This window comes from Stenotrophomonas sp. TWI1409 (assembly GCF_039673015.1).
Lineage (GTDB): Bacteria > Pseudomonadota > Gammaproteobacteria > Xanthomonadales > Xanthomonadaceae > Stenotrophomonas > Stenotrophomonas maltophilia_A.
This window is the reverse complement of the sequence record NZ_JBDJKU010000012.1, coordinates 1-56,457: the sequence shown is the minus strand read 5'-3', so window position 1 is coordinate 56,457 and position 56,457 is coordinate 1. Positions and strand designations below refer to the sequence as shown.

Here is a 56,457-nt window from a genome sequence, read left to right as displayed (position 1 = left end):
TGCGCTGGTAGCCATATGCCGGCGCCGAGCCGTCACCCTGCAGGCGTGCGGCGGCGTCATTCACCTGCACCAGCCCCAGCAGCACCGAGGCCATCGGCTCACGGCGCGAGTGCAGCCCCTGCCAGTAGCCCTTCCAGCCGGCCTCGCGCAGGGCGCGGTCGGGCTGCTGGGCCAGCAGCTGCTTGTCGCGTCCGGTGTCCCAGTGACGACCGCCGTGCTCGATCTGCGGATACTCGGCGCTGCGCAGGATCTGCCCGCGCAGGCGCGCGAAGCTGTCCAGCGCCGGATCGGCCAGTGCCTCCACGGCCTCATCCAGCGCGGCGTTGGCCGGGGTGGCAGCCTCCTTCAGCGCCCGAGTGCGCAGGAAGCCATACGGTGCTGCCCACGCCGCATCTGCGGGCGCCTCGCGCAGTGCGGCGCGACCACTGCGAGCGATGCGGCTGCACAGCCCCGCTGCCTGCTCCATCGCCTGTGCCGGGCGAAGATCGCGCGCGTTGCGGGCGGACTGCAGATGCAGGTAGCCGAGATGCCGCAGGCACTGCGCCTCCAGTGCCTCGGCCTGCTGGAAGCGTTCCGCCGGTGCGAGGGTGGACGCCTGCTGCAGGGCCTCGACGCGCTTGCCCAGCGCGTCGCGCGCGGTCTGTTCGGACGCGGCGCTGGCGAAGTAGGTGCGGTCATCGGCATGCACCGACTGTGCCTGCGCGCCGCTGAAGGGGGCTATCGCCAATACGGCGGCAATGGCGGCGGTGGTGGTGCGCTTCCTGAAAGCCTGCATCGGCGTCTCCCTGCCTGGACCAGGGATCGAGCCTAGCAGCCGCTGGCCCGCCGCGCCTGTGCCGGATCAGCCATCAGATCGACTCATCCTCACGCTTGACCAGCGTCCAGCACGGCGCCTGCGCAAAGGTATAGGTCTGCTGGTCGCTGCTGTCCGGCGTACGGATCTGCACCTGCCGCTGTCCATCGGCCAGGAGGCTGACCTGCATTTCGCGGCCCTGCCCGGCCAGTGCGGCGGGATCAGGCATCACCGGCCACTCGACATCGGCCAGCGCCAGCCGGCTTTCCACCTTGCGCGGTTCCGGCTCGGCCTCGGCATCGATGTAGCTGTCCAGCAGCGGATCGGCGGTGGCTTTTTCCTGCAACGCGATCTCGTTGCCGAAATGCTTCAGGAACGTATCGAATTCCGGGTAGGGGCAGTCACCGCGTGCAGCCACAGCTGTGGGCTCGGCGGGGGTGGTCGCCAGCGCCGCTGCGGCAGGTGAGGCTTCGGTCGCGGTCTGCGGTGCCTGCGGCACTGGCGCGCAGGCAACCAGCACCACGGCGCAGGCGAGCATCAGCACTGCGGCAGAACGGTATCGACACATGGGCTCATCCTGAATCCGGTCCGGTCGCTCCATGCTACCGCGCACCCTACAATTCAGGCATTCCGCCTGTCCGAGAATGCTCATGCATCGCCTCCTGCTCCTGATCGGCCTGCTGCTGCCCGCCCTGTGGCCGGCGGTGGCGAGGGCCGTCGATGTCCACGAAGGCGACCTGCTGTTCGTCACTGCCGGCCGCAGCGGTCTCAGTGCGGCCATCGACGATGCCACCGGCAAGCAGGGCGCGCCCAGCTTCGATCACGTCGCGCTGGTCGCTTCCGCGCCGAAGGGCTGGGAGGTATTGCATGCAGACGAGAAAGGATCGCGCCGGCAATCGCTGGTCGAATTCCGCCAGGAAGCGCGCGCCAAGCAGCGGCAGATCGTGGTCTATCGCCTGCGCGTGCCGCAGCAGGCAGCGATCAAGGATGCGGTCGCCACCGCGCGCACGATGCTGGGCAAGCCGTACAACACGTCGTATGTGTTGAACGAGGACAGCTACTACTGCTCGGACTTCATCGAACGCGCCTTCCGTGCGCACCACGTGTTCGCATTGCAGCCGATGAATTTCCGTAACCCGCAGACCGGGGAGATCGCCCAGCACTGGATTGATCTGTACCGCGGCATGGGCATGGAGGTGCCGCAGGATCAGCCCGGCACCAATCCGAACGACATGTCGGCGGCGCCGGTGTTGCAGCGCATCGGCATGCTGGAATAAGCAAAGCCCCGCACGGGGCGGGGCTTCGCCGGTCACGTTGCACATGCAACGCGGTCATTCTTCTTCGTCGTGTCCGCCCTGCTGCTGGTTCTGGTTGCGCTTCTGCTGTTCCTGCTGCTGTTGCTGCTGCTGGTCGCGGCCACGGCCCTGCTGCTGATCCTGCTGGTTCTGCTGGCCCTGCTGTTTCTGGTTCGGGTTCTGGTTCTGCTGTGCCATGTCCGATCTCCAAAGCCACTCGCGGAATGCGGTGGACGTGGCCATCGTCTGCAGCGAATGGTTAATCACGCGTGGGTGGGCGGCTACATCTGTGTGTACGCCTGTGAATGAACGCGCAGAAGCCCTTGTGGCACAAGCGGCTGAAGGATTCATGCGGGTTCGGCATGTGCTCATGCCATCGTCAGCCTGCACGCATTCATGGCGTTCGCCGCCGGAAACACGCGCTGAACAAGGTTGGCTTCCCAACGCACGCAGGGAAGCCAACCCTGCTTTCAGGGCATCACCGGTGGCACATACGCCAGGGTCATGCCCAGCAGCCACAGCAGGCCCAGCACCAACGGAATGTGCACCAGCAGCTGGATGAAGGTGAAGCCCACGATGTCGCGTGCCTTCAGGCCCAGCACGCCCAGCAGCGGCAGCATCCAGAACGGGTTGATCAGGTTCGGCAGCGCTTCGGCCGCGTTGTAGACCTGCACCGCCCAGCCCAGGTGTGCCTTCAGTTCGTTGGCGGCCTGCATCACGTACGGCGCCTCGATGATCCACTTGCCACCGCCGGAGGGCACGAAGAAGCCCAGCACCGCCGAATAGACGCCCATCACCAGTGCGAAGGTATCGGTGCTGGCCACGTGTACGAACAGGCTCGACAGGCGGTGCGCCAACGTCTGCCCATCGCCGCCGGCAGCATGGGTGAGGATCATCGCGATGCCACCGTACAGCGGGAACTGGATCAACACGCCGGTGGTGCTGGGCACCGCCTTGGCCACCGCGTTGAGGAAGCTGCGCGGCCGCCAGTGCAGCAGCAGGCCCAGCGAAATGAACATGAAGTTATAGGTATTGAGGTTGGCGATGGCGGTGACCACCGGCTTGTTGGCGAACTCGTTGAACAGCCAACCGAGCGCCAGCAACGAGAGCAGCACAGTCAGCAGCGGGCTGTATTCCAGCCACTCACCCGGGCGCGTGCGGCGCTGCAGCGGTTCCGGCTCGGCCTGCGCGGCGCCGGGGAAATCCTCAGCGGTACGCGCACTGCCGGCAGCCGGTGCGGTCAGCCAGGCGATCAGCAGCGAAACCAGGATCAGCACCGAGGTCAGCGCGATCGACTGCCACAGGAAGATGGTTTCGGTGAACGGCAGGACGCCGGTGATCTCGACCAGTCCCGGCGGCATGCTGGCCGGGTTGGCCTGCAGCTGCGCGGCCGAGGAACTCAGCCCCATCGCCCACACCGCACCCAGACCGAGATACGCCGAGGCACCGGCCGCGCGGTAGTCCATGCGCAGTTCGGTACGGCGCGCCAACGCGCGCACCAGCAGGCCGCCGAACACCAGCGAGAAACCCCAGCTGAGCAGTGAGGCGAGCATGCTGACCAAGCCCACGTACACCACCGCACCACGGCCGGTGCGCGGCACCCGGGCGAGGAAATCGATGAAGCGTGCGACCACCGGTGCAGTGGCCACGGCATAGCCACCGATGACCACGAAGGCCATCTGCATGGTGAAGGGAATCAGGCTCCAGAAGCCATCACCGAAGGCGCTGGCGGTGGCCTGCGGGGTCGAGCCGAAGCCCATCGCCGCCAGCGCGACGATGACCACGCCCAGCACCGCAAACACGTACGCATCGGGGAACCACTTTTCCGCCCAGGCGGCCGAGCGCAGCGCAGCGCGCGCCATCCAGCCGTCCTGTACTGCTGCCGTCGAGGCCATCGCCTACCCTCCCAGGTTCGATGGATCGATTCTGGGCGGTGAGGTGCAGGCTGTCAGCCACCTATTGGTCGTAGGTGGCGGAATGGTAGTGCCGGCCGCTGGCCGGCAACCTCGGGATCGCACACGGGTGCAGCCGGCCAGCGGCCGGCTCTACCTCACCCTGGGCTCAACGCAGCGCCAGGTCCACGGCGATGCCGGCGAACAGCGCGGCGCCCACCCAGTTGTTGTGCAGGAACGCCTTGAAGCACGGGCCGCGCTCGCGGTTGCGGCAGATCCAGAACTCGTACACCACCAGAACGGTGGCCACCGCCACGCCGGCCAGGTAGTACCCACCCAGCCCGCCGCGCACGCCGACCAGCGCCATGGTGGCCAGGAACAGCGCGTACAGCACGCCCTGGATGACCAGGTCGAGATCACCGAACAGGATCGCGGTGGAGTGCGAGCCCATCTTCAGGTCGTCCTCGCGGTCGACCATGGCGTACCAGGTGTCGTAGGCGGTGGACCACAGGATGTTGCCGGCATACAGCAGCCAGCCCAGCATCGGCACCTCGCCCTGCACGGCGGCGAACGCCATCGGGATGCCCCAGCCGAACGACATGCCCAGGTAGACCTGCGGCAGATGGGTGTAGCGCTTCAGGTACGGGTAGCTGGCGGCCAGGAACACGCCGATGAAGCTGAGGCCGATGGTCAGCCCGTTCAGGGTCAGCACCAGGCCGAACGCCACCAGCATCAGCACGGCGAACAGTGCCAGCGCGGCACGGCCGCTGATTGCGCCGGTGGCCAGCGGGCGCGCCTTGGTTCGCTCCACGTGCGGATCCAGCCAGCGGTCGGCATAGTCGTTGATGACGCAACCGGCCGAGCGGGTCAGCCACACGCCGGCGGTGAACACGAACAGGGTCCACAGCGGCGGCAGGCCGCCCGCAGCCAGCCACAACGCCCACCATGTGGGCCACAGCAGCAGCAGCGTGCCGATCGGGCGATCAGCGCGCATCAGACTCCAGTAATGCCGCCAACGCGGCGTCGCCGGCGACTGCGGCGAAATGAGGGGGGTATCAGCCATGGCGATAGGATACTCCTGCCCCTCCGGCAGGGCTTTGCCGGTGGGGGGAGATTTGTTCGGCGAAACTGGATAGAATGCCGGTCCCGCACCGCCTCATGGCGCTGCGATGCCCGCCCCGGCACTGGTCGGTGGCGCGGCGGTTCTACAACGCGCCCGTAGCTCAGCCGGATAGAGTAGTGGCTTCCGAAGCCATTGGTCGGGGGTTCGAATCCCTCCGGGCGCGCCATCTTCCCCTGCTCGTACCCGTCACTCCGGGCCTCTCGCTTGCGCTTCCACGTCAACGCAGCTCAGGAGCGAACGGCATCGAGCGATGTGCGCAACCTTGAAGATCGCGCACGACGATGGAAAGCTCCTGCCCTTTCTGCACCGCACCGGGCAGGAAGGCGCCCTTGCCGTCGTACAGGAAGGTTTCAATCTCACCTCGTGCAACCATCAGGTCCGCAGCCGGCGGCTTGAGCTCTTCCAGAACAACACTGAAGGGACGCCAGGCAAGACCGTGTTCGTCGCGGATATCGGTCGATACCGCGTGTGCATGCGCCTGCCGATCCACGCTGGCCAGTGGCAGTCGTAGTGCCTGCGATCCCTCCGTACTGATCTGGAACCTGCCAAGGACCACGGCATCCACAGTTTCACTGCCGATGTAGGTGATCGTGGCCTCGGGGCACTGCACGGCATCGGCTGGGTGCGATGCACACGCGGCCAGGCTTGCGGTCAGGAGGGCAATGATCGGCCGGATCATGGGCTGGCACCTGGCACGTCGCTACCCTGCCCAGCGTTTGCAGCAGCGCGCGTAGTGGAAGCACCCGGCCTGCGCGCGTAGCTGTAATCCGGATCGCGGCAGGCGCGCATGATCGGACTTCGTGCGTGCCTGATTACGCCGGGGAACCAGCACAACGCCAGCACCACGGCCCAGATCACAGCCAACCAGAACCATCGGCCCAAGGCACAGGCCCAGATCATGGGCAATGCAGCCAGCAGCACGATGATCTGCGTATGCAGCAGGTAGAGCGTGTGCAGGCCCAAGCGGGGATCCGAGCGCAGCATCACGCCACATCCCCTGCATGCCGTCTTCGCCTGCCGTCTCGATGCGGAAAGCAGCGGGAATCGCTGCCCGGCAGCGCCGCAAAGTGGACAGGTGAAGGTCAGCAGGCGCATCAGGCAAGCTCCTCTCTGTCGATTGACATCAACTGCCGGGCACGAAGCCGAGCCTAGCATGGGCCTGTTAGGGGGCGCCGCAAACAGCAACGCCGGGCATGGCCCGGCGTTGTGTTCGAAACAGTCGAGCATGGCTCGACTCTACAAGAGCGAATCAATACTTGCCGTCAAACGCAAAAATCGGCTTACGCTGCTTCCACGCACCAGCGGTGAAGTCCGGGAACTCCAACGTCTGGAAGCTGTTGGCGATCGACTGCTCGCTGAGCGGCGTGATCGCACTCCAGGTCACCGCGTCATAGATATCGATCGGCATCGGTGCCTTGGCCTTCAGCGCCTCGACAAACGCGTGGATGACGAACCAGTCCATTCCCCCATGACCGGCGCTGGCAGCGGTCTCGGCATTCTGCTTCCACAGCGGGTGCTCGTACTCGTCCTGGTACTTCTTGAACTCTTCCCACTGGTGCGGCGGGCTGCGGCCTTCGATGTGGATCGAATGGTTCACATCCATCCACAGGCCCTTGGTGCCCTGCACGCGGAAGCCCATCGAGTACGGGCGCGGCAGCGAAGTGTCGTGCTGCAGCAGGATGGTCTCACCGTTCTCGCAGGCCAGCGTGGTGGTCACGATGTCGCCCAGCTTGAACTTCACCTTGGTGCTGGGGTGGGTGGTGCCGCCACTCTTGGCCACGGTGTATTCGTGCAGGCCACGCGCCTTGGTCGCGAAAGCGTTGATGTGGGTGAAGCGATTACCGCGGTTGATGCCGGTGTACATCGCGCACGGGCCGATGCCGTGGCTGGGGTAGAGCTCACCATTGCGCTCCACCGAATGCTCGGTGCGCCAGCGGGCTTCGCTCCAGCCCTTGGGACCGAACTCCACGCCGCTGTCGTAGGGCTGGTTCGGGTCACCGGAATTGAACTTAACGCCGCGCAGGTCGTGCTGGTAGCCGGCCTGCAGGTGCACCAGCTCGCCGAACAGGCCCTGGCGCACCATCTGCAGCGCGGCCATCACGTCACGGCGGTAGCAGACGTTCTCCAGCAGCATGTACGGGGTGCCGGTGCTCAGCTGGGTCTTCAGCACGTCCCAGTGATCCTGCAGGGTGATGCCGGCCACTACTTCACAACCCACTGCCACGCCGGCCTGCATCGCAGCAATCGCCATCGGCGCGTGGTACTCCCACGGCGTGGCAATGATCACGCCATCAATGCCCTTCTGTTCCAGCAGGCGCTTCCAGGCATGGGTGTCGCGGTCCTGGCCGTAGGTCTTCGGTGCCGGCTTGCCGGCCTTGCTGACCATCTCCACGGCGCGGCCAAGCATGATCGGCTCGATATCGCAGACGGCGACCACCTCGACGTCGTCGCGGCGCACCAGTTCCTTCAGCAGCACCAGGCCACGCATGCCGGTACCGATCATGGCCAGGCGCACCTTGCGCCCGCGTGCCCATGCCGGGGTCTGCGGCAACAGGCTGCTGGCGGCGACAGCGGCGCTGGCCGCGATGAATTCCCTACGCTTCATGGCAAACATCTCTCCTCTTGGCAGCGTGCCGGCCGCAGCCGGCACGCCAGGTCACGCAAACGGAATTACTTGAACCGGTAACCGACAGTCACACTGTAACCACGACCGAAGATCGTTGCGTAGTCACTGGAGTCACCCAGGAAGCTGTTCGGATCGTAGAACGGCAGGCGGTTGAACAGGTTCTTGACCGTGAAGCTCAGATTCCACGCATCATCCGGGCGCCAGGTGACGCTCATGTTGGCGGTCCACCACGACGGTGCACCGTCGCACTTGCTCTTCTGCAGGGCCAGGTAGCCGCCGGTGCAGGTTTCCTTGTTGTTGCTCTTTTCGTCGACCTGGTCGGTGGCCCACTTGGTGCCGCCCACATAGTTGACGAACATGCTGGTGGTGACCTGCTTGTAGGTCCAGTCGGCGTTGAGCGTGGCACGCAGGCGCGGGTTGTTGTAGTAGCCCACCACGTCGCCGTAGTACCAGCCGCTCGCTTCGTCCATGTAGAAGCGGTTTCGGTTGGCGATGGTGGCAGCCAGACCGATGTTCAGGTTGCCCCAGTCACCCAGCGAGAAGCGGCTGCGCGCGTCGATGTCGAAGCCGTCGATCAGGGTCTTGCCACGATTCTTGTACTGGCCCACCACGCTGGCCACGTTGCCGGCGGAATAGCCTGGCAGTGCCGACGGGCAGTTCACGCCGCTGGCCGGGTCGGCACACATCGCCGCCAGCTGCGCCAGGTTGGCCCGGTCGCTGTCGGTGATCGGCGAACGCGACGAGGAGATGATGTCTTCCATGCGGCGGTAGTCCGGCGCGACGATTTCATTGTCGCGGTAGATGAACCAGTAGTCGGCCGACACCGACAGCCAGGTTGCCGGCTCGTAGACGAAGCCGAGGGTGGCGATCTTCGCCTTCTCCGGCTTCAGGTCCTTGTTCGGCTGGGTCATGCGTGCCACGGTGCGACTGCAATCGACGTTCAGCATGGTCTTGCCCAGATCGACATCGCCCGGCCGCTGCGACTTCAGCAGCAGGTTGGCGATGGCGTTGGTCTCGTTGCAGCGCAGCTCGTCACGGTAGCCGCCGAGCTGCGCGAACACGCCGCCGTTGCCGGATTCGGCCAGGCTCGGTGCACGGAAACCGGTCGAGTAGGTACCGCGCAGCATCAGCTGATCGAACGCCTGGTACTTGAAGCCGATCTTCGGCGCGACGTTGGCGCTGAAGTTCGGGTACTTGTCCACGCGTACCGCCGCGTCCAGTTCCAGCTTGTCGGTGATAGGCGCCACGGTCTCGGCGAACAGCGCGTAGGTGTTGCGCTTGCCGTCGAACCAGGAGCCGCCCTGCTGGGTGATCAGGCCGTTGGCCGCATCGGCGTTGCCCGGGGTATAGAAGGTCTCACGGCTGGCATTGAAGCCGAACGCGGCACGCATCTCACCAGCCGGCAGCTGGAACAACGGGCCTTCGATCTTGCCGTCCAGGGTGTGCAGGCGGGTCCACGACTGGATATCGAAGGTCGGGAACGCTTCACGGATCAAGGCAGCGTTGGCTTCACTGATCTCGCCGAACTTGTACGCCGGGTGGTCGGAGATGATCACGCGGCCGGTACCCGGATCGATCGTGTACGGACCGAAGGCCTTCTCGAAGCCCTTGGTGTTGACGTTGATCGTCTGATAGGTGGTGGAGTGGGTACCCGCACTGGCGAACGCGGTCTCCCAGTTCCAGTCACCCCTGCTGCCGCGTGCACCGGCCAGCACGCGGTAGCTCTTGTCGGTGTTACGCTGGCCGAAGTAGTTGGCGCCGGCATCCTGCAGCAGGTAGTTCAGGCCGACCACACCGCCCATCATCGCCTTCATCTGCGGGCTGGCGTGGTTGTACTCGTTGTTCGGGCCCAGGAACGGGTACAGGAACTGGTTGACGTTGTTGCCGGTGTTGCGCGAGAACCAGCTGGTCGGGTTGCCGGTGGTGGTGCCGTAGGTGCGCGGCGTGCCGCCATTGGCGCGCAGGTCGATGTCGGTGTAGGTCGCCTCGGCGAAGATCTCGGTGCTGTCACCCACCAGGAAGGTGCCGTTGAGGTAGGCGGTGTTGCGCTCGGACTTGGCGCCGGCATCGATCTCGTTGTTCATCCAGGTTTCCCAGACGCAACGCGGACCGGCCGCTTCACTGGTCAGCACGTTCTTGCAGCCCGGCGCAGCTTCCTGCACGCGGCGGCCAGTGACCGGATCGAAGGCGAAGTAGCTGCCCGGGTTGAACTCGCCCGGCTTGCTGCCCACGCCCAGGCGCAGGTCGTTGAGATAGTTCGGCTTGTTGACGTAGTACTGGTCAGGCCGCTTGTCGTAGAAGTCGCTCAGCGGAATCGCGTCGCGGCGGTACATGTTCACCGCGCCGTAGATGTTGAAGCGGTTCTCGGTCAGGTCGCCGAAGCCGGCGGTGATGCTGGCCTGGCGCTCGCCGTAGGAGTCGATGCGCGAGGAGGTGTCGTTGGTGAAGCTGACCTCGGCGCCCTGGAAGTTGCGCTTGGTGATCACGTTGATCACGCCGGCCACCGCGTCGGTGCCGTACACCGCCGAGGCGCCGTCAGTCAGCACTTCCATGCGCTCGATGGCCGCAGCCGGAATCGCATCGATGTTGACGAACTGGGTCTGGAATCCTGCCGGCGCACCGTAGTACGACAGGCGACGGCCGTTCAGCAGCACCAGCGTGCCCTGTGCGCCGAGGCCACGCAGGTTGGCCTGCGAGGCACCATCGGAGCCGGTGAACAGCGAACGCGCATCCTGCTGCGCCGGGCGTGCGGCCGGCAGATTGTCCAGCACCTGCAGCAGCGTGCGCGCACCCATGTTCTGGATGTCCTGCTTGCTGATCACCTGCACCGGCGAGGCGGTTTCAACGTCGGTGCGGCGGATGTTGGAGCCGGTGACCTCGATGCGGGCCAGGTCGGTGGCCTTGTCCTTGCTCTCCTGGGCGAAGGCAGGAACGGTGACCGACAACAGCACGCCGGCAATGGCCAGCGTCAGCGGAGCGATCGAACGACAGGGGGGGCGGTGGTGGCGGGCGGGCAACATCGGGGTTCTCTCCTGGCAGGGGTGCGGCGCAAAAAGTGAGCGCGTGGGCGTTCGGCGGGCAAAACGCTCCCGGGCCACGGCCATGAGGGCCGTAGTCGGAATGGGCGGGGGGAGGAGCGGTGTTACGTAGGGGTCATGGGGCGACGATGCTGGCGGAGTCGCCCTCCTGGCCGATCAGCACGGCGTTGGCCCAGTTGGCACAGACCTGGGCGGGTTGGCTGCCCTGCGCACCCAGCGTGCGCAGGCTCAGGGTGGAAAGGCCACGGATGTCCAGCTCCGGCTTGACCACGCCGGGCGCCTTGACCAGGCCGCTGTCGTACAGCAGGCGGTTGTCACCCCAGACCTGGAACTGCAGGCCACCGGCAGTGCGGCAGGCGTCGTCGATGCCGAGGTCGGCGCGCAGCAGGTGCCAGCCTCCCTGCAGACGCAGGTCGATGCGGCTGTTGGCGCCGACGCCCAGGCCACGACGGAACTGCAGGCCGTTCATGCGCATGCCGGCGTCGCCACGGAACGACTGGTCGGTGCGCACCTGGCTGGCCAGCGCGGCCGGCACCGGCAGCTCGGAGAGATAGCGCTGCCGGGCCGGTCGCTCCGGTTCCTGGTGTTCAAGAATGTGGAAGGTGGACAAGGCGATCGGGCCGACATCGCGCGGCTGCAATGCATCGAAGGCGCGGGCGGTGCCCTGTGCGGCGGTCACCATCGGGTCGGTGCTGCTGGCGCCGTCGCCTTCGGGGTTCTGCACGCTCAGCACGCGGAAACGCAGCAGGCGACCCGCGTGGGCCGGGAAGTCGATGCGCTGCACGCCTTCCTTCAGCTGCAGGCGGCCGCGGGCGATCGGCTCGCCCCACTCGCCATTGCTGTCGCCGAGGTGGACCTCGTAGTCGCGTACCTGGCCGTGCTTCCAGTTCTTGTCGTTGCGCGGCGCGATGTCGATGCCGTCGATCATCCTGCGCTCGCCGAAGCCGATCACCCACTCGTGCGCACCGGTGCGCACGGCCTGGTTGCGCACGCTGCGGAACCAGGTGCCCGGATCATCATCGAAGGCATTTTCCAGCGCATGGCCGGGTTCTTCGGCCGGGCGGTTGACCACCAGCAGGCTGTCGGCCGGCAGTTCGCGGCCCAGCACCGGCGCGGCCGGATAGGCATCGTCGGCGGCCGCGGCAGCCACCGCGAAGTCCAGCTGCAACTGCAGCGGCTGGCGGATGTCCTGGGCGGCGGTGCGCACATGCACCGTGCCACGACGCTCCTTGGCATCGAAGTACCAGCCTTCACTGGCGTTGTTGAACGCAGCGGCATCGGCCAGCGCCGGCAGCGCGCGACCACCGGCCTGCACCGCGCGCGGCGCCTGGCGGCTGAGCACGCGCAGGCCATAACGACGCTGCGCCAGCTGGCCGTTGTACTGGCCCTGCACGGCATCAATCTGCACCTGCACCGGGCCGCTGCCCTGCGCCGGCGCCTGCACGCGGATCTGCTGCGTGCTCGATTCGCCCTGCTGGTAGCGGCGGGTGTTGCCGTCGTCTTCGTACAGCGTGTACTGCGACTCGCCCTGCGGGTACAGGTCGAACGTCACTTCATCGAGAGGCTTCTCGCCATCGAACAGCATCGACGGGTACATCGGCAGGATCGCACCGGCACGCACGAACACCGGCAGCGTGGCCAGGTCCACCTGGCGGTCGAGCTGGCGGCCATCGGCGGCGGCCTGCACGCGGCGGCCATCCCAGTAGTCGATCCAGCCGCCGGCAGGCAGGTGGATGTCGCGGCGCCAGCCACGGCTTGCGGCCTGGCTGCGATACACCGGCGCCACCAGCAGGTCGCGGCCGAGCAGGAACTGGTACTTGTAGGTTTCATCCTGCGCATGCGGATCGCGCGGGTTGTCCCACATCAGGCCACGCACCGGCGGTGCGCCAGTCTGCGCAGCCTCGTGCACCAGCCCGTACATGTACGGGGTCAGGCGCATCTTCAACTTCAGGTAGTCGCGGTTGATGCTGCGGTTGGGCTCGTCGTACCACCACGGGTGCTTGCGCGCGTTCGACGACCAGCCGCTCATGCCCATCAGCACCGGGGTGAAGGCCTTCCACTGCAGGTCGCGGGTGAAGGTCTCGGCGCTGCCGCCGAAGATCGCATCGACGTCGCCGCTGGCGTAGGCCATGCCGGACAGGCCCGAACCGACCAGGGTCGGTACGTGCCAGCGGATGTAGTCCCAGCTGCTGCTCTGGTCGCCGGTCCATGCCACCGCATAGCGCTGGATGCCGGCCCAGCCCATCACCGTCCACAGGAACGGGCGCGAATCGGAATTGTCGAGGATGCCATTGAATGCCTGGCGGTTGGCGTCCATTGCGAACTGGTAGCCCTTGCCGGTCCAGGCCACGTCCAGCTTCTGCACGCGGCTGCCGGCCTTGCCCACTTCCCAGGCGATCTTGTCGACGCCGTTCTCCGTCCACAGACCGGTGCGGAAACCGTACTTGGCCAAGCCCTTCACCGTTTCCGGCAACTGCTTGTAACCGCAGCCGTAACCATCATTGGGCAGGATCCAGCCACCGGGCATGTCGTGGGCGCGGTACTGCTTGGCCACGCTGTCGATCACATCCGGGGTGGTGCCGGTCGGGCCGTCGCTCCAGCCTTCGGGCACGGTGCCGGGCTTCTTGCTGTTGTCGCCGTCGTTGTAGCAATCGGCATCGCCGTAGGACAGCGCCCAGCGCGCCACCATGTTCGGGCGGCCGGTCAGCTGGGTGTAGCGCTCGATCAGTTTCGGCAGGTCGGCGCCGACGAAGTAGTACGCATCGAAGCGGTCTTCGCGGTGCAGCAGCGTGGCCTGGTCGGCCTCGCGCAGATCGTAGCTGCCATCACTCCAGGTATTGCGCAGCATGCCCCAGCCACGGCTGCTCAGCAGCATCGGCGCCGGGCTGGGGCGGTCGCCCTCTTCCCAGCCGCCGGAGTAGGACACTTCCAGCTCGCGGCCCTTGAACTGGTAACGGCCGTTCTGCTGGCCGCCACCGTAATAGCCTTCATCGGCCTGCGAGGACAACACCTGCACGCTCTGCGTGGCATCCAGGTCCAGCGGCTGCAGCTCCTGCCAAAGGGCGGTGGGTTGGCCGTTGTCCAAGCGCTCCAGACGCAGGCGCAGCGGCTGCCGTTGTACATGCAGCACCAGTGCATCGGTGCGCACGCGGATTTCCTGCACGTCTTCTTCCAGCTGCGCCCGCACGTTCGCCTTGGGCTGCGGCAGTACGATCGGTGCGGCCTTGTCACCTGCACCGGTGAGCTTGCCGTTGCGGCCGGCCTGCACGCGGATGATGTCGGTGGCCGGCAGCTCGATGCGGATGCGCGCGCCCTTGTCGGTCTGCAGGTCCCAGCCCTGCACGCCGTCGCGGCTGTCGCTGGCGCTGACCGAACGCAGGTTGCCGACGGGCTCGGCCCGGGCCGGCATGGACGCCAGCATCAATGCCGGCAACAGGGCCAGCATCAGCGGCGAGCGACGAACGCAGATTTCCACGCGGACTCCCAACCCGTTCACCGGGCGTTTCGAAAGCGATTGGGCCGACTCTAGGGCAGCGATTCGAAAGATGTCAACAAATTGAAAGTAAAAAGGAAGATATATTCCATTGAAACGAAAGTTGTTGCGCCGCAATACTTTGTGTAAGCGCTTGCAGGCGCCTGTTAAGCATTGTGCGATACGGCATCCGGCCGGTTCTTTCGTTTTCCCAAGCACTCCCGGGCGGGAAAAGTCACCACGCCATTTTCTTTCTTTTTACTTTCGCTATTTGACATTTCGAAAGAAAACACAGATGGTGCGCTGGCCCAACTGGAACCTCCGAATGGACGTCACCCTGCTTTCCGATGTGTCCGCCTGGCAGCGCCTTGGCGGAGCCGATACCGCTACCGAAATCGCCCAGCAGCCTGCGCTGTGGGAAGCCCTCGCACAGGATCTGTCGCGTGCCCGCGACCGCCTGCAGGCCTTCCTCGGCGACAGCCTCAACGATCCCAACCAGCGCGTGCTGTTCACCGGCGCCGGCAGCTCCGGCTTCATCGCCGAAATGGTGGCCGATGCCATCAACGCGCAATGGCAGGCCGATGTGCGCGTGGTGCACACCACCAGCCTGCTGACCCACCCGGCGCTGTACCTGCAGCGCGACCGCCCGACCCTGCTGGTCTCGTTCGGCCGCAGCGGCTCCAGCCCGGAAAGCGTGGCGGCGGTGGACCGCGTGCGCAGCGACGTGGATGACGCGCGCTTCCTCGACATCACCTGCAATGCCGATGGCGAACTGGCCCGTCGTGGCGCCGGCCGTGCCGATACCTGCACCCTGCTGATGCCGTCGGCCAGCTGCGACCGTGCCTTCGCCATGACCAGCAGCCTGACCTGCATGCTGCTGGCCGCACTGACCGTGTTCGATCGTTCGCCGTGGGATGCGCGTGTGGCGCGCCTGAAGCAGATCGCAGCGCTGGCCCGCGAAGGCCATGCGCAGTGGGATGCACCGGTGGCCGCGCTGGCACAGCGCCCGTTCAACCGCATCATCTACCTCGGCAGCGGCCCGCTGGAAGCGCTGGCACGCGAGTGCGCGCTGAAGGTGCTGGAACTGACCGCCGGCCGCGTGCTGGCGCTGGCCAACACCCCGCTGGGCTTCCGCCACGGCCCGAAGTCGACGCTGGACGGCAACACCCTGGTGGTGGTGCTGCGCAGCGTGCAGCCGCTGGCGCGCCGCTACGAACAGGACCTGCTGGAAGAACTGCGCCGCGATGGCGTGGCCGGCCAGGTGCTGGCGATCGGCCCGCATTCGGACATCGGTGCGGACGACGAGTACACCCTCACCGTACCGGCACTGGATGATCCGTGGCTGGCGCCGGTGTGGCTGGGCTTTGCGCAGCTGTTCGCGCTCCAGCGCTCGGCTGCGCTGGGCCTGACTCCGGACAATCCGTTCCCGGACGGCACCGTCAACCGCGTGGTCAAGGGCGTCACCATCCACCATGGCTGAGCTGATCGCCCACGCCTGCTACGGCATCGACATCGGCGGCACCAAGATCGAGCTGGTGGCGTGCGATGCGGCGATGCAGGTCACCTGGCGCCGCCGCGTGGCCACGCCGCAGGGCGACTACGACGGTTTCCTGCAGGCGGTGGTGACCCTGGTCGCCGAGGCCGATGCCGCGCTGGGCCGCAGTGATGCGGCGATCGGCATCGCCCTGCCCGGCGTGCGCGACCGCCGCAGCGGCCGCCAGCTCAGCGCGAACGTGCCGGCGTTGACCGGCCACAGCGTGGCGGCCGACCTGCAGGCGCGCCTGCAGCGGCCGCTGCATTTCGGCAACGACCTGCAGTGTTTTGCCCTGTCGGAAGCACACGGCGGTGCCGCTGACGGCTACCCCAGCATGTTCGGCGCCATCCTCGGCACAGGCGCGGGCGGTGGTTTCTGCCTGCACGGCCGCCTGCTGTCCGGTTTCAACGGGCTGGCCGGCGAATGGGGCCACTGGAGCGTGCCCGGTCATCTGCTGCAGCGCCACGGCCTGCCGCTGATCGACTGCGCCTGCGGCCTGCAGGGCTGCGTGGAGCGTTATGTCTCCGGTAGTGGCGTGGCGATGATCGAGCGTCACCTCGGTGGCAGCGCCGCCGACGCCAGCGCGGTGATCGCCCTGGCCGACGCCGGTGATGCGCGCGCGCGCAAGGCGCTGGACATCCATCGCGACCTGCTCGGCCACAGCCTGGCGGCGCTGGTGCTGGCGCTGGACCCGCACGTGATCGTGCTCGGCGGCGGCCTTTCGCAGTACGCGCCGCTGTACGAGCACCTGCCCGCCGCCATCGCCGCCCATCTGTTCAAGGGTGTGCAGGTGCCACCGATCGTGCCGCCACGCTTCGGCGATGCCGGTGGCGCACGTGGTGCTGCCCTGCTCGCCTGCCAACCCTCGTTTTCCTGATGTCCGGAGCCTGACCATGTCCCCGTTGCAGACCCTGCTTGCCTCCCACCGCGCCGGTGCCAACGTCGGCCTGTACAGCGTCTGCTGCAGCAACGAGCAGGTGCTGCGCGCGGCCATGCACGTGGCGCTGGCACACGGCACCGTGCTGCTGATCGAGGCCACCTCCAACCAGGTCGACCAGTTCGGCGGCTACACCGGCATGACCCCGCCGCAGTACCGCGATTACGTGGGCACGCTGGCCGATGAGGAAGGCTTCCCGCGCGAACGGCTGATCCTGGGCGGTGACCACCTCGGCCCGAATGCCTGGCAGAAGCGCCCGGCCGCCGAAGCGATGACCCACGCGCGCGTGCTGATCGAAGCCTACGTCGCCGCCGGCTTCCACAAGATCCACCTGGACTGCAGCATGTCCTGCGCCGATGACCCGGTGCCGCTGCCCGATGCCATCGTCGCCGCGCGTTCGGCCGAGCTGGCCGAGATCGCCGAACGTACCGCCGCCGAGCACGGCCTGCCGCCGCCGGTCTACGTGATCGGTACCGAAGTGCCGATTCCCGGTGGCGAAGCCTCGCTGGCCGAAGGCCTGCAGGTAACCACGCCGGCCGCCGCCGCACAGACCCTGGCCATCCACCAGCAGGCGTTCGACACGCCGCAGCTGCGCGACGCGTGGCAGCGCGTGATCGCGATGGTGGTGCAGCCGGGCGTGGACTTCGACCACAGCAGCGTGCACGAGTACGACGCGACCGCCGCCAGCACGCTGGCCGGCTTCCTCGAACAGCAGCCGCGCATCGTGTTCGAAGCGCATTCCACCGACTACCAGCGCGAAAGCGGCCTGCATGCACTGGTGCGCGATCACTTCGCCATCCTGAAGGTCGGACCGGCGGCGACTTTCGCCTATCGCGAGGCGCTGTTCGCGCTGGCCGCGATCGAGGCCGAGCTGCTGCCGGCCGCGCAGTGCTCGCGCCTGCCGCAGGTGCTGGACGAGGTGATGCTGGCGCAGCCGAAATACTGGCAGTCCTACTACCAGGGCGATGAGGCGGCGCTGCGCCTGCTGCGCAGTTACTCCTTCAGCGACCGCTGCCGCTACTACTGGGGCGAGCCGGCGCTGGTGCAGGCGGTGCAGACACTGTTCGGCAACCTGGAGCAGCACGTGCCGCCGCTGGTACTGCTCAGCCAGCACCTGCCGGAGCAGTACCGCGCCGTGCGCGAGGGCAGCCTGGCCAACACCCCCACCGCCCTGGTGCAGCACCGTATCGGCCTGTGCCTGGGCGAATACGCCCGCGCCTGCAGCGCCAACCAGGCCGGCCCCCGCACGCAGAATGCGGGCTCGGCTGCCGGCGTTCCTGCGAACGGCTAATCTCTACCTTTTCCCGCGAAACCGAGAATGGCCATGCGCAACACCCGCTCCCGCCGGCAACAGATCCTGCAGCTGCTGATCGAGCATGGCTCGGTGCAGGTGGCCGATCTGGTCGAGCGCTTCGGCGTGTCGGCGGTGACCATCCGTGCCGACCTGACCCACTTCGAGTCGCAGGGCCTGGCCAACCGTACCCATGGCGGCGCCACGCTCGTTCGTACGCCGCCGCAGGAACAGGACATCCACGAGAAAGACGCGCTGAACCTGCCGCTGAAGGAATCGATCGGTGCGCGCGCTGCGCGCCTGGTGCAGCCCGGCGACAACATCATCATCGACTCCGGCTCGACCACGATGACCCTGGCCCGCCACCTGCGCGCGCATCGCGACGTGACGGTGATGACCAACGGCCTGAATATCGCCTGGGAACTGGCCAATGCCGCAGGCATCACCGTACTGCTGACCGGTGGGCTGCTGCGCCAGCAGTCGCTGTCGCTGCAGGGCAGCCAGGCCGAGGCCAGCCTCAATTCGTACAGCTTCGACACCCTGTTCCTGGGTGTGGACGGCCTGGACCTGCAGTTCGGCCTGACCACCCACGACGAGGCCGAAGCCCGCCTCAACCACCGCATGGTCGAGCGTGCGCGCCGCATCGTGGTGCTGACCGACGCCTCCAAGTTCGGCCGCGTCAGCCTGCACCGCATCGCCCTGCTGGATCAGATCCACGCCATCATCACCGACGCCGGCATTGACGACGCAACCCGTGAGGGGCTGCAGCGGCTGGGCATCGAAGTGATCATCGCCGAGCCCGCCGCATGACCGACACCCGCACTCTGCATGGCCGCATCCTCACCCCGCTGGGTTGGCGGCGCGGCCACGTCCACTTCGATTCGCAGGTGCGCCAGCTGCAGGTGGATGACCACAGCGGTGCTGACGACCTGCAGCTGCCGGTGATCCTGCCCGGCTTCATCGACCTGCATGTGCATGGCGCGGCCGGCGTGGACCTGATGCAGGGCGGCGACGTGGCACGCACCATCGCCCGCACCCATCTGCGCTTCGGTACCACCACGCTGCTGGCGACCACCATGACCGCCGGGCTGGACGAGATCGAGCACGCGCTGCAGGGCGTGGCCGCCACCATGGCGGCACCCGATGCAGACGCCGCCAGCATCGTCGGTGTGCATCTGGAAGGACCGTTCATCAGCCCGCAGCGTCTGGGTGCGCAGCCCAACCGCACGATCGAGGCGACGCTGGCACTGGTGCAGCAGCTGCATGCGCTGGCTCCGATCCGGGTGATGACGCTGGCCCCGGAAATCGGTGAGCACACCGCGCTGATTCCCGCGCTCTCGGCGATGGGCATCCGCGTGCAGCTAGGTCACAGCGCCGGTACCTACGAGGAAGGCGTGGCCGCGCTGCAGGCCGGTGCCTCCGGCTTCACCCACCTGTTCAACGGCATGACCGGCGTCGATCACTATCGCCCGGGCATTGCAGCGGCGGCGTTGGCACATGCGCAGTACGCCGAGATCATTCCCGACCTGCAGCACATCCACCCCGGCGTGATCCGCCTGGCCGCGCGCGCGATCCCGCGCCTGTACGCGGTGACCGACGCCACCGCCGCCACCGGCATGCCCGATGGCGAGTACGCGCTGGGCGAACAGCGCGTGCACAAGTGCGGCGGCTGCGTGCGCCTGGCGACCGGTTCGCTGGCAGGTAGTGCACTGACCATGGACCAGGCGCTGCGCAACCTGGTGCAAGTGGGCCTGGAGCTGGCCGATGCCTCGCAACGTGTTTCCACCTTCCCGGCGGACTACCTGGGCCTGGACGATCGCGGCCGCATCGCGCCCGACGCCCGCGCCGACCTGGTGGTGCTGGACGCCGAACTGCGCCTGCAGCAGGTGGTGGTTGGTGGGCGGGTAGTCGATTTGAACGCCGCAAACGCCTGATATCTGCGTTTTTGTAGAGCCGAAGGCAATGGCAGGAGCCATTGCCAACGTCGCTTGCGACGGCCCGGAGGGTGCCGATCAGGACGATCGGCATAGCCATGCTCGGCTCACCGCGCGAAGCGCGGCATGGAGAACCTCAATATCGGAACGGAAAGCAGCCGAGCATGGCTCGGCTCTACATGAAGCGCGCAAGCGCAATGCCTCAGCCACGCACCATCCCCGTTATTCCAGGAATACGCCGATGACCGCAGCCGCCGCACCTGCCGTACCCGCTTCCACCGCTCCGCGCTGGCCCGTACGCTACCTGCTCTTCATCGGCGGCCTCGGTGGCCTGCTGTATGGCATCGACATCGGCATCATCGCCGGCGCCCTGCCCTATCTTGAAGCGACTGCCAGCCACGCGTGGCAACTCAGCAGCCAGCAGCTCGGTTTTGTTGTGGCTGCGGTGCTGCTGGGCAGTGTGTTGTCCTCGCTGTTCGCCGGCATGATTGCCGACCTGATCGGCCGCCGCGGTGCGATGCTGCTGGCCGGGCTGCTGTTCACCGCCTCAATCCCGATCATGGCACTGGCCTCGGGCTACACGCCCCTGCTGCTCGGCCGGCTGCTGCAGGGCATCAGTGGCGGCCTGATCGGCGTGGTGATTCCGCTGTACCTGGCCGAAGTGCTCAGCCCCGAGCGACGCGGGCGCGGCGCGGCCATGTTCCAGCTGCTGCTGACCGTTGGCCTGGTGCTGGCTGCCCTGATCGGCCTCTACCACGCGCACGCCGTGGATGCCGCCGCCGAAGCCGTGCGCTCACTGCCGGTCGCGCAGCAGGCGCAGGAGCTGTTTGCGGTGAAGGACCACGCCTGGCGCACCATCTTCTGGACCTGCCTGGCGCCGGGCCTGCTGTTCTGCGCCGGCATCTTCTGGTTGTCCGAATCGCCGCGCTGGCTGGTGCGTCGCGGCCGCATCGATGATGCGCGCCGCAGCCTGCAGCGCGTGCTGCCCGCTTCGGAGGTGGAGCCGACGCTTGCACAGATCCAGGCACCGGAATCGAGCAGCGGCAGCGGCAAGCGCGACCCGCTGCTCAGCCGCCGCTACGTGGTGCCGTTCCTGCTCGCCTGCGTAGTGCTGGCCTGCACCCAGGCCACCGGCATCAACTCGGTGCTGGCCTACGCGGTGAACATTCTCAACCAGGCGGGCCTGTCCGGCTCGGTGGCCAATGGTGCCGATGTGGCGATCAAGCTGCTCAATGCGGTGATGACCGTGGTCGCGCTGCTGCTGGTCGACCGCAAGGGCCGCAAGTTCCTGCTGATGCTCGGCAGTGGCGGCATCTGCGTGGCCCTGCTGGCCGCCGCCACCCTCTTCTTCCAGGCCGAACGCGGTCGCACCGACGTGCAGCCGCAGCTGCAGGCGGCGGTCAGCGGCGATGGCCTGCAGCTGGTACTGGATGATGCGCAGTGGCAGCGCTTGGGCGCTGGCATCGACAGCGAAGGCCGGCCGCTGCAGCTGACCGTGTCGTATGCCTACGGCGACTTCACCAATGTGCGCGCCCTGCGCAGCGACAACCTGACCGACCGCGAGCTGCGCATCGAGCGTGCCGGCACCGTGCAGCCGGACAGCGTGATCGGCGCGTTCTTCCGCAAACTTCACCTGAACCCGTTCGCCGATCCGGCCAAGGCCGCGCAGGCACCGCTGCGCATCGAGCAGGCACGCATCGGCCCGGTGCCGCCACCGGCACACGGCTGGGCAGTGGCCGCCTGCATCCTGGTGTTCGTCGCGTTCTTCGCGGTCGGCCCCGGCGTATGCGTGTGGCTGGCGCTGTCGGAGCTGATGCCGAACCGCATCCGCTCCAATGGCATGAGCATCGCGCTGCTGATCAACCAATTCGTGTCGACCACCATCGCCGCGATCTTCCTGCCCACCGTGGGCCACTACGGCTACGCCAGCATGTTCGTGTTCTGGGCGGCGTGCACCTTCGTGTTCTTCCTGGTAGCCGCGTTCTGGCTGCCCGAGACCAAGGGCAAGTCGCTGGAAGAAATCGAAGCACGGTTCGCCCGGTAGCGGTCGACCTGGGTCGACCTCCGCGCGCAGCGCGGGTTCATGGCGCGCCCGTCATTCGCCAGTGATGTGCTTCGCCAGCTCCCGCGCTTCGGCAACGCTGGACAACCCGCTCAGCATCATTGATTCGCCGAACGGCCCCTGCACCGTCGCCACCATCAGCACGCGGCCATCCACGCTGAGCGCCGCGCGCTGGCCCACCAGGGCCGCGGTGCCATCGTGGATGCGTTGATGTGCCTCCGGCCGATAGCGGATCTGCAGGCCCGGCTGCTTGCCTTCATCCAGCACATAGCGCACATCGGCAATATCCGCGCTGCCGGCAATCGGCGGCTCGCGCAGCGCCAGGGTCTCGCCCTGCCACTGCACGGGCGTGCCCTTGCCGGTTGCATCGACCGCGCTCAGGCGCACATCCACGCCGGGGCGTGGTGCATGATTCTTGCCTGCCAACGCACCGGGCATGGCGCCCGGCATGCATCCGGCCAAGCTCAATACCATGCCCAGCAATAGGGGAAGCGCAGCCCTCACTTCAGCTTCCGCAGCTTGAACGCCACCAGCACCTGCAACAGCCCGTACAGCAGGCTGCCGATGCCGATCCACAGCGTGGTCACCGCCACGCCCGCATACGGGTTGGCCGCGAACAGGACGCCCAGCACCACCGCCAGCACGCCACTGAGGATCAGCAGCCACTCGCCCTGGATCTGCTTGCGCACGCGGATCGCGAACACGATGCGATAGATGCCGGCCACCAGCAGCCACGCTGCCAGAAACAGCACCAGCACGCTGGCGGTGGCCAGCGGATTGATCACCGCCAGGATGCCGAAACCCAGCGAGGCGATGGCATACAGCGCCAGCCAGCCACGCGAGGCACCGCTGCCGCCGCTGACCAGTGCGAACAGGCTGATGACACCTTCAACGATGGCCATCACACCCAGCGTCCATGCCAATGCCATGGCTGCAGACAGCGGCCAGCCGATGGCGACGATGCCAAAGCCCAGCGCAACCAGCCCATACAGCAGGAGGATCCACCAGCTGCGCCCAACCGCCGACAACAAGGGAGACAAGGGGGAATTCATGGCCACTCCTTCGATCCGGAACCGGGCTCATCCTAGCCCCTGGTGATGAAGAGGGCGATCACGGCGCCCGCGCGCAGACCCATACCCGCACCTCGTCCGCTCCCACCCACCGCAGCGTCTCCGCAACCTCCATCACCGTGCTGCCGGTGGTCATCACATCGTCCACCACGGTCAGTCGCGGCGGCACCGGACCACGTACATCGAACGCATCGAACAGGTTTTCCCTGCGCTGTTCGGCCGTACGCTCAGACTGCGGCGCGGTATGCCGCCGCCGGTACAGCCCCTGCCAGACCGGCATCGGCAGCAGGCGGCACAGTTCGGCGGCCTGGTTGTAGCCGCGCTGGCGCAATCGACGATTGTGCAGCGGCACCGGCACAAGCGGCGGACGCCACCACGGCGGCGGTGCGCGCTGCATCAACTGCGCCAGCAGGCGCCCGGCCGCCAGATCCTGATGGAACTTGTAGCGCACCAGCAGCTGGTCCACCGGCGGCAGGTACAGCAGGCTGGCATGCGTGGCGGCCTGCGGTGGCGCTTCCTCGCGGCAGCTGCCGCAGACGATCAGGGCGTTGTCGGGCAGCGGCAGTGCGCAGCGCAGGCAGGCGCGGCCCGACCACGGAAGTTCCGCATAGCACGCGGCGCACAGATCCAGCCCATCGTGGCCGGGGTCGTTGCAGACCAGGCAACGCAATGGCAGCAGAACGCGGAGCAGCGCGTGAGGGACAGTGCTTGCCGCGTGCAGGAAGTCGATGCGCATGCGCCAGCCTTCCATCGCTGCGTCAGCTTCACCATCAGCGGACCGCGTGCTGCGGTGTCAGCGCTATCTGTTACCGCGCCGCCCTTCAGGGCGCGCGTTCGCGATCCCCGGCATCCGACGGCGCCACGGCGGGCATCATCAACACCTCCGCCAGACCACGATAGATCGGCACGCGGCACACCAACCCGGACACGCCGCGCGCGATCAGGACCGTGGCCAGGATCGGCAGCAGCAGATCACCACTGTCGGTCAGCTCCAGCGAGACCACCGCCGAGGTCAGTGGCGCCTGGGTGACGCCGGTCAGATAGGCGCACATGCCCAACAGCACGAACGCACGCGGGTCCACGCCCGGCATCAGGACCGCCAGGTTGTGGCCCAGTCCGGCACCGACCGCCAGCGCCGGCGAGAACAGGCCGCCGGGGATGCCCGCCACGTAGGACGCCAGATTCGCCAGCAGCTTCATCAGACCGAATTCATGGCCCACCATCGCCTGCCCCTGCACCAGGCTGCGCGCCTGCTCGTAGCCGGTGCCGAACGCGCCTTCGCCGAACGTCAACGCCAGCGTCACCACCACCAGGCCGCAGCCTGCAGCCAGCAGGACGGGATGCCGCTGGCGCAGCTGGCCCAGCCAGCGCGGGCGGCCCGCCGCACTGGCCAGCACCGCACGCGCGAACAGGCCTCCCAGCAAGCCCGCCACCACGCCGCACAGCAGGATCGCCAGCCAGCCCTGGCCCAGCGGCAGCCGCGCGCTTACATGGCCGAAGTAGGTGTAATTGCCCAGCAGTCCGAGCGATACCACGCCGCCGACGATCACCGCGGTCAGCAAGGTGCCTGAGAAACGATGTTCGAAGCGGCCGCTGAGCTCTTCGATGGCGAAGACGATACCCGCCAGCGGTGTGTTGAACGCCGCCGCAATGCCGGCCGCACCACCGGCCAGCAGGAAGTGCGAGAGCTCGCGCGGGTCCTTGAAGCCGAACCAGCGGCCGAACAGGTACATCAGGCTGGCGCCCACATGCACCGTCGGGCCCTCGCGCCCGACCGACGCGCCGCCCAGCAGCGACAACGAGGTCAGCAGCAGCTTGCCCGCCGAGACCGCAGGCGAAAGATTGACCTTCCGGAACGGCTCATCGGGCTTGTCCAACGCAGCGATGACCTGCGGAATACCGCTGCCCCGCGTGGGTTTCAGCACACCGGAAGTGAGCCAGGCCAGCAGCGCGAAGATGCCCGGCGTAAGCAGCAGGGCCCACCACGGCGAGTGCGAGGTGATGTACTGGAACAGATGGAAGGCCGCGTCACTGGCCTTGGCGAACAGGATGGCCACCAGCGCCACGGCCACAGCGCCGCCCCAGAGCGCGGCACGGCGACGCCAGGCCTCGCTGAGAACCAGCGCAGTGATGCGGCCGCGGAGGTGATGGAGATCGGTCATGGGGCAGAGTCTGCGCGCCAGCGCTTTGGTTGGGCAGCGGCCACTGTGGCTGAAGGCCTTGCAGGATGCGGTGAAATGCACTGGTACTGCCGGAAACGCACCCGAAACCCGGACAGATGCAACGATCTGCCACGCCCGATGTTCAGATCGCCAAACGATGGAGAACGTGGGTCAGCGCAAGCTGGGAACAACCCCGGTCCGGCAGTACACCATCCTCGCCGGGCGCCCCCACCTCGAACCCTTCCTCGACGTCCTCGTAGTACAGCAACCCGTCAGGTAGATGTGCGACCACCCACACCGACTCGATGGTACGCAGCCTGTGCAGTGGCATTGCGCGCAATGGCACACGCAGAGACTCGAAGATGGCTCGATGCCCCGGTGAGCAGTCCTGCAATTGCCGCGCGATCAGGGCTTCCAGTTCTTCGCGGGTGATGGGCAACCAGCTGTCGAGAGGGTCCATTGCAACGCGCCCGATTGAATATGCACGCCTGAGTGTATCTCCAGGGCCCCGCGCACCGCCTCTTTCCGGATCAGCTTCAACGCGTGTCCCAGCAGCACGTGCCGGCCTGTTGTTGCGTCACCGGCTAGTCGGTGAAGCGGGCCACCACCGCACCGTAAACAATTTTCAATACATTGCAGTTGACAGCCTGAACGCCCCCACCCACACTGCCGCCCTCGCTCCACTCGTACCCAAGGTCCCGCCATGGCTGCCGCCATCCGCCACGACTGGCAACACGACGAACTGCAGGCGCTATTCGATCTGCCGTTCCCCGAGCTGCTGTTCCGCGCCGCAGCGGTCCATCGCGAGCACTTCGACCCGTCGCAGGTGCAGGTTTCCACGCTGCTGTCGGTGAAGACCGGCGGCTGCCCGGAAGACTGCGCGTACTGCCCGCAGGCGCAGCGCTACAGCACCGGGGTGAACGCGCAGAAGCTGATGGAGACCGACGCGGTGCTGGCCAAGGCACGCCAGGCCAAGGCCGCCGGTGCCTCGCGCTTCTGCATGGGTGCCGCGTGGCGATCGCCGAAGGACCGCGACATTCCGAAGGTGGCGGCGATGATCGCCGGGGTGAAGGCACTGGGCCTGGAGACCTGCGCCACGCTGGGCATGCTCAGCGGCGAGCAGGCGCGTGCGCTGAAGGATGCGGGCCTGGACTACTACAACCACAACCTCGACACCGCGCCGGACTACTACGATTCGATCATCCACACGCGCCAGTACCAGGACCGTCTGGATACGCTGGAGCACGTGCGCGATGCCGGCTTGAAGACCTGCTGCGGTGGCATCGTCGGCATGGGCGAGACGCGCGCGCAGCGCGTCGGCCTGCTGCTGGCGCTGGCCTCGCTGCCGGCACATCCCGATTCGGTGCCGATCAACAAGCTGGTACAGGTGGCGGGCACGCCCCTGCATGGCAGTGCCGAACTGGACCCGTTCGAGTTCGTGCGCATGATGGCGGTGGCACGCATCGCCATGCCGCGCTCGATGGTGCGGCTGTCGGCCGGGCGCGAAGCCATGAGCGACGAACTGCAGGCGCTGTGTTTCCTTGCCGGTGCCAATTCGATCTTCTACGGCGACAAGCTGCTGACCACCGGCAACCCGGAGAGCGAGCGCGACCTGGCGCTGTTCGCGCGGCTGGGACTGCAGCCGATGTCGGTGCAGGTGGATGCCGAGGGCCACGACCACGGCGGCACCGTGCACGCCGATATCAGTGCCGATACGCCCGGCTGTGGCTGCGCTCACGCGGCCTGAGACGGGCCGCAAGCAGGCGCCGCGGCAACGCGCTACCCTAGCCGCCCCGTCGACGCATTCAGCCACCATGGCCCGCCCCGACCTGACCGCCCGCCTCCACGCCCAGCGCGCCCTGCGCGATGCCCAAGGCCGTCGCCGCCCGCGACGCACGGTCAGCCGTCGTGATGGCGTGCGCCTGGAAGTGGACGGCCAGTGGCTGACCGGCTTCTGCAGCAATGATTACCTGGGCCTGGCCCAGCAGTTCAGCGTGGTCAATGCGCTGCAGGATGCTGCCGCGCGCGAAGGTGCTGGCGCTGGTGCCTCGCACCTGGTCTGCGGCCACCACGCCCTGCACGAGGCACTTGAACGCGAAGTGGCCGAGTGGCTGGGCTATCCGCGTGCGCTGCTGTTCGGCAGTGGCTTCGCAGCCAACCTGGCGGTGCAGCAGGCATTGCTGAGCGAAGAGAACGATGTCTGCGTGCAGGACAAGCTCAACCACGCCAGCCTGCTCGATGCGACGCGGTTGGCCGGTGCACGCCTGCGCCGCTATCCGCATCTGGATGCAGAAGGCGCGATGCGTCAGCTCAAGCACGCGCCCGATGGCGCGGCGATGCTGGCCACCGATGGTGTCTTCAGCATGGATGGCGACATCGCACCGCTGCGTGCATTGTCGCTTGTGGCACGCCTGCAGCAGGCGCTGTTCTACGTCGATGACGCGCACGGCGTGGGCGTGGTCGGTGATGGCCGTGGTGCCGTGGCCGCCGCCGGGCTGGGCGTGGACGACGTACCGCTGCAACTGGTCACGCTGGGCAAGGCACTGGGCGGTTCCGGTGCACTGGTACTGGGCCGTGACGACCTGATCGAGCATCTGGCCGAAACCGCGCGCCCGTACATCTACACCACCGCCGTGCCACCGGCGATGGCCGCTGCGGCGCTTGAAGCAGTGCGCCTGGCGCGCCGCGACCACTGGCGCCGCACCAAACTGACCGACCTGATCGCGCTGTTCCGCAGTGAAGCACGTCGCCACGGCCTGGACCTGATGGCTTCGGAAACGCCGATCCAGCCGCTGCTATGTGGTGATGATCATACCGCCGTGGCGATGTCCACGACGCTGGAACAGGCCGGCTGGCTGGTCGGCGCAATCCGCCCACCGACGGTGCCGGAAGGCAAGGCACGCTTGCGCGTCACCCTGTCCGCACTGCATACGCCGGAACAGGTGCGCGGCCTGGTGGAGGCCATCGCCAGCGCGCGCGACCGCGTGACCCTGGCCGTGCGTGAAGCCGCGCCACCGCCGCTGCCCGCTTTTGCCTGAGTTCCGTGTCGTTGCCCATGCATATTGAAGTGACCGGCCGTGGGCCGGACCTGGTTCTGATCCACGGCTGGGCCCTGCAGGGCGGTGTGTTCGCACCACTGGTGCAGCGCCTGGCGGACCAGTTCACCCTGCACCTGGTAGACCTGCCCGGCCATGGCCACAGCCGCGAGGACACCACGCCGCTGCGCCTGCCGTTCGTGGTCAATGCCATTGCTGCGGCCACGCCGCCGGCGGTGTGGTGCGGCTGGTCGCTGGGCGGCCTGTTCGCGCTGCATGCTGCCGCGACGCTGCCGAAGGTGCGCGGGCTGGCGATGATCGCGGCCACGCCGCGCTTCGTGCGTGGCGAAGACTGGCCGCACGCGGTGGAACCGGCGGTGTTCGAACAGTTCGGGCGCGAGCTGGCCAGCGACTTCGGTGGCACCCTGGAGCGCTTCCTGGCGCTGGATGTGATGGGCTCGGCACACGCCCGCGAGGAGCTGCGCACGCTGCGCCAGCGCCTGGTCGAGCGCGGTGCACCCACCGAACGCGCCCTGCTGGAGGGCCTGCGCCTGCTGGAAAGCACCGATCTGCGCGGCGCGCTGCCGACGCTGGGCAGGCCCAGCCTGTGGATCGCCGGCCAACGCGACCGGCTGGTATCTCCGGCGGCGATGCAGGCCGCCGCGGCACTGACCCCGGGCGGGCAGGCGCTGACCATCGCCCACGGCGGCCATGCGCCCTTCCTCGGCCATGCCGACGAGGTTGCCGCCGCCCTGCAACACTTCGTTGCCGGCCTGTCACCGGCCGATGGCGGACAATGAGCGCCTTCCGAATTCCGCAGGACTGACACATGGATCTGGGTATCAATGGCCGCTGGGCACTGGTCTGCGGCGCAAGCAAGGGGTTGGGCCTGGGCTGCGCGCGTGCGCTGGTGCGCGAGGGCGTCAACGTGGTGATCGTGGCCCGCGGTGAAGCCGCCCTGCAGGCCGCCGCTGAAGAGCTGCGCGCGCTGGCCGGTGCCGCCGAGGTGCGCGCGGTCGCCGCCGACGTCACCACCGAAGCCGGCCGCGTCGCGGCGCTGGCCGCATGCCCGCAGGTGGACATCCTGGTCAACAACGCCGGTGGCCCGCCGCCCGGTGATTTCCGCACCTTCGAGCGCGACGACTGGATTGCCGCGCTGGACGCCAACATGCTGGCGCCGATCGCGCTGATCCGCGCCACCGTCGACGCGATGATCGAGCGCGGCTTCGGCCGTATCGTCAACATCACCTCGTCGGCGGTGAAAGCCCCGATCGATATCCTGGCGCTGTCCAACGGCGCGCGCAGTGGCCTGACCGGTTTCGTCGCCGGCCTGTCGCGCCGCACCGTGGCCCACAACGTCACCATCAACAACCTGCTGCCCGGCCAGTTCGACACCGACCGCCTGCGCGCCAACTTCGCCCACAGTGCCGGCAAGGACGGGGATGCTGGCGAAGTGGCCGAACGCCGCCGCCAGCAGATCCCCGCCGGCCGCTTCGGCACGCCGGATGAATTCGGCGCCGCCTGCGCCTTCCTGTGCAGTGCACAGGCCGGTTACCTCACCGGGCAGAACCTGCTGATCGACGGCGGCGCCTACCCCGGTACGTTCTAAGAGACTTTCGCAATGCCGTCCCACTTCGATGCCCGCCACGTCCGCCGCGCGTTCGCCCGTGCCGCCAACAGCTACGACGCCGCCGCTGCCCTGCAGCGCGAAGTGCAGTCGCGGCTGATCGAATCGCTGGACTACCTGGAGGCACGCAAGCCCGAGGTGGTGCTGGACATTGGTGCCGGCACCGGCCATGCCAGCGCGTTGATGAAGAAGCGCTGGCCGAAGGCGCAGGTGATCGCGCTGGACGTGGCGCTGCCGATGCTGGACCAGGCCAAGCGCCAGGCCGGCTGGTGGAAGCCGTTCCAGCGCCTGTGCGGTGACGCCGCCGCGCTGCCGCTGGCCGACAACAGCGTGGACGTGATCTTCAGCAACCTGTGCCTGCAGTGGGTGGACGACCTGCCGGCGGTGTTTGCCGGGTTCCGTCGCGTACTCAAGCCGGGCGGCCTGCTGGTGTGTTCCACCTTCGGCCCGGAAACCCTGATCGAACTCAACGAGGCATTCGCCGCCGCCGATGACCGCCCGCACGTGAGCCGCTTCGCGCAGATCGCCCAGTTCGGCGATGCGCTGATGATGGCCGGCTTCCGCGACCCGGTGCTGGACCGCGACCTGTTCACCCTGACCTACGACGACCTGCCGTCACTGATGCGCGAACTGCGTGCGATGGGGGCGACCAATGCCCGCGTCGACCGCCGCCATACGCTGACCGGGCGTGGCCGCTTCGCTGCTGCTGCGGCCGCCTACGAGCCGATGCGCCGCGCCGACGGCAAGCTGCCGAGCAGCTGGGAAGTGATCTATGCCCACGCCTGGGCACCGGACCCGGGCGCACCGATCCGCGAAGGCGGGCATGACGTGGCATCGGTGCCGGTGTCGGCAATTCCGATCCGGCGCAAGCAGACCTGATCGTCCGGTAGTGCCGGCCGCTGGCGGGCAACTTCAAGATTCCATGCTGGGCAACTGCCGGCCAGCGGCCGGGCCAACCGCAAGCCACACCGTACGCGAATAGCTCGGGTAGGTGCCAACCTTGGTTGGGACACCCCATCAGATCGCGGTGCCGCCAGCAGTGTGCCGACCAAGGTCGGCACCTACCAAAGGCGGGTATGGGCCGGCACGTGAACCGGGTAGCGCCGGGCCATGCCCGGCGAGCGCAGCGGCACCCTCAGGTATTGGCCGGCGAACTCAGCGGCGGGCGCACCAGGTCGCGGTGGAAGAAATAGATTTCCTGCACCAGGAAGCGCCAGCTGGTGTGGAAGCTGCGGAAGCGCGTGCTGGGCGTGGACGAGGCCAGCGCATCGATGCCCAGCGCCCTGCTCAGGCGCAGCGCGCGCGCCATGTGCAGCGGATCGCTGACGATGATCACCCGGTGCAGGTCGCGCTGGTCCATCAGCCGCTTGGCTTCAACCAGGTTCTGCACGGTATTGCGCGAGGCGGTTTCGATCAGGATCGCATCGTCCGGCACGCCATGTTTCAGCGCATAACGCCGCGCCACCTGCGATTCGGAAAAACGCGCACCGGTGCCACCGTAGCCGCCGGTGAAGATCAGCAGCGGCGCGTACTGGGCCTCGTACAGGTCCAGCCCATGCCGGATACGCTCTTCGAACACCGGTGACGGCTTGGCGTCATAGGCGGCCGCACCCAGCACGATGATGGCGTCGGCCTTGGCGGCCTGGTCACGCTCGCCGACCCAGACGATCCAGGCAGTCACGCCCAGCAGCCAGATCACCAGCAGGACAAACAGCCGCCACAGCCAGCCCAGCAGGCCGGTGCGAGGCCGCTGCCGGTCGCGGCTCAAGGCGACCCCCAGCGCAGCGCTGGCAGGTCGACGTTGCCGCCGGACAGCACCAGGCCCACGCGCAGTCCGGAGAAACGTTGCGGCTGCGCCAGCACCGCAGCCAGCACGGTGGCCGAGGACGGCTCAACCACCTGCTTGAGCACCTCCCACAGCAGGCGCATCGCGGCCATCGTCGCCGCGTCATCGACCACGATCACCTCGGCACTGGCCGCGCGCAGCAGTTCGAAATTGGGCGCGCCGATCAGAGTACGCAGGCCATCGCAGATCGTGTCCGGGGTGAACGCGTCCTGGCGCTCGCCAGCGGCCAGCGAGCGCGCGGTATCGTCGGCACCGGCCGGCTCGGCCAGCACCAGACGGGTCTGCGGGCTGGCGTGCTGCAGCGCCAGCGCAGTGCCGCTGGCGAGGCCGCCGCCGCCCACCGGCACCACCAGCACGTCGAACGGGCCGTCGCTGTGCAGCAGTTCCAGGGCGGCGGTGCCCTGTCCGGCCATCACCGCCGGATTCGTATAGGGATGAACCAGGGTCGCACCGGTGTCGGCCTGCACTTTGGCGCAGGTGGCCTCACGGTCGGCAATGGTCGGCGGGCAGTGCCAGAGCGTGGCGCCATGCCGGGCAATATTGGCCAGCTTGGCCGCCACCGCGCCTTCCGGCACCACCACATGGCAGGGAATGCCACGGGTGCGCGCGGCCAGCGCCAGGGCGGCGCCGTGATTGCCAGAGGAGTGGGTGACCACGCCGGCACTGGCGGAATCAGCCTCCAGCGACCACACCGCGTTGCAGGCACCGCGGAACTTGAACGCACCACCACGCTGCAGGTGCTCGGCCTTGAAGGCCAGCTGTGCCCCGGCCAGCGCATCGAGCGTGTGCGAGCGCAGCACCGGGGTCACGCTGGCATGCGGGGCGATCCTCGCGGCAGCAAGCAGGACGTCGTCGGCGCGGGGCAACAGTGAATCGCTCATGACGCAAGATTAACGTATGCCCCCGCGCTGGCGACCGGGACACAGGTCATGCCAGCATGCAGCCCTACGCCTCCATTCATCCTGGCCGGCGGAATTAAGGGCCGATTCAACGCTTGCGCCCGAAGCTGACTGCACACCCGTCCTCTGGGGGGACCCACCATGAAAATGCGCCTGATGCTTGCCGGTGGCCTGTTGCTGGCCCTGACCGGCTGCACCACCTACGACTATGTCGGCGGCGGCCGCAGCGGCAGCTACTACCACGGTGCGCCGTCGGTGGAATACCGCTACCCGGCCGGCTATCCCTACAACTACGGCCCCTACTACGGTGGCTATGGCGGCTACTACGGCGGCTACGGCAACCCGTATTACTCGCGCCCGATCTACCGTCCGCCGCACAACCACCGCCCGCCGCCGCGTCCGGGCAATGGCGGCGAGCACCGTCCGCCGCCGCCGTCGCGTCCGTCGTACAACGGGGGTTCGCCGTGGCGGAACATGGACTCCATGCGCCGCCCGCCGCAATCGAACGCCCAGCCGTCGGCGCCCCCGCCGCAGGCCCGTCCGGCACCGGCACCGAGTGCGCCGAGGATGAACGGTTCCCCCTGGCGCAACATGGATCGTGCGACGCAGCGCACAGTTGAGCGCTGAACCGTCTTGCATTTCACACGGTCTAAGCCGCAATCTACGCGGACAGTGACGGCCCGCGTCACAAAGTGACAAAAACGACACGGGCCGCCGCAAAAAGCTCTACGTCGATATCCGACAGGAACATCTGGATCCCCCCTGTTCCGGCCCTGTCGGATGTCGGCACCTCTGAAGACAGACGGCCCCGCAATGCGGGGCCGTTTGTTTTGTTGGGTCGCCAACCGCCGAGGGCCCCAGCGTCAGTAGCTCCACGCCATGCGTGGATGGCGCCTTCCCGACAGCCGCAAAAAAACAGGGCCGGACAGTCCCCCGACTGCCGGCCCTCTGCTCCCCCACCGTGCGCCTGTACCGGCCCCTGTTCCAATTCCGGTCACGGGCGCCTACGGCGCCAGCCACGATGGGTGCTATTGGGTTATCTGCAAAAATCCTGCCAACTTTAGGGCTGATTTCGACGCCGGCCGGCCGGCACCGACGTCCCGGCCCCGAATGGCGCTAAAATCGCCACCCCGGCGCCGCCCCCGGTCCGCGCCCGCCCCCAGCTGAACAGCCCCCATGAACCCGTCCTTCCATCGTTACGACGTCATCGTCATCGGCGGTGGCCACGCCGGCACCGAAGCCGCGCTGGCCGCGGCCCGCACCGGCGTGCGCACCCTGCTGCTGACCCACAACATCGAAACGGTGGGTGCGATGAGCTGCAACCCGGCCATCGGCGGCATCGGCAAGGGCCACCTGGTCAAGGAGATCGACGCGCTGGGCGGTGCGATGGCGCATGCCGCCGACCGCGCCGGCATCCAGTGGCGCACGCTCAATGCCTCCAAGGGCCCGGCCGTGCGCGCCACCCGCTGCCAGGCCGACCGCAACCTGTACCGCATGGCGATCCGCGCCATCGTCGAAGGCCAGGCCAACCTGACCGTGTTCCAGGCCGCCGTGGACGACCTGGTCATCGAAGGCGACGCCGTGCGCGGGGTCATCACCCAGACCGGGCTGCGCTTCGATGCCGAGGCCGTGGTGCTGACCGCCGGCACCTTCCTGGCCGGCAAGATCCATGTCGGCCCGACCCAGTACGCCGCCGGCCGCATGGGCGACCCGCCGGCCACCACGCTGGCCGCGCGCCTGCGCGAGCGCCCGTTCCAGGTGGATCGCCTGAAAACCGGCACGCCGCCGCGCATCGATGGCCGCTCGCTGGACTACAGCGTGATGGACGAACAGCCCGGTGATTCGCCGCGCCCGGTGATGTCCTTCCTCGGCTCGGTGGACGAGCATCCGCAGCAGGTCAGCTGCTGGATCACCCACACCACCGAACAGACCCACCAGATCATCCGCGACGCGCTGCACCGTTCGCCGCTGTACAGCGGCCAGATCGAAGGCATCGGCCCGCGCTACTGCCCGTCCATCGAGGACAAGGTGGTGCGCTTCGCCGAGAAGGCCAGCCACCAGATCTTCGTCGAACCCGAAGGCCTGGGCATCGTCGAGATCTATCCCAACGGCATCTCCACCTCGCTGCCGTTCGACGTGCAGCTGGAGATGGTGCGCAGCATCCGTGGCTTCGAGAACGCACACATCACCCGCCCCGGCTACGCGATCGAGTACGACTTCTTCGACCCGCGCGGGCTGAAGGCCTCGCTGGAAACCAAGCTGGTCAACGGCCTGTTCTTCGCCGGCCAGATCAACGGCACCACCGGCTACGAAGAGGCCGCCGCGCAGGGCCTGCTGGCCGGCCTCAACGCCGCACGCCAGGTGCGCGGGCTGGACGGCTGGTGCCCGCGTCGCGACGAGGCCTACCTGGGCGTGCTGGTGGATGACCTGATCACCCACGGCACCAACGAGCCGTACCGCATGTTCACCAGCCGCGCCGAGTACCGCCTGCAGCTGCGCGAGGACAATGCCGACCAGCGCCTGACCCCGACCGGCCGCGAAATGGGCCTGGTGGATGATCGCCGCTGGAGCGCGTTCGAGACCAAGCAGGCCGCCGTCGCCGCCGAGCGCGCGCGCCTGGGCGCACTGTGGGCAACCCCAGCCAACGCGCTGGGCCGCGAAGTGCAGGACACGCTGGGCGTGGCGGTCAGCCGCGAAACCAACGTGCTGGACCTGATCAAGCGCCCCGAGCTGGATTACGCCAAGCTGATGCAGGTGCCCTCGCTGGGCCCGGCAGTGGCCGATGGCAAGGTCGCCGAGCAGGTGGAGATCGGCGTGAAGTACGCCGGCTACCTGGACCGCCAGCGCGAGGAGATCGAGCGCCAGCAGCGGCATGAAGCCACGCCGATCGCTGAAGCCTTCGACTACACGACGGTGCGCGGGCTGTCGACCGAAGCGCTGCAGAAGCTGGAGCGCGTACGCCCGCAGACCATCGGCCAGGCACAGCGCATTCCGGGCATGACCCCGGCAGCGATTTCGCTGCTGCTGGTGCACCTGGAGCGCGCACGCCGGGGACGCGTGGCATAACACGAGCGCGATAGATGCCATCCACGCATGGCGTGGATCCACTGCAATGCTGCGCGCGATCCGCTGTTCCGCATACAGCATCGGCTACAGCTACGAACTGTAGCGGGTAGTGCCGGCCGCGGGCCGGCAACCGCAGAACTCCAGACATGACCTTGAGGTTGCCGGCCAGCGGCCGGCACTACCCTGCGGTGCGCGCGCGGCGTGCAGACCACGCAGGTATCATCGTCGTGAACGCCCTGATTTCCGGAGACTTCGATGAACCCGCTGCGCCCCTTCCGCGACAAGATGCCCGTCCTCGGCGAACGCGTGTACATCGATCCGGCCTGCACCATCATCGGCGACGTGGAGCTGGCCGATGACGTGTCGGTATGGCCGGGCACGGTCATCCGCGGCGACGTCAACCATGTGCGCATCGGTGCACGCACCAACGTGCAGGACGGCACCATCATCCACGTCAGCCACCACAGCCCGTACAACAAGGCCGGCTACCCGACCCTGATCGGCGAAGGCGTGACCGTTGGCCACGGCTGCATCATCCATGCCTGCACGATCGGCGATTACAGCCTGATCGGCATGGGCGCCTGCATCCTCGATGGCGCCCGCGTGGAGCGCCATGGCTTCGTCGGCGCCGGTGCGGTGATCGGCCCCGGCAAGGTGGTGGGCGAAGGCGAGCTGTGGGTCGGCAACCCTGCACGACCGGCACGCACGCTCAGTGACAAGGAGATCGAGGCGCTGCATTACTCGGCCGACCACTACGTGCGGCTGAAGGACGAATACCGGGGCTGAGCCCCCGACGCTGCCATGCGGCTCTGCTAAAGTCTTGGCCCGACCAGGACCTGTCGAGACCCCCATGCCTGTGGCTGCCCGCCGGAGAGGACTCCGGCGCCCACAACGAAGGCCATCGCGCTGATGGCCGCACCGATGCTCGATACCTACCGCGAGGTGGTGACGCCGGAGGGTGTGCCGCTGCAGTTGCCTGCCGCCGGCCCGGTACCGCGGGCGATGGCCTGGCTGGTCGATCTTGGCGTGCGCATCGCGGCACTGGTGCTGGTGTCCATTCCGCTGGCGCTGCTGGACAAGTTCGGCTCCGGCCTCTACCTGGTGCTGATGTTCCTGGTCTACTGGGCCTACCCGATCGTCTGCGAAGCGTTGTGGGGGCGCACGTTGGGCAAGCGTGCGCTGGGGCTGCGCGTGCTGTCCCGCGATGGCGCGCCGGTAGGCTGGATGGCGGCGATCACCCGCAACCTGCTGCGCACGGTGGACATGCTGCCGTTCGGCTATGCGCTGGGCCTGATCAGCAGCCTGTTCGATCCGCATGGCCGCCGCCTTGGCGACCTGGTGGCGGGCACCGTGGTGGTGCACGCACCCGCGCTGTACCTGCCACCGCCGCCGACCATCGACAGCGTGCTGGCCCCGCCGCAGCCGCTGCGACCAGAGGAACAGGCTGCGTTGATGGCCTTCGCCGAGCGCGCGCCACGGTTGTCGGCGGCGCGCCAGCAGGAGCTGGCCGGTATTGCCGAGCCACTGACCGGCACCCATGGCCAGGTCGGGGTGCTGCGCCTGTATGCGATGGCCAACTGGCTGCTGGGGCGGCGATGAAGCAGGAACAGTTCGTCGCCCGCTACCAGCAGGAATGGCAGGACCTGGAGCAGTGGCTGCTGCTGCGTGCTGGTGCCTCACGCCGCACGCGCCGCAAGGCCAGCGGCCTGGCACTGGACGACACCACCTTCCCGCAGCGCTACCGGCGGCTGTGCCAGCAACTGGCGCTGGCCCGCGAACGCGGCTACAGCCCGCAGCTGGTGCAGCGCCTGCAGCAGCTCATGCAGCAGGGCCACAGCGTGCTGTACCGCACGCCGCCGACGCGCTGGCGGGGTGCCCTGGAGTTCCTGGTGGCCGATTTCCCGCTGCTGGTGCGCAGCCAGGCGCGCAGCATGTGGGTGGCGCTGGCGATGTTCGCGCTGCCGGCGGTGGCCTGCTTCGTGCTGGTGCAGGTCTATCCGGACCTGATCCACATGCTGATGGACAACCGCCAGATCGCCGAGATGGAGCGCATGTACGATCCCGCCGCCGAGCGCCTGGGGCGTGACAGCGGCACCGACTGGATGATGTTCGGCCACTACATCATGAACAACATCAGCATCGCCCTGCGCACCTTCGCCAGCGGACTGCTGGCAGGGCTGGGCACGCTGCTGGTGCTGTTGTTCAACGGCGTGATCATCGGTTCGGTGGCCGGTCACCTGCAGCACATCGGCCATGGCGACCCGTTCTGGCGCTTCGTGGTCGGCCACGGTGCCTTCGAGCTGACCGCGATCGTGATCGCCGGCGGTGCCGGTCTGCAGCTGGGCATGAAGCTGCTGGCACCGGGCCGGCGCAGCCGCCTGGATGCACTGGTCGAAGGCGGCCGCATCGGCGCACGGCTGTGCCTCGGCGTCGCCTTCATGCTGCTGGTGGCCGCCTTCATCGAAGCCTTCTGGTCCTCGCTTGCCGAAGTACCGGCGTGGGGCAAGTTCAGCGTGGCCGGTGTGTTGTGGGCCGGCGTGCTGCTGTGGCTGTGGCGCGGCGGACGTGGGGGCGGCCATGCGCATTGACCGCCTGGATGTGGCGCTGCGCGCCCGCAGTGGCTGGGAAGCGATGGAGCTGGGCACCGCCCTGTCCCGCCGTCACGCGCGTGCGCTGTGGGGCAGCTGGCTGCTGGCCAGTGCACCGCTGTTCGTGATCTTCAACGCGCTGGGCTGGTGGCTGGATGCCTTCGGCTGGGCCTGGCTGGCGATGTGGTGGTGCAAGCCGCTGTTCGAACGCGCGCCGCTGTACGTGCTGTCGCGCGGCATTTTCGGTGAGCCGGTCGGCACGCTGGCCGCCCTGCGCGCGCAGCGAAGCTGGGGCAACAGCGGCTTCTGGGGCTACCTGGGCTGGCGCCGCTTCAGCGTGCTGCGCAGCCTGTGCCTGCCGGTGAACCTGCTGGAAGGCAACACACCGGGCCAGCGCGGCCCACGCCGTCGTGCGGTGGCAGCCGGCGCAGCGGGCGCGGCACTGGTACTGACGGTGACCTGCCTGGCGTTCGAAGCCGTGTTGGTATCCGGCGCGATCGGTGCGGTGTTCATGTTCATGCCACTGGAGCTGATGTCCGAATCGTGGCGTGCGGCGTGGGACATGATTGGCAAGGACACGCCGGCATGGGCACGGCTGGGCTTCAACCTGGCGTGCTGGCTGGCCTCGGTGCTGATCGGCCCGTTCTTCGTCGGTGCGGGCTTTGGCCTGTACCTGAACCGTCGAACGCAGATGGAAGCCTGGGACGTCGAAATCGCCCTGCGCCGCCTGCGCGAGCGGCTGCTGCCGGCAGCATCGACGCTGGCGCTGCTGCTGTGGCTGGCACTGCCGCTGGTGTCCGCACCGGTGCATGCGCAGGACGCGCAGACGGTCGCGGAGCAGGCAGGCGATGCCGAAGAGGACGAAGACAGTGCGGAAGAACCGGCCACCGCGGCCAACGACCCCGCCAATACGCCGGCAATGATCTTCGGTACAGCGCCGGTGGACACCGCCGGTTTCCGTCAGGCAGTGAACCGCGCCTATGAAGACCCGCTGCAGCGCCCGACCCGCCAGGTCACCCGCTGGAAGCCGATCGAGCAGGCCGAGGAAAAAAAGAAGGAAGACAAGCAGCTGCAGCGTGACACCAACAGCAAAGGTGAACGCAAGGCGCGCAAGGACGGCATCGCCTGGCTGGCACGGCTGGCCGAATGGGGCCTGTGGGGCCTGCTCGGCATCCTGCTGCTGGTGCTGCTGCTGACCGCGCGGCTGTGGCTGCCGTGGCTGCGTGGCAGTGGCCGGCGCAAGGCCGACGCTGCACCGAAGGTGCTGGAGGAGCAGGTGGAGTTGCCGGTGGTGCTGCCGCCGGACGTGGCCACCCAGGCCGGCCTGCTCTGGGACCAGGGCCGGCCGCGGCAGGCGCTGGCCCTGCTGTACCGCGCCAGCGTGCGCACGGTGGGCGAGCGCAGCGGTATCGCGCTTCCACCCGGTGCCACCGAAGCGCAATGCCTGCGCGCATCGCGACGCATGCCCCAGGCCAGCGACCGTGACCTGTTCGCGCGCATCGTGCGCATGTGGCAGTACGCCGCCTACGGTGGCCGCCTGCCCAGCCGCGCCGATTTCGATGCATTGGCCGATACCCTGCGCCAGCAGTACGGGTGGCAGGCATGAGTCCGCGCCTGTTCTGGTCGCTGCTGCTCGGTGCGCTGGTGCTGTTCGGCGTACCGCTGACCATCCTCTACCTGCGCACGCACGAGCGGGTGACCGAGACGATCCGGCTGCCGCCACAGGGCGAGGCCGCCTACAACCCGCTGTACGTGCTCGGCCAGGCCCTGCGCGCCGATGGCATCGACGTGCATTCGCGACCGCGGCTGGAGTTGCAGCAGATGACGCTGGGGCGCCACGACACGGTGGTGCTGCTGCAGGACAGCAGCGAACTGCCGCCGCCCGTCGCCAGCGCACTGCTGGACTGGGTCGACGGGGGTGGTCACCTGCTGGTACGTACGCCGCCGCCGGCCGAGGACGATGCCGGCAGCACACAGGGCCCCCTGCTGGACCGGCTGGGCGTGGACAGCCTGTTCCAGCGCAGCGACTGCCAGCCGTTCCATGTCGACGACGATCCTGGCCACGTCGAATTCTGTGGTGGCCGCCGCTTCACCCTGGGCTTTGCCGCCAGTGCGCAGGCCGAACGCCGCTGGGGCACTGATCGCGACCTGGTGTTCGCGCGCCTGCGCCACGGCCAGGGCAGAGTGAGCGTGCTGGCCGACATGGAGTTCATGCGCAGCGAAGTGGACTCACCGGCAGCGCGCCTGGCGTCGGCAGGTGGCGGAGCCAGCGACGGCCTGCACGACGCGTCGCATCGCGACCTGACCCGCTACCTGCTCGATCCGAACTATGGCAAGGGTGCGGTCTGGCTGGTCTATGCCAGCCGCCCGCCGTCGCTGTGGTCGCGCATGTTCTATCAGGGCTGGCCGTTGTGGGTGCCGTTGCTGCTGGCCTTGCTGGGCTGGCTGTGGGGCCGTTCACAGCGCTTCGGCAGCCTGCTGCCGTCGCCGGTGCTGGAACGTCGTTCACTGCTGGAGCACGTGCGTGCCAGTGGCGAACTGCTGCTGCGCTTCGGTCACGGCATACGCCTGTACGAGGCCGTGCTCGCCCTGTTCCTGCACCGCCTGCGCCTGCGCGCACCGATTGCCGCCGCATTGGATGGTGCGCCGCGCGATCAGGCCATCGCCGAGCTGCTGAAGTGGCCGCAGGGCCGCGTCGCCAGCGCGCTCACGCCCCCACCGCCGCACGATTCCTCCGCCCTGCGCGAGCGCATCCGCTTGCTGCTCCAGATGAGATCCCTGCTATGACTGAAGTCCCCGAGCTGCCGGCGGCTGCCAACGCCCGCCTGATCGAACGCGTCGATGCCATCCGCGATGCCGTCGGCCACGCCTTCATCGGCCAGGCCGATGTGCTGGACCAGATCCTGGTGGCGCTGCTTGCCGGTGGTCACGTGCTGATCGAGGGCGTGCCCGGGCTGGGCAAGACCCTGCTGGTGCGCGCACTGGCACAGGCCCTGGAGCTGGATTACGGGCGTGTACAGTTCACCCCCGACCTGATGCCCAGCGACGTCAGCGGCCACGCGGTGTACGACCCGAAGAGCGAGAGCTTCAAGATCCGCCGCGGCCCGGTGTTCACCAACCTGCTGCTGGCCGACGAGATCAACCGTGCACCCGCCAAGACCCAGTCGGCGCTGCTGGAAGTGATGCAGGAAGGCCAGGTGACCATCGAAGGCAAGGCCTTCACCCTGGCGCCGCCGTTCATGGCGCTGGCCACGCAGAACCCGCTGGAGCAGGAAGGCACCTACCCGCTGCCGGAAGCACAGCTGGACCGCTTCCTGCTGAAGGTGCTGATCGACTACCCGCAGCTGGAGGACGAGAAGCGCATGGTGACCGCGATCACCAGCGGCCGCGCCGCCAGCGATTTCGACCTGAGCCAGGTGCCGCGTGTGCTCGGCGCCGGCGAGCTGCTGGAACTGCAGCGCGCCACTGCGGCGATCACGGTCGATGACGAAGTGATCGATTACGCGGTACGCATCGTCGCGGCGACCCGACAGTGGCCGGGTATCGCGGTCGGCGCTGGCCCGCGTGGCAGCATCGCGCTGGTGCGTGCCTCGCGCGCGCAGGCGGTGCTGGCCGGTCGTGATTTCGTCACTCCGGATGATGTGCGCGACATCGCACGCCCGGCGCTGCGCCACCGCATCGCGCTGGCCCCGGAACTGCAGATCGAAGGCCAGGACGCCGACGACGTGCTGGGCGCGCTGCTGGCCAAGGTGGAAGCGCCACGCCGATGAGGCCGGCCCCGCTGCTGCTGGCACTGCTGCTGGCCTGGGCTGCCCAGGGCGGTCTGGTGCTGGGCGGTCTGCTGCCGCGCTGGAGCTGGGCGCTGGCGGCGCTGGCGATTGCCGTGCCGGCGCTGATGGATCTGTGGCGCCAGTGGCGGCGTCCGTCGCCGCAGGTGCAGCGCGAACTGCCCGAAGCGCTGGCACTGGGCGTGCGCCGCGAGGCTGCACTGCGGCTGCAGGCGGACGCACTGATGACGGTGCAGGTGTTCGACCTGGTCCCCGGCGGCTGGCCGCTGGAATCACTGCCGCAGCGCGTGCGCCTGCAGGCGGGCAGTGCTTCCACCCTCCACTACCACCTGCAGCCGCTGCAGCGTGGGCATTTCCGCTTCGAAGGCGTGCACCTGCGCATGCGTTCACCGTGGCGGCTGTGGTGGCAGCAACGCACGCTGCCGCCCGCACTGGACGTGCGGGTCTATCCGAACTTCGTGCCGCTCACCCGCTTTGCCCTGTTCAGTGCCGACCAGGCCTCGCGGCTGGTCGGTGCACACGTGAAGCGCCGCCGCGGTGAAGGCACCGACTTCCACCAGATGCGCGAGTACCGCATCGGCGACAGCCTGCGCCAGCTCGACTGGAAGGCCACCGCGCGTGCGCGCAAGCTGATCTCGCGCGAATACCAGGACGAGAAGAACCAGCAGCTGCTGCTGATGCTCGACAGCGGCCGGCGCATGCTGGCCAGCGAAGGCGGGCTCTCGCACTTCGATCATGCCTTGAACGCCTCGCTGGTGGTGGCCTACCTGGCGCTGCGCCAGGGCGATGCCGCCGGCCTGTTCGCCACTGGTGGCGAGCGCCGCTGGGTGGCACCGCAGCGCGGGATGGGCACCGTCGAGCACCTGCTGCGCGCCAGCTACGATCTGCAGCCGCGCGCGGTGGCCACCGACTACCTGGCCGCCGCCACCGAAGTGTCGCTGCGCCAGCGCCGGCGCGCGCTGGTGATGCTGGTCAGCAACGTGCGCGACGAGGACATCGAAGACCTGCTGGCGGCGGTGCGCCTGCTGCAGCGGCGCCATCTGGTGTGCGTGGCCAGCCTGCGCGAGCGCGAGCTGGACGCTGCGCTGGAGGGTGACGTGCAGACCCTGGAAGACGCCACCCAGGCCGGTGCAGCGGCGCTGTATCTGCAGCAGCGCGCGAATGCGCACGAGGCGCTGCGTAGCGAGAAGGTAATGGTGCTGGACGTAACCGCCGATGCCCTGCCCGGTGCGCTGGTGGAACGCTACCTGGCGGTGAAGCGCGAAGGGCTGCTCTGATACCAGCGATCGATCTGGTGGGAGCCAACAACGGTTGCCGGCCAGCGGCCGGCACTACCCCTGCAACAACTAACGTATCGCTCTGGTAGGTGCCAACCTTGGTTGGCACGAACCCACAGCGCCGACCAGGGTCGGCATCTACCAACAACGGTTGCCGGCCAGCGGCCGGCACTACCCCTGCAACAGCCGACGCATCGCTCTGGTAGGTGCCAACCTTGGTTGGCACAAACCCACAGCGCCGACCAAGGTCGGCATCTACCAACGGCAATTGCCGGCCAGCGGCCGGCACTACCCCTGCAACAACCGACGCACCGCTCTGATAGGTGCCAACCTTGGTTGGCACGGAATCAACGGCGCCGACCAAGGTCGGCCACTACCCACAGCGGTTGTTCTACAACCGGCGTCGGTTGCCCACGCCGGCCCGGGGGCGCCGCACCGTCATCAGACGTAGATCCGCGTCGGCGCCTCATCAACGATCGCGTGCGGCACGAAGCGCGCGCTGTCGCGGGTGATCGCGCTGTCGTCCTCGCGGATACCGATGCCGCAGGCGTGGTCGCCCACCACCCAGCTTCCGATCAGCGGATAGCCGCCCTCGAAGCGGGTAAGCGGGTGCGCACGCTGGATGATCGCCGGGCCGTCGTAGGGACCGTCGCTGCGCTGGGTGCTGCCATCGGCCAGGTGCATCTCGATGTTCGCGCCTTCGCGCGAGAACAGCGGCTTGCGCACCCAGCCCGAGGCCAGCGTGCTGCCGTCATCGAAATGCGCTTCCAGCAGGTTCGGATGGCCCACGTTGCGCTGCCACAGCAGCGGCAGGATGCCCTTGTTGCTCAGCACCGCCTTCCACGCCGGCTCCAGCAGCTGCACGCCCGAACCGGGCAGCGCGCGGCCGAACTCTTCCGCCATCAGGTCTTCCAGCGGGTACAGCTTGAACAGCGTGCCGATCACCGAATCGTCCAGCGCGGTGAAGCGGCCGTCCTCGGACAGGCCGATATCCTCGATGGCGATGGCCTGGCCATGCAGGCCGGCCTGCGACGCACAGTCGCGCAGGTAGTCGACGGTGCCGCGGTCTTCTTCCGAACTGCCCACGGCGCTGAAATACAGCGGTGGCGGCAACTGCGTGGCCAGTTCGCCGAAACGTTCGACCAGCGCTTCGTGGATCGCGTTGAACTGGTCGGCATGCTGCGGCAGGCGACCGGCGTTGCGCTGGTCTTCCAGCCACTGCCACTGGAAGAAGCTGGCCTCGAACAGCGAGGTCGGCGTGTCGTAGTTCAGTTCGTACAGCTTGGCCGGGCCGGTACCGTCGTAGGCCAGGTCCAGGCGACCGTACAGATGCGGCTGGCGCTGGCGCCAGCTGTTGGCGATCCAGTCGCGGTAATGCGACGGAATCGCCAGCTGGTCCATCAATCGTTCGCTGCCGATGACATCACCGACCAGGTCCAGCGCCATCTGGTGCAGCTCGGCGCTGGGGTCTTCGATGTCCTGTTCGATCTGGCGCAGGGTGAAGGCGTAGTACGCGCTTTCATCCCAATACGGCTGGCCGTCGATGGTGTGGAAGCGGAAACCCGCTTCATCCGCACGTGCCCGCCACTGGGCACGCTCGGCAATCCGGATGCGCTGCATGGGTCGATCAGCCGCCGTAGCTGCCGCTGGTGCTGCGGCGTGCGCTGGTGTTGCCGAAGCCACCACGGCTGGCGGTGACCGCACGGTTCGGCTCGCTGGTGACCGGGGCCAGGCCGGCCTTGCCCGCGCCGATGCCGCTGGCGGTGTTCAGGCCACCGGTACCGCCCGGTGCCGGACGCGCCCATCCAGCGCTCTTGTCCTGGTAGGCCGGCGCCGCCGCCGGCGCCTGCGGCGCGAGGCCGCCGCGGTTGCTCAGCATCTGCGACATGAAGAAGCCCATCATCATCGGGCCGATGAACGAGGTACCGGCCGAGGTGTGCTGCTGCACGCACTGTTCCGGCTTGTAGTCCTTCTCGCAGGCTTCCTTGCTGGCGTACTTCGGCGCCGCATCGGCGGCCTGCTTCTGCGCTTCGGCGAAGGCATTGCGGCACGACGAGGGATCGCCGGTGGCCTCGGTGCAGGCCTCCACCGAGGTGTACAGGCCTTCCTGCACCTTCACCTCCGGCTCCTTCTGGCAGGCGGTGAACAGCAGCGGCGCAGCGCTCATCAGCAGCAGCGCGGTGGTGCGGGAACGTTTCATGGCCTCATGCCCTGTCGACGGATCAATGCCCCAATGATGCCAAATCCGGACCAGCAACCGGAATCGGCAAAGTCCGAAAGATGAACGGACTTTCATTTTCGTCGGGCATTGGGGTCAGAGCCCATCGCGCCGCGATGGGATCCGACCCCGGGCGGCGCACCGCTCTGGCAGGTGCCAATCTTGGTTGGCACACACGGCACGGCGCCGACCAAGGTCGGCATCTACCGAAAACGGGTGGTTGCAGCAGCAACCGAAAAAATTGGCCATGATCGGGCGACCCCCACGTTGTACGGCCCGCCCGTTCCGCCAGCCATGCCTGAATACCGCTCCCGCACCTCCACCGCCGGCCGCAACATGGCCGGCGCCCGCGCCCTGTGGCGTGCCACCGGCATGAAGGACGGCGACTTCCACAAGCCGATCATCGCCATCGCCAACTCCTTCACCCAGTTCGTGCCCGGCCACGTGCACCTGAAGGACCTCGGCCAGCTGGTCGCGCGCGAGATCGAACAGGTCGGCGGCGTCGCCAAGGAATTCAACACCATCGCCGTGGACGACGGCATCGCGATGGGCCACGACGGCATGCTGTATTCGCTGCCCAGCCGCGAGATCATCGCCGATGCCGTGGAGTACATGGTCAACGCGCACTGCGCCGACGCGCTGGTGTGCATCAGCAACTGCGACAAGATCACCCCCGGCATGCTGATGGCCGCGCTGCGCCTCAACATCCCGGTGGTGTTCGTCTCCGGCGGGCCGATGGAAGCGGGCAAGACCAAGCTGTCCGAGCACAAGCTGGACCTGGTCGATGCGATGGTGGTGGCCGCCGATGACAGCGCCTCCGACGAGAAGGTCGCCGCGTTCGAGCGCAGCGCCTGCCCCACCTGCGGCTCCTGCTCGGGCATGTTCACCGCCAACTCGATGAACTGCCTGACCGAAGCGCTGGGCCTGTCGCTGCCGGGCAATGGCACCACGCTGGCCACCCATGCCGACCGCGAGGCGCTGTTCCGCCGCGCCGGCCGCCTGATCGTCGAACTCTGCCACCGCTGGTATGGCGGCGAAGACCCGAGCGCGCTGCCGCGCGGCATCGCCACCCAGGCCGCGTTCGCCAACGCGATGACCCTGGACATCGCCATGGGCGGTTCCACCAACACCATCCTGCATCTGCTGGCTGCCGCGCAGGAAGCGGAGGTCGACTTCGACCTGACCCACATCGACGCGCTGTCGCGGCGCGTACCGCAGCTGTGCAAGGTGGCGCCGAACACGCCGAAGTACCACATCGAGGACGTGCACCGCGCCGGCGGCGTGTTCGGCATCCTCGGTGAACTGGACCGCGCCGGCCTGCTCGAAACCACGGTGCCGACCGTGCACAGCGCCAGCCTGGCCGAAGCACTGGAACGCTGGGACGTGGTGCGCAGTGACAACGACACCCTGCATACCTTCTTCAAGGCTGGCCCGGCCGGCATCCCCACCCAGGAAGCCTTCAGCCAGGCCACGCGCTGGCCGACGCTGGATGTGGACCGCGCCGAGGGCTGCATCCGTTCGCTGCAGCACGCGTATTCGCTGGAAGGCGGGCTGGCCGTGCTGCGCGGCAACCTGGCCATCGATGGCTGCGTGGTGAAGACCGCCGGCGTGGACGAGTCGATCCATGTGTTCGAAGGCCCCGCGCGCGTCTACGAAAGCCAGGACGCCGCCGTCGCCGGCATCCTCGCTGACGAGGTGCAGCCGGGCGAGGTGGTGGTCATCCGCTACGAAGGCCCGAAGGGCGGCCCCGGCATGCAGGAGATGCTGTACCCGACCAGCTATCTGAAATCGAAGGGGCTGGGCAAGCAATGTGCGCTGCTCACCGATGGCCGCTTTTCCGGCGGAACCTCGGGCCTGTCGATCGGCCATGTCTCGCCGGAAGCCGCCAGTGGCGGTGTCATCGGCCTGGTGGAAAACGGCGACCGCATCCGCATCGACATCCCGGCGCGCCGCATCGATCTGCTGCTGGATGAGGCCACGCTGGCCCAGCGCCGCGCCGACGCCGATGCCCGCGGCTGGAAGCCGCGCGCACCGCGCCCGCGCAAAGTCACCAGCGCGCTGAAGGCTTACGCCCTGCTGGCCACCAGTGCCGACAAGGGCGCCGTACGCAACACCGCGCTGCTCGGCGATTGATCCCCGTGCGGTAGTGCCGGCCGCTGGCCGGCATCTGCACAATGCTTCTGCAAATCAATGAGGTTGCCGGCCAGCGGCCGGCGCTACCCCTCCTGATCCGTTATGGTGGTCCAGGAAGTCACCAACACGGAGGTTGAGATGATGTTGCTTTCCTTTGCGCTGGCCACTGCCATGGGCACGTCAGCCGAACCGCCCAAAGCCCCGGACTGCAGCTACGACCGTGCCGCGATGCTGGCGATGGAACCTGGCCGATTCGATCAGGACCTGGCAGGTGGCTGGCGCCCGCTGGCCGACCGTGGCTGTACCCGCGAAGCGGCCGACCTGCTGTCCGCCTACGGCGCTCTGCCCAAGGCAGAAGGCAACGTCATCATCACCTGGCACGAGGGCCAGCTGCGCGCGGAGCTGGGGCAGACCGCGCAGGCGATCACGCTGATGGAACGCAGCCACAAACCCGTGAACGCGGGCGACCCGGGTTACTGGAATGCCTACGTGGACGGCATGGTCGCGTTCCTGCGCCAGGACCGCAGCGCCCTGGAGAAGGCTCGTGCGAGGCTGGTCGCGATACCGACGCCCACCGCGATGGCGGAGAACATCAAGGACGGTCGCTACCAGTTCACCACCGAAGGCGGGCAGCAGGTGCAGATGCCGTGGCCGCCCAACCTGGATGTGCTTGATGGGCTACTGCGCTGCTTCGGCAAACCCTACATGGAGGCCTATGGGCCAGGCTGCCGGACGCCTGAAACAGGCACCCGGTAACCACCAAGCGCCGCTGTCCGATCGTCAGCCCGTGCGGTAGTGCCGGCCCCTGGCCGGCATCTGTACAGTGCTCGCAAAAATGGGGACGGAGGGAATTAAGTCGTTTTTGCCATAAACGACTTAATTCCCTCCGTCCCCTTTTTGCTACCGGTCAGCCGATCACGCGCTTGAACGGTGGCAGCGCGTCGATGATGCGCTTGCCGTAGCGGCGGGTCAGCAGTCGCGAATCAAGAATGACCACGCGGCCGGTGTCGGTGGAGGTGCGGATCAGGCGGCCGGCGAACTGGGTCAGCGTGCGCAGCGCGTGCGGAATGGCGATCAGGTTGAAGGCATTGAGGCCACGCCCCTCGAACCACTCACTGAGCGTGGCGGTCTGCGGATCGGTCGGCACCGCGAACGGCACCTGGGTGATCACCACCGTGGTGCAGGCCTCACCGGGCAGGTCGAGGCCTTCGCCGAACGAATTCAGCCCGAACAGCACCGAGCCTTCGCCTGCCGCCACGCGCCGCAGATGCTCGTCGATCAGCCGGGTCTTGGACATCTCGCCCTGCACCAGCACCTGCTTTCGGCGCGCGGCCGACATCAGCCCGGCTACCTTCTCCATCTTCCAGCGCGAGGTGAACAGCACCATCGAGCCCTTGGCCCAGTCCAGTTCGGTGTCCAGGTAGCGCGCCACTTCGCGCGGGTGCCCTTCGCGGTCGTCCGGGGTGACCGGGAACTTCGGCACGATCAGCTCGGCCTGGTTGGGCAGGTCGAACGGCGACGATAGCGAGACCATCTCGGCCTCTTCCGGAATGCCGTTGTCGATCGCCAGCGACTGGAAGTCGCCACCGCCGGTCAGCGTCGCCGAGGTCATCACCACCGAGTCCACTTCATCCCACAGCAGCTTGCGCAGCACGTGCGCGGCCGACACCGGCGAGCCATGCAGCACCAGGTCGCCGTCGCGGGTGGCGGTGACCCAGCGCGCCATCGGCGGCGCGCCGTCCTTGTCCTCGCGGCGCCAGGCCTGCCACAGGTTGTACTGCTGCTCGATCATTTCCAGCGCCATGCCCAGGTTGCGCTGCAGGCGCTCGCGCGCGGCATCGTCCGGCTTGCCCTTGGCCACCTGCGCGGTGGCGGCATGCGCCCAGTTGTAGAGGCTGCGGGTGTCGTCGGCCAGCGCTTCGATCGGCTCGCGCCAGGCCTCGGGCAGACGACCATTGGCGGCGCGCCACATCGGTTCCTCGTCGGCCGGTGCCGGCATCCACACCCGCTCGACGTGGTCGCGGAACGCGCGCAGCTGCTTGGCCACGTTGCTGGCCACCTCGATCGCCTCGTTCGGCAACAGGTTGCCCAACCGATCCTTGTCGACCGCGCGGTAGGCGCCGGCGATCAGGATCTGCAGGCGGCCGGTGCGCTTGGCCATCTCGTCCAGCGCCAGGCTGGCCGCGCCCTGGTCGATCGCCACGTTGCCGATGTGATGGCCTTCGTCCAACACCAGCAGCATGTCCGACGGCGGGGCGATCAACGGCTGGCCGTTGTCGCTGTCACCGATCGACAGCGCCGACAGCAGCAGCGCGTGGTTGGTGACCACGATCTGTGCGTCGCGCACCGTATTGCGCGAACGCAGCACCGCGCACTGCGCCGAATAGGCACAGCGGCGCCCGGCACAGCCCGAAGCCGGCGTGGTGATGCGGCTGCGCAGGCCGGGGCTGATGGTCTCCGGCGCGTTGTCGATGTCGCCATCCCAGCTGCCGCCGGTGAAGGCATCGGTCAGGCGCTTGGCGATGTCCATCTCGATCGGCGCCAGCGGCCGGTCGAACAGCGGCGCGTCATCCTCGAACATGCCGCCCTGCGAGCCCTCGCCCTGCGCCTCGGCGGCGTTGCGCGTGCACAGGTAGCGGGTACGGCCCTTGGCCAGCGCCACGGTCGCTTCCAGGCCGGTGGCCTTGAGGAAATTCGGGATATCGCGCTCGACCAGCTGCGACTGCAGCGCCACGGTGCCGGTGCTGATCACCAGCTTCTTCTTGCTGGCCAGCGCGATCGGCACGCCTGCGGTGAGGTAGCCCAGGCTCTTGCCGACGCCGGTGGGCGCTTCGACCACGCCGACGCCACCGCTTTTCGACAGCGCACGCGACACCACGCCGATCATCTGGCTCTGCGAGCGACGGGTGGAGAAGCCGGGGGTATTGGCCTGCAGCGTCGTGTACGCCTTGCGGATCGCGTCCTTCAAGGTGTCATCGAGCGTGCGCGGAGCGGCGACGGTTTCGGTCACGCCGGGAAGTACCGTGGCTGGATCAGGCCGGTCATTGTCGCATGGCCGGCCGCGTTCACCGTCGCTGGCACCCTGAACGGGCCAGCGACGACGCCAGGCGGCGGTCACGGTCCGATGGGCGGACCGCCCAAGGGCCAGATACGCCGGGCATGGCCCGGCGCTACCGGTCAGGATGCCGGGATCGTGCGGGTACGCAGCAGGCGCACCAGCGCCCACACCAGCAGCACCACGCCGATGGCCTCGACCATCGCCAGCGCGAAGTGCAGCACGCCAAGGATGGCACTCATGCCCGAGATGGCGTCGAAGTTGCCGCTGTTGATCAACCACATCGGCAGGATGCCGGCGGCCATGCCGCCGAGGCTGGACAGCAGCAACAGCACCAGGCCGACCAGGGCGCCGGTGCGGGTGGCATCGCGCGGTGCGCCGACCACCCAGACCAGGCCCACGCACAGTGCGATCAGCACCGGCAGGCGCACGCCCACGATGCTCAGCACCGTCACCATCAGGGTCGTGTTGTCCATCGATCAGTCCTCGCCGGCCAGCACGGCCGAGCCCTGCCGCAGCGTCTGGTAGACCTCGTCGGTCTGCGGACGCACACCGTGCCACTGCAGGAAGCTCTCGGCGGCCTGCTCGACCAGCATGCCCAGGCCATCCACGGTATTGCGGCAGTTCGCTGCGCGCGCCCAGGCCAGGAAGGCGATGGCGGCCTCGCCGTAGTTCAGGTCGACGGCGGTGGTCATCGAGTTGACCAGCGACAGCGGCAGCTTGAACTCGACGTCACGGTCGCGGCCGGCCGAGGTGGCATTGACGATCAGCTCGAAGTCGCCCAGCTCGCGCAGGTCTTCCCAGTAGCGGCTGATCGCGCGGCCCGGCTCGCCCATGGCGTCGATCAGTTCATCGGCACGTTCCGGCGTGCGGTTGACCACCACCAGTTCGGTGATTCCAGCATCGAGGAAGGCCGGGGCGACGCTGCGCGCGGAGCCACCGGCACCGATCAGCAGCATGCGGCGGCCGCGCAGGTCCAGGCCGTGGCGGTCGGTCAGGTCGCGCACCAGGCCGATGCCGTCGGTGGTGTCACCGTGCCAGCGGTCGCCCTTGCGCAGCAGCGTGTTGACCGAACCGGCGCGGCGCGCACGTGCAGTCAGCGTGGTGCACACCGAGAACGCGGCTTCCTTGTGCGGCGAGGTGACGTTGGCGCCGACGCCGCCCTCTGAGGCGAACGCCTCCAGGCCGGCCAGGAACGCATCCGGGGCCAGGTCGATCGCGCGGTAATCCACCGCGATGCCTTCCTGGCGACCGAACGTCGCGTGGATCTGCGGCGACTTCGAGTGGGCAACGGGGTGTCCGAAGACGGCGTAACGGTCGGTCATGGAATCCTCAAGCTGGCTAGACTGATGCTCTTTCGTGCACGGACCCGGATGATGCGCATCACCCCGCCCCTGCTGGTGCTTGCCGCCAGTCTACTCTCTGCCCCCGTGGCGATGGCGTTGAACGAGTACGGCATCGAAGGCATGGGCGTGGTCTCGACCCGTGCCGACGAGGGCCGCGCCACGATCAGCGCCGATGGCCAGCGCATCGTTTTCGCCCGCCGTGGCGAGGCCGGTTGGGGCCTGTGGGAGGCGCGCGTGGTGGACGGCCGCTGGCAGCAGGCGCAGGCCTTGCCGGTAGGCGTGGCCGGTGAAGCCCATGATCCCTACTTCAGCCGCGACGGCCGCTGGCTGCTGTTCGCGGCCGGCCGCGAGGGCAAGCTGGCGCTGTATCGGGCCGCTCTCGCCACCGATGGCCAACTGGGTACCGCGCAGCTGCTGGCGGGCGACGCGGGCCGCCGGGAAGAGCGCGGGCCGGCCCTGAGCGCGGATGGCAGGCAGCTGTTGTTTGCCCGCCAGCAGGGCCGTGGTGCCGGCTGGGACCTGTTCGTGGCGACGCTGGATGCGCAGGGACTGCGTGGCCCGGCCAGCGCACTGAGCGCGTTGAACAGTGCCGACGACGAGACCGACGGCGACTGGCTGGGGCATGACGGCGCCGTGGTGTTCAGCCGCGGCAACGGCACGACCACGCAGGTGTGGAGCAGCGGCTGTGCGTGGACCGGTGCGGCGCTGCAGCCATTGGGGCTGTCGTTCAACCAGGCCAGCGGCTGGACCGGCGCGCCGGTGATCGACAACGCCAAGCCGGGCGAGATGATGGTCGCCAGCAGTGCGGCGAAGGCACCGCGTGCCGGTGGCGTGGATGTGTACCGGTTGGCGGTGCCGAAGGTGGTGGCGGTTGCGGGGTGCGTGCCGGGCGCACGGTGACGGCAAACGCCAACCAAGGTTGGCGGCTACCAGGGCGATGGAGGCGCCAGGTGCGTGCGGTAGATCCACGCCGTGCGTGGATGGCCGTTTGGTAGATGCCAACCTTGGTTGGCATGCGGGAAAGTGCCAACCAAGGTTGGCACCCACCCGTCAGCGCGACAACACCTTGGCGCGCTGCTGCTCGTACTCGATCTCGCTCAGCTGGCCATTGTCCTTGCGCTGGTTCAGCGCGGCCAGTTCGGCCTGCACGCTGTCCGGCAGGGCCTGCTCACGGGCCACGTGGCGCGCGGCGGAGAGCTGCTCCGGCGGGCGCTTGCCGGCCCGCCAGGCGGCGATGAAGACACCGACGATGATGGCGCCGAACACCAGCGTACCGGTGCCCCAGATCAGCCATTGCATCCACCCCAGTTCGGGTCCCATCGCGCAGTCCTCCGTCTATCGTGGCGCTATTGTCAGCGCTCGCGCAGCCATCGCGCCACCTGCGGCGCGAAATAGGTCAGCACGCCATCGGCACCGGCCCTCTTGAAGCCCAGCAGCGACTCCAGCACGCAGGCGCGCTCGTCCAGCCAGCCGTTGGCGAAGGCGGCCTTCATCATCGCGTACTCGCCACTCACCTGGTAGGCGAAGGTTGGCACGCCGAATTTCTCCTTCACCCGGCGCACCAGGTCCAGGTACGGCATGCCCGGCTTGACCATCACCATGTCGGCGCCCTCTTCCAGGTCCAGCGCGATCTCGCGCAGGGCCTCGTCGCCGTTGGCAGGGTCCATCTGGTAGGTCTTCTTGTCGGCCTTGCCGAGGCTGGCGGCGCTGCCCACCGCATCACGGAACGGACCGTAGAACGCCGAGGCGTACTTGGCCGAGTAGGCCATGATGCGCACGTTGATGTGGTTGTCGGCATCCAGCGCACGACGGATCGCGCCGATGCGGCCGTCCATCATGTCCGACGGCGAGACGATGTCCACACCGGCCTCGGCGTGCGATACCGACTGCTTGACCAGCGCCTCGACGGTGATGTCGTTCAGCACATAGCCCTTGTCGTCGATGATGCCGTCCTGGCCGTGGGTGGTGTACGGGTCCAGCGCCACGTCGGTCATCACCCCCAGTTCCGGGAAGCGCGACTTCAGCGCGCGGATCGCACGCTGCGCCAGGCCGTCCTCGGCCCACGCCGCCGATGCATCCAGCGACTTCAGCGACGGATCGATCACCGGGAACAGGTCGATCACCGGAATGCCCAGCTCCAGCGCCTCTTCGGCCACCTTCAGCAGTTCTTCGATCGACAGCCGCTCCACGCCCGGCATCGACGGCACCGCGGTGCGGCCAGCCAGTTCGTGCACGAACACCGGGTAGATCAGGTCGTCGGTGGTCAGCGTGTTCTCGCGCATCAGGCGGCGCGAGAACTCGTCATGGCGCATGCGGCGCGGGCGGTAAAGCGGGTGGGACATGGCAGGCTCCGAGGAGTGGCTATTGCAACAGGTAGCCCTGCGGCAGCAGGGGTTCGGGCAATGGGCGTTCGCCGAGCGCGTCGAGCTGGTCGATCTCGATCGTGCGCACCAGCGCGTCCAGCGGCAGGTCATTCGGCTCCAGGCCGAACGGGTCTTCCATTTCTTCGCCCAGCTGGTCCAGGCCGAAGAAGGCATAGGCCAGCACCGCCGACAGCACCGGCGTGCCCCAGCCCAGCGAACTGGCCAGGCCGAACGGCAGCAGCACGCAGAACATCCACGCGCAGCGGTGCAGCAGCAGGGTGTAGGCGAACGGCAGCGGTGTGGTGAGAATGCGCTCGCAGCCGGCCTGGATCGACGACATCGCGTGCAGGCGTTCTTCCAGCTGGGTGTAGAGGATCGGGTCGAGGTCACCGGCACGCAGGGCCTGCGCCAGTTCCGCAGCGATCATCGAGAGCAGCGCGTCGGGCACGTTCTCGCGCTGCCCGAGTTGTTCGCGCTGGCGCTTGTCCAGCCACGGCAGGGCCATCAGCGCCACGATGCGCCCGCGCAGGCGACCGGCCAGTGCATGGGCGAAGGCGGTGGTGAGGTAGGCGATGCGACGGCGGCGGCCGGTGTCATCGGCCAGCAGCAGGTTCACCTGGCGGGCCAGCGAGCGCGATTCGTAGACCAGCTGGCCCCACAGCTTGCGGCCTTCCCACCAGCGCTCGTAGCAGGCGCTGTTGCGGAAGCTGAGGAAGATCGACAGCACCAGGCCGAGCAGGGTGAACGGCGTGACGGAAACGCGCTCGATGCCGGTGGGCGGCGCCAGTTCCACCACCGCAGCCACGGCAATGGACAGGATCAGGATGGCCAGCACCTTGGGCGCGATCGCTTTGACGATCGAACCGCGCAGGATGTAAAGCAGTTGCCAGCCGTGGGGACGGGGTCGGATGATCATGGGGCAGCCGCGCCGGGCGCGGATTCACAGGCACGCGGGGGGCTCGCGCAGCCATTCATTGTACGCCCCTGCCCGGCCATGGGCCGTGCGCCTGCGACGCCCTGTCGCACCCGGGTGCGGGCTCAGATCACGCCGCCACCCAGGCCAAGGCGGAGGATGCCCACCACCACCACGATGCCGTTCAGGACCAGGCCGGCCCAGGCCCGGCCGCGCTTGCTCGGGTGGGTGAACAGGATGCCGAGCGCGGCGATCACCGCGCCCACCGCAGCGAACGGGATCAGGAACCAGTTGCCCCAGCCCAGCAGTGGAATCAGCGCCAGGATCATCCACAACAGCGCCAGTACGCCCCACAACAGACTGATCACACCCATGCCGCTCTCCCGCAGTTGGTTCCTGCCCCAACCATAGACGTTCCCGCTGCCGCCGCCTACTGCCATTGGCGGGGCTGTCACCCCCGCCGTGCTAGCGTGCTGCCGTGCGTGCCCTGGCCCGGGTGTTGGCGCCGATTCAGAGTGGCCCGCCGATGATCGCAACCAGTCCTACAGGGGTCGTGCCATGAACATCCGTTGGGCCGCGTTGGCGGCCATCCTGCTGGTCGCCGCTGGCTGTGCCAGTACCTCCAAGGTGATGCTGGGCCGCGCCCGCGCACCGATCGATCCGGCGCTGGTGCAGATCTATTCGACGCCACCGGCCGGTTCCCAGGAAATCGCCCAGCTGGAATCGGCGTCCGCCGTCGGCTTCGGCACCCAGGGCCAGACCGATGCCGCCGTGGCACGCCTGAAGCGTGAGGCCGCCGCGCTCGGCGCCAATGGCGTGGTGTTGATGGGCGTGGGCAGCAGTGGCTCGCCGGTGGGCATGTCGGTCGGCGCCGGCACGTTCGGTTCGCACGTCGGTGGCGGCGTCGGCATCGGTATTCCGACCACGCAGAAGCGCGCCGCCGGCGTCGCGATCTGGGTGCCGAATCCGGCACCGCCCGCGCGGTTGCCGACACAGGTGATCACACCGCAGCCGCAGCGGTGACCCGAGAGGGTCACCGCCGGTAGTGCCGGCCGCTGGCCGGCACCCTCAGAA

The 56,457-nt window shown here is 67.9% G+C and carries 51 protein-coding genes and 1 tRNA gene (1 of these 52 only partly in view); 26 read left to right on the top strand and 26 right to left on the bottom strand.

Going from position 1 to position 56,457, the window contains the following annotated elements:
* Both ABE423_RS06220 and ABE423_RS06215 read right to left on the bottom strand, forming a co-directional pair.
* Positions 1-775, bottom strand: the beginning of a protein-coding gene (locus tag ABE423_RS06220; protein WP_180837684.1) for a M3 family metallopeptidase. Its footprint begins 1,064 nt before the window's first position; only the first 775 of its 1,839 coding nucleotides appear in the window; the start codon lies at positions 773-775; its stop codon lies off the left edge, out of view.
* A 73-nt stretch (positions 776-848) separates the two neighbouring features.
* Positions 849-1,361 (bottom strand): hypothetical protein, encoded by a 513-nt coding sequence (locus ABE423_RS06215; protein WP_346485386.1) that lies wholly within the window; start codon positions 1,359-1,361, stop codon positions 849-851.
* 82 nt (positions 1,362-1,443) lie between these two features.
* On the opposite strand from ABE423_RS06215, the gene ABE423_RS06210 reads away from it, so the two are divergent.
* Complete coding sequence (locus ABE423_RS06210; RefSeq protein ID WP_346485384.1) at positions 1,444-2,070, top strand: YiiX/YebB-like N1pC/P60 family cysteine hydrolase; 627 nt, start codon at positions 1,444-1,446, stop codon at positions 2,068-2,070.
* A 54-nt stretch (positions 2,071-2,124) separates the two neighbouring features.
* On the opposite strand, the gene ABE423_RS06205 is transcribed toward ABE423_RS06210, so the two are convergent.
* The 3 genes from ABE423_RS06205 to ubiA all read right to left on the bottom strand — a co-directional run bounded on the left by ABE423_RS06205 (position 2,125) and on the right by ubiA (position 5,043).
* Entirely contained in the window at positions 2,125-2,286 is a 162-nt protein-coding gene (locus tag ABE423_RS06205; RefSeq protein WP_010482135.1) for a hypothetical protein, read from the bottom strand.
* A gap of 272 nt (positions 2,287-2,558) precedes the next feature.
* Positions 2,559-3,983, bottom strand: a complete 1,425-nt coding sequence (locus tag ABE423_RS06200) for a TIGR00366 family protein (RefSeq protein WP_346485382.1) — start codon at positions 3,981-3,983, stop codon at positions 2,559-2,561.
* Between the two features lie 166 nt (positions 3,984-4,149).
* Positions 4,150-5,043: a 4-hydroxybenzoate octaprenyltransferase gene (ubiA, locus tag ABE423_RS06195; protein ID WP_111178112.1), complete on the bottom strand. Its 894-nt coding sequence runs from the start codon at positions 5,041-5,043 to the stop codon at positions 4,150-4,152.
* 149 nt (positions 5,044-5,192) lie between these two features.
* Between ubiA and ABE423_RS06190 the strand changes: the two genes are divergently transcribed.
* Positions 5,193-5,269: transfer RNA gene (locus tag ABE423_RS06190), tRNA-Arg, on the top strand.
* A gap of 51 nt (positions 5,270-5,320) precedes the next feature.
* On the opposite strand, the gene ABE423_RS06185 is transcribed toward ABE423_RS06190, so the two are convergent.
* From ABE423_RS06185 to ABE423_RS06165, 5 genes are all read right to left on the bottom strand, one after another.
* Entirely contained in the window at positions 5,321-5,782 is a 462-nt protein-coding gene (locus tag ABE423_RS06185) for an adhesin (RefSeq protein WP_125895559.1), read from the bottom strand.
* Complete coding sequence (locus tag ABE423_RS06180; protein WP_125895560.1) at positions 5,779-6,198, bottom strand: hypothetical protein; 420 nt, start codon at positions 6,196-6,198, stop codon at positions 5,779-5,781. Before ABE423_RS06180 ends, ABE423_RS06185 begins: the two co-directional genes overlap by 4 nt.
* A gap of 154 nt (positions 6,199-6,352) precedes the next feature.
* Positions 6,353-7,708 carry a Gfo/Idh/MocA family oxidoreductase gene (locus ABE423_RS06175; RefSeq protein ID WP_125895458.1) on the bottom strand — a complete coding sequence of 452 codons (1,356 nt, stop codon included), beginning with the start codon at positions 7,706-7,708 and terminating at the stop codon, positions 6,353-6,355.
* Between the two features lie 65 nt (positions 7,709-7,773).
* Positions 7,774-10,749 (bottom strand): TonB-dependent receptor, encoded by a 2,976-nt coding sequence (locus ABE423_RS06170; protein WP_346485379.1) that lies wholly within the window; start codon positions 10,747-10,749, stop codon positions 7,774-7,776.
* A 133-nt stretch (positions 10,750-10,882) separates the two neighbouring features.
* Positions 10,883-14,242, bottom strand: coding sequence for a TIM-barrel domain-containing protein (locus tag ABE423_RS06165; protein WP_346485377.1), 3,360 nt, complete (start codon positions 14,240-14,242; stop codon positions 10,883-10,885).
* Positions 14,243-14,564: 322 nt separating this feature from the next.
* On the opposite strand from ABE423_RS06165, the gene ABE423_RS06160 reads away from it, so the two are divergent.
* From ABE423_RS06160 to ABE423_RS06135, 6 genes are all read left to right on the top strand, one after another.
* A complete protein-coding gene (locus ABE423_RS06160) occupies positions 14,565-15,719 on the top strand; it encodes an SIS domain-containing protein (protein WP_346485375.1) in 1,155 nt (384 codons plus the stop codon).
* Complete coding sequence (locus ABE423_RS06155) at positions 15,712-16,650, top strand: ROK family protein (RefSeq protein ID WP_336685712.1); 939 nt, start codon at positions 15,712-15,714, stop codon at positions 16,648-16,650. The genes ABE423_RS06160 and ABE423_RS06155 overlap by 8 nt, the downstream gene beginning before the upstream one ends.
* A gap of 16 nt (positions 16,651-16,666) precedes the next feature.
* Positions 16,667-18,001 (top strand): D-tagatose-bisphosphate aldolase, class II, non-catalytic subunit, encoded by a 1,335-nt coding sequence (locus ABE423_RS06150; protein ID WP_346485373.1) that lies wholly within the window; start codon positions 16,667-16,669, stop codon positions 17,999-18,001.
* A 33-nt stretch (positions 18,002-18,034) separates the two neighbouring features.
* Positions 18,035-18,811: a DeoR family transcriptional regulator gene (locus ABE423_RS06145; RefSeq protein WP_012512390.1), complete on the top strand. Its 777-nt coding sequence runs from the start codon at positions 18,035-18,037 to the stop codon at positions 18,809-18,811.
* Positions 18,808-19,935: an N-acetylglucosamine-6-phosphate deacetylase gene (nagA, locus tag ABE423_RS06140; RefSeq protein ID WP_125895464.1), complete on the top strand. Its 1,128-nt coding sequence runs from the start codon at positions 18,808-18,810 to the stop codon at positions 19,933-19,935. The genes ABE423_RS06145 and nagA overlap by 4 nt, the downstream gene beginning before the upstream one ends.
* A 241-nt stretch (positions 19,936-20,176) precedes the next feature.
* The gene (locus tag ABE423_RS06135; RefSeq protein WP_346485371.1) at positions 20,177-21,979 is read left to right on the top strand and encodes an MFS transporter; all 1,803 of its coding nucleotides are present in this window, start codon (positions 20,177-20,179) and stop codon (positions 21,977-21,979) included.
* Positions 21,980-22,030: 51 nt separating this feature from the next.
* Here ABE423_RS06135 and ABE423_RS06130 read toward each other — a convergent pair whose 3' ends face one another.
* From ABE423_RS06130 to ABE423_RS06110, 5 genes are all read right to left on the bottom strand, one after another.
* The gene (locus ABE423_RS06130; protein ID WP_346485369.1) at positions 22,031-22,501 is read right to left on the bottom strand and encodes a hypothetical protein; all 471 of its coding nucleotides are present in this window, start codon (positions 22,499-22,501) and stop codon (positions 22,031-22,033) included.
* Complete coding sequence (locus ABE423_RS06125) at positions 22,498-23,049, bottom strand: HdeD family acid-resistance protein (protein ID WP_049461697.1); 552 nt, start codon at positions 23,047-23,049, stop codon at positions 22,498-22,500. The genes ABE423_RS06130 and ABE423_RS06125 overlap by 4 nt, the downstream gene beginning before the upstream one ends.
* 58 nt (positions 23,050-23,107) lie before the next feature.
* Positions 23,108-23,803 (bottom strand): ComF family protein, encoded by a 696-nt coding sequence (locus ABE423_RS06120; protein ID WP_346485367.1) that lies wholly within the window; start codon positions 23,801-23,803, stop codon positions 23,108-23,110.
* Between the two features lie 85 nt (positions 23,804-23,888).
* The gene (locus ABE423_RS06115; RefSeq protein WP_346485365.1) at positions 23,889-25,229 is read right to left on the bottom strand and encodes a chloride channel protein; all 1,341 of its coding nucleotides are present in this window, start codon (positions 25,227-25,229) and stop codon (positions 23,889-23,891) included.
* Positions 25,230-25,371: 142 nt separating this feature from the next.
* Entirely contained in the window at positions 25,372-25,689 is a 318-nt protein-coding gene (locus ABE423_RS06110) for a hypothetical protein (RefSeq protein WP_049400858.1), read from the bottom strand.
* A 243-nt stretch (positions 25,690-25,932) separates the two neighbouring features.
* Between ABE423_RS06110 and bioB the strand changes: the two genes are divergently transcribed.
* From bioB to bioC, 5 genes are all read left to right on the top strand, one after another.
* On the top strand, positions 25,933-26,976 hold the full coding sequence (gene bioB, locus ABE423_RS06105) for a biotin synthase BioB (protein WP_125895471.1): 1,044 nt from the start codon (positions 25,933-25,935) through the stop codon (positions 26,974-26,976).
* A gap of 67 nt (positions 26,977-27,043) precedes the next feature.
* A complete protein-coding gene (gene bioF / locus ABE423_RS06100; protein WP_125895472.1) occupies positions 27,044-28,267 on the top strand; it encodes an 8-amino-7-oxononanoate synthase in 1,224 nt (407 codons plus the stop codon).
* A gap of 17 nt (positions 28,268-28,284) precedes the next feature.
* Positions 28,285-29,064 carry a pimeloyl-ACP methyl ester esterase BioH gene (bioH, locus tag ABE423_RS06095; protein ID WP_125895473.1) on the top strand — a complete coding sequence of 260 codons (780 nt, stop codon included), beginning with the start codon at positions 28,285-28,287 and terminating at the stop codon, positions 29,062-29,064.
* Between the two features lie 29 nt (positions 29,065-29,093).
* Entirely contained in the window at positions 29,094-29,873 is a 780-nt protein-coding gene (locus ABE423_RS06090) for an SDR family oxidoreductase (RefSeq protein WP_346485363.1), read from the top strand.
* Between the two features lie 12 nt (positions 29,874-29,885).
* A complete protein-coding gene (bioC, locus tag ABE423_RS06085) occupies positions 29,886-30,770 on the top strand; it encodes a malonyl-ACP O-methyltransferase BioC (RefSeq protein WP_049400863.1) in 885 nt (294 codons plus the stop codon).
* Positions 30,771-31,026: 256 nt separating this feature from the next.
* Here the strand turns inward: bioC and ABE423_RS06080 are convergent, their stop codons facing one another.
* On the bottom strand, positions 31,027-31,671 hold the full coding sequence (locus ABE423_RS06080; RefSeq protein WP_346485399.1) for a YdcF family protein: 645 nt from the start codon (positions 31,669-31,671) through the stop codon (positions 31,027-31,029).
* Positions 31,656-32,618, bottom strand: a complete 963-nt coding sequence (locus ABE423_RS06075; protein ID WP_125895476.1) for a pyridoxal-phosphate dependent enzyme — start codon at positions 32,616-32,618, stop codon at positions 31,656-31,658. The genes ABE423_RS06080 and ABE423_RS06075 overlap by 16 nt, the downstream gene beginning before the upstream one ends.
* 159 nt (positions 32,619-32,777) lie before the next feature.
* Between ABE423_RS06075 and ABE423_RS06070 the strand changes: the two genes are divergently transcribed.
* From ABE423_RS06070 to ABE423_RS06030, 9 genes are all read left to right on the top strand, one after another.
* Positions 32,778-33,263: a hypothetical protein gene (locus tag ABE423_RS06070; RefSeq protein ID WP_019337023.1), complete on the top strand. Its 486-nt coding sequence runs from the start codon at positions 32,778-32,780 to the stop codon at positions 33,261-33,263.
* Between the two features lie 549 nt (positions 33,264-33,812).
* Positions 33,813-35,702, top strand: a complete 1,890-nt coding sequence (gene mnmG / locus ABE423_RS06065) for a tRNA uridine-5-carboxymethylaminomethyl(34) synthesis enzyme MnmG (protein WP_346485360.1) — start codon at positions 33,813-33,815, stop codon at positions 35,700-35,702.
* Positions 35,703-35,957: 255 nt separating this feature from the next.
* Positions 35,958-36,488 (top strand): gamma carbonic anhydrase family protein, encoded by a 531-nt coding sequence (locus tag ABE423_RS06060; RefSeq protein WP_032129113.1) that lies wholly within the window; start codon positions 35,958-35,960, stop codon positions 36,486-36,488.
* Positions 36,489-36,611: 123 nt separating this feature from the next.
* Positions 36,612-37,301 carry an RDD family protein gene (locus ABE423_RS06055; protein WP_049400866.1) on the top strand — a complete coding sequence of 230 codons (690 nt, stop codon included), beginning with the start codon at positions 36,612-36,614 and terminating at the stop codon, positions 37,299-37,301.
* Positions 37,298-38,290 carry a stage II sporulation protein M gene (locus ABE423_RS06050; RefSeq protein WP_032129115.1) on the top strand — a complete coding sequence of 331 codons (993 nt, stop codon included), beginning with the start codon at positions 37,298-37,300 and terminating at the stop codon, positions 38,288-38,290. The genes ABE423_RS06055 and ABE423_RS06050 overlap by 4 nt, the downstream gene beginning before the upstream one ends.
* Entirely contained in the window at positions 38,280-39,896 is a 1,617-nt protein-coding gene (locus tag ABE423_RS06045; protein WP_346485357.1) for a DUF4129 domain-containing protein, read from the top strand. The genes ABE423_RS06050 and ABE423_RS06045 overlap by 11 nt, the downstream gene beginning before the upstream one ends.
* Positions 39,893-41,077 (top strand): DUF4350 domain-containing protein, encoded by a 1,185-nt coding sequence (locus ABE423_RS06040; protein ID WP_346485355.1) that lies wholly within the window; start codon positions 39,893-39,895, stop codon positions 41,075-41,077. The genes ABE423_RS06045 and ABE423_RS06040 overlap by 4 nt, the downstream gene beginning before the upstream one ends.
* A complete protein-coding gene (locus tag ABE423_RS06035) occupies positions 41,074-42,060 on the top strand; it encodes a MoxR family ATPase (protein ID WP_005411535.1) in 987 nt (328 codons plus the stop codon). The genes ABE423_RS06040 and ABE423_RS06035 overlap by 4 nt, the downstream gene beginning before the upstream one ends.
* Positions 42,057-43,355 carry a DUF58 domain-containing protein gene (locus ABE423_RS06030; protein ID WP_346485354.1) on the top strand — a complete coding sequence of 433 codons (1,299 nt, stop codon included), beginning with the start codon at positions 42,057-42,059 and terminating at the stop codon, positions 43,353-43,355. Before ABE423_RS06035 ends, ABE423_RS06030 begins: the two co-directional genes overlap by 4 nt.
* 441 nt (positions 43,356-43,796) lie before the next feature.
* Here ABE423_RS06030 and ABE423_RS06025 read toward each other — a convergent pair whose 3' ends face one another.
* Both ABE423_RS06025 and ABE423_RS06020 read right to left on the bottom strand, forming a co-directional pair.
* On the bottom strand, positions 43,797-44,975 hold the full coding sequence (locus ABE423_RS06025) for a glutathionylspermidine synthase family protein (protein WP_125895413.1): 1,179 nt from the start codon (positions 44,973-44,975) through the stop codon (positions 43,797-43,799).
* 7 nt (positions 44,976-44,982) lie between these two features.
* On the bottom strand, positions 44,983-45,555 hold the full coding sequence (locus ABE423_RS06020) for a DUF1190 domain-containing protein (RefSeq protein WP_125895412.1): 573 nt from the start codon (positions 45,553-45,555) through the stop codon (positions 44,983-44,985).
* Positions 45,556-45,867: 312 nt separating this feature from the next.
* Between ABE423_RS06020 and ilvD the strand changes: the two genes are divergently transcribed.
* Together ilvD and ABE423_RS06010 are read left to right on the top strand one after the other, a co-directional pair.
* Positions 45,868-47,706: a dihydroxy-acid dehydratase gene (gene ilvD, locus ABE423_RS06015; protein ID WP_049424111.1), complete on the top strand. Its 1,839-nt coding sequence runs from the start codon at positions 45,868-45,870 to the stop codon at positions 47,704-47,706.
* Positions 47,707-47,844: 138 nt separating this feature from the next.
* Positions 47,845-48,462 carry a hypothetical protein gene (locus ABE423_RS06010; RefSeq protein WP_125895411.1) on the top strand — a complete coding sequence of 206 codons (618 nt, stop codon included), beginning with the start codon at positions 47,845-47,847 and terminating at the stop codon, positions 48,460-48,462.
* Between the two features lie 151 nt (positions 48,463-48,613).
* On the opposite strand, the gene dinG is transcribed toward ABE423_RS06010, so the two are convergent.
* The 3 genes from dinG to aroE form a co-directional block, all read right to left on the bottom strand.
* Positions 48,614-50,716: an ATP-dependent DNA helicase DinG gene (gene dinG, locus ABE423_RS06005; protein ID WP_071228543.1), complete on the bottom strand. Its 2,103-nt coding sequence runs from the start codon at positions 50,714-50,716 to the stop codon at positions 48,614-48,616.
* A gap of 167 nt (positions 50,717-50,883) precedes the next feature.
* The gene (locus ABE423_RS06000) at positions 50,884-51,237 is read right to left on the bottom strand and encodes a hypothetical protein (protein ID WP_006400655.1); all 354 of its coding nucleotides are present in this window, start codon (positions 51,235-51,237) and stop codon (positions 50,884-50,886) included.
* Positions 51,238-51,240: 3 nt separating this feature from the next.
* A complete protein-coding gene (aroE, locus tag ABE423_RS05995; protein WP_180838706.1) occupies positions 51,241-52,086 on the bottom strand; it encodes a shikimate dehydrogenase in 846 nt (281 codons plus the stop codon).
* 48 nt (positions 52,087-52,134) lie between these two features.
* Here aroE and ABE423_RS05990 point away from each other — a divergent pair, with 48 nt between their 5' ends.
* Positions 52,135-53,007: a PD40 domain-containing protein gene (locus tag ABE423_RS05990; RefSeq protein ID WP_180838705.1), complete on the top strand. Its 873-nt coding sequence runs from the start codon at positions 52,135-52,137 to the stop codon at positions 53,005-53,007.
* A gap of 150 nt (positions 53,008-53,157) precedes the next feature.
* Here ABE423_RS05990 and ABE423_RS05985 read toward each other — a convergent pair whose 3' ends face one another.
* From ABE423_RS05985 to ABE423_RS05970, 4 genes are all read right to left on the bottom strand, one after another.
* A complete protein-coding gene (locus ABE423_RS05985; protein WP_180838704.1) occupies positions 53,158-53,427 on the bottom strand; it encodes an SHOCT domain-containing protein in 270 nt (89 codons plus the stop codon).
* Between the two features lie 32 nt (positions 53,428-53,459).
* Positions 53,460-54,449: a porphobilinogen synthase gene (gene hemB, locus ABE423_RS05980; RefSeq protein WP_032129123.1), complete on the bottom strand. Its 990-nt coding sequence runs from the start codon at positions 54,447-54,449 to the stop codon at positions 53,460-53,462.
* A 19-nt stretch (positions 54,450-54,468) separates the two neighbouring features.
* Positions 54,469-55,386, bottom strand: a complete 918-nt coding sequence (locus ABE423_RS05975) for a bestrophin family ion channel (RefSeq protein WP_010482217.1) — start codon at positions 55,384-55,386, stop codon at positions 54,469-54,471.
* Positions 55,387-55,508: 122 nt separating this feature from the next.
* Entirely contained in the window at positions 55,509-55,757 is a 249-nt protein-coding gene (locus ABE423_RS05970; RefSeq protein ID WP_006475755.1) for a hypothetical protein, read from the bottom strand.
* A 184-nt stretch (positions 55,758-55,941) separates the two neighbouring features.
* Here ABE423_RS05970 and ABE423_RS05965 point away from each other — a divergent pair, with 184 nt between their 5' ends.
* Complete coding sequence (locus ABE423_RS05965) at positions 55,942-56,406, top strand: hypothetical protein (RefSeq protein ID WP_014038879.1); 465 nt, start codon at positions 55,942-55,944, stop codon at positions 56,404-56,406.
* The last annotated feature ends 51 nt before the right edge of the window (positions 56,407-56,457 follow it).

Coding starts and splice junctions, on each gene's coding strand:
- ABE423_RS06215 (WP_346485386.1), bottom strand. CDS start 1,361: ATGTGTCGATACCGTTCTGCCGCAGTGCTGATGCTCGCCTGCGCCGTG.
- ABE423_RS06210 (WP_346485384.1), top strand. CDS start 1,444: ATGCATCGCCTCCTGCTCCTGATCGGCCTGCTGCTGCCCGCCCTGTGG.
- ABE423_RS06205 (WP_010482135.1), bottom strand. CDS start 2,286: ATGGCACAGCAGAACCAGAACCCGAACCAGAAACAGCAGGGCCAGCAG.
- ABE423_RS06200 (WP_346485382.1), bottom strand. CDS start 3,983: ATGGCCTCGACGGCAGCAGTACAGGACGGCTGGATGGCGCGCGCTGCG.
- ubiA (WP_111178112.1), bottom strand. CDS start 5,043: ATGGCTGATACCCCCCTCATTTCGCCGCAGTCGCCGGCGACGCCGCGT.
- ABE423_RS06185 (WP_125895559.1), bottom strand. CDS start 5,782: ATGATCCGGCCGATCATTGCCCTCCTGACCGCAAGCCTGGCCGCGTGT.
- ABE423_RS06180 (WP_125895560.1), bottom strand. CDS start 6,198: ATGCGCCTGCTGACCTTCACCTGTCCACTTTGCGGCGCTGCCGGGCAG.
- ABE423_RS06175 (WP_125895458.1), bottom strand. CDS start 7,708: ATGAAGCGTAGGGAATTCATCGCGGCCAGCGCCGCTGTCGCCGCCAGC.
- ABE423_RS06170 (WP_346485379.1), bottom strand. CDS start 10,749: ATGTTGCCCGCCCGCCACCACCGCCCCCCCTGTCGTTCGATCGCTCCG.
- ABE423_RS06160 (WP_346485375.1), top strand. CDS start 14,565: ATGGACGTCACCCTGCTTTCCGATGTGTCCGCCTGGCAGCGCCTTGGC.
- ABE423_RS06155 (WP_336685712.1), top strand. CDS start 15,712: ATGGCTGAGCTGATCGCCCACGCCTGCTACGGCATCGACATCGGCGGC.
- ABE423_RS06150 (WP_346485373.1), top strand. CDS start 16,667: ATGTCCCCGTTGCAGACCCTGCTTGCCTCCCACCGCGCCGGTGCCAAC.
- ABE423_RS06145 (WP_012512390.1), top strand. CDS start 18,035: ATGCGCAACACCCGCTCCCGCCGGCAACAGATCCTGCAGCTGCTGATC.
- nagA (WP_125895464.1), top strand. CDS start 18,808: ATGACCGACACCCGCACTCTGCATGGCCGCATCCTCACCCCGCTGGGT.
- ABE423_RS06135 (WP_346485371.1), top strand. CDS start 20,177: ATGACCGCAGCCGCCGCACCTGCCGTACCCGCTTCCACCGCTCCGCGC.
- ABE423_RS06125 (WP_049461697.1), bottom strand. CDS start 23,049: ATGAATTCCCCCTTGTCTCCCTTGTTGTCGGCGGTTGGGCGCAGCTGG.
- ABE423_RS06120 (WP_346485367.1), bottom strand. CDS start 23,803: ATGCGCATCGACTTCCTGCACGCGGCAAGCACTGTCCCTCACGCGCTG.
- ABE423_RS06115 (WP_346485365.1), bottom strand. CDS start 25,229: ATGACCGATCTCCATCACCTCCGCGGCCGCATCACTGCGCTGGTTCTC.
- ABE423_RS06110 (WP_049400858.1), bottom strand. CDS start 25,689: ATGGACCCTCTCGACAGCTGGTTGCCCATCACCCGCGAAGAACTGGAA.
- bioB (WP_125895471.1), top strand. CDS start 25,933: ATGGCTGCCGCCATCCGCCACGACTGGCAACACGACGAACTGCAGGCG.
- bioF (WP_125895472.1), top strand. CDS start 27,044: ATGGCCCGCCCCGACCTGACCGCCCGCCTCCACGCCCAGCGCGCCCTG.
- bioH (WP_125895473.1), top strand. CDS start 28,285: ATGCATATTGAAGTGACCGGCCGTGGGCCGGACCTGGTTCTGATCCAC.
- ABE423_RS06090 (WP_346485363.1), top strand. CDS start 29,094: ATGGATCTGGGTATCAATGGCCGCTGGGCACTGGTCTGCGGCGCAAGC.
- bioC (WP_049400863.1), top strand. CDS start 29,886: ATGCCGTCCCACTTCGATGCCCGCCACGTCCGCCGCGCGTTCGCCCGT.
- ABE423_RS06075 (WP_125895476.1), bottom strand. CDS start 32,618: ATGAGCGATTCACTGTTGCCCCGCGCCGACGACGTCCTGCTTGCTGCC.
- ABE423_RS06070 (WP_019337023.1), top strand. CDS start 32,778: ATGAAAATGCGCCTGATGCTTGCCGGTGGCCTGTTGCTGGCCCTGACC.
- mnmG (WP_346485360.1), top strand. CDS start 33,813: ATGAACCCGTCCTTCCATCGTTACGACGTCATCGTCATCGGCGGTGGC.
- ABE423_RS06060 (WP_032129113.1), top strand. CDS start 35,958: ATGAACCCGCTGCGCCCCTTCCGCGACAAGATGCCCGTCCTCGGCGAA.
- ABE423_RS06055 (WP_049400866.1), top strand. CDS start 36,612: ATGGCCGCACCGATGCTCGATACCTACCGCGAGGTGGTGACGCCGGAG.
- ABE423_RS06050 (WP_032129115.1), top strand. CDS start 37,298: ATGAAGCAGGAACAGTTCGTCGCCCGCTACCAGCAGGAATGGCAGGAC.
- ABE423_RS06045 (WP_346485357.1), top strand. CDS start 38,280: ATGCGCATTGACCGCCTGGATGTGGCGCTGCGCGCCCGCAGTGGCTGG.
- ABE423_RS06040 (WP_346485355.1), top strand. CDS start 39,893: ATGAGTCCGCGCCTGTTCTGGTCGCTGCTGCTCGGTGCGCTGGTGCTG.
- ABE423_RS06035 (WP_005411535.1), top strand. CDS start 41,074: ATGACTGAAGTCCCCGAGCTGCCGGCGGCTGCCAACGCCCGCCTGATC.
- ABE423_RS06030 (WP_346485354.1), top strand. CDS start 42,057: ATGAGGCCGGCCCCGCTGCTGCTGGCACTGCTGCTGGCCTGGGCTGCC.
- ABE423_RS06025 (WP_125895413.1), bottom strand. CDS start 44,975: ATGCAGCGCATCCGGATTGCCGAGCGTGCCCAGTGGCGGGCACGTGCG.
- ABE423_RS06020 (WP_125895412.1), bottom strand. CDS start 45,555: ATGAAACGTTCCCGCACCACCGCGCTGCTGCTGATGAGCGCTGCGCCG.
- ilvD (WP_049424111.1), top strand. CDS start 45,868: ATGCCTGAATACCGCTCCCGCACCTCCACCGCCGGCCGCAACATGGCC.
- ABE423_RS06010 (WP_125895411.1), top strand. CDS start 47,845: ATGATGTTGCTTTCCTTTGCGCTGGCCACTGCCATGGGCACGTCAGCC.
- ABE423_RS06000 (WP_006400655.1), bottom strand. CDS start 51,237: ATGGACAACACGACCCTGATGGTGACGGTGCTGAGCATCGTGGGCGTG.
- aroE (WP_180838706.1), bottom strand. CDS start 52,086: ATGACCGACCGTTACGCCGTCTTCGGACACCCCGTTGCCCACTCGAAG.
- ABE423_RS05990 (WP_180838705.1), top strand. CDS start 52,135: ATGATGCGCATCACCCCGCCCCTGCTGGTGCTTGCCGCCAGTCTACTC.
- ABE423_RS05985 (WP_180838704.1), bottom strand. CDS start 53,427: ATGGGACCCGAACTGGGGTGGATGCAATGGCTGATCTGGGGCACCGGT.
- hemB (WP_032129123.1), bottom strand. CDS start 54,449: ATGTCCCACCCGCTTTACCGCCCGCGCCGCATGCGCCATGACGAGTTC.
- ABE423_RS05975 (WP_010482217.1), bottom strand. CDS start 55,386: ATGATCATCCGACCCCGTCCCCACGGCTGGCAACTGCTTTACATCCTG.
- ABE423_RS05970 (WP_006475755.1), bottom strand. CDS start 55,757: ATGGGTGTGATCAGTCTGTTGTGGGGCGTACTGGCGCTGTTGTGGATG.
- ABE423_RS05965 (WP_014038879.1), top strand. CDS start 55,942: ATGAACATCCGTTGGGCCGCGTTGGCGGCCATCCTGCTGGTCGCCGCT.